Origin of the sequence: Vagococcus martis (genome assembly GCF_002026305.1) — a bacterium.
GTDB classification, from domain to species: Bacteria; Bacillota; Bacilli; order Lactobacillales; family Vagococcaceae; genus Vagococcus; species Vagococcus martis.
In genome coordinates, this window is the sequence record NZ_MVAB01000001.1 from 1789874 (window position 1) to 1847544 (window position 57671).

Annotated in this window: 52 protein-coding genes, 1 tRNA gene and 1 pseudogene (2 of these 54 running past the window's edge); 46 read left to right on the forward strand and 8 right to left on the reverse strand. The window is 34.1% G+C overall.

Translation table 11 applies throughout. The features are described 5' to 3' along the window. From rsmH to BW731_RS08805, 17 genes and pseudogenes are all read left to right on the forward strand, one after another. Positions 1–339 carry the 3' portion of a 16S rRNA (cytosine(1402)-N(4))-methyltransferase RsmH gene (gene rsmH / locus BW731_RS08725; RefSeq protein WP_079347392.1) on the forward strand. The gene continues 627 nt to the left of window position 1, outside the view, so the window shows 339 of its 966 coding nt (coding positions 628–966); its start codon lies beyond the left edge, outside the window; its stop codon occupies positions 337–339. 1 nt (position 340) lies between these two features. After that, positions 341–730: a cell division protein FtsL gene (gene ftsL / locus BW731_RS08730; protein WP_079347394.1), complete on the forward strand. Its 390-nt coding sequence runs from the start codon at positions 341–343 to the stop codon at positions 728–730. Beyond that, positions 730–2622 carry a peptidoglycan D,D-transpeptidase FtsI family protein gene (locus BW731_RS08735; protein WP_079347396.1) on the forward strand — a complete coding sequence of 631 codons (1893 nt, stop codon included), beginning with the start codon at positions 730–732 and terminating at the stop codon, positions 2620–2622. Before ftsL ends, BW731_RS08735 begins: the two co-directional genes overlap by 1 nt. A 1-nt stretch (position 2623) precedes the next feature. After that, positions 2624–3592, forward strand: a complete 969-nt coding sequence (gene mraY / locus BW731_RS08740) for a phospho-N-acetylmuramoyl-pentapeptide-transferase (protein WP_079347398.1) — start codon at positions 2624–2626, stop codon at positions 3590–3592. 14 nt (positions 3593–3606) lie between these two features. Beyond that, positions 3607–4968 (forward strand): UDP-N-acetylmuramoyl-L-alanine--D-glutamate ligase, encoded by a 1362-nt coding sequence (gene murD / locus BW731_RS08745; protein WP_079347399.1) that lies wholly within the window; start codon positions 3607–3609, stop codon positions 4966–4968. 2 nt (positions 4969–4970) lie between these two features. Further along, positions 4971–6059, forward strand: coding sequence for an undecaprenyldiphospho-muramoylpentapeptide beta-N-acetylglucosaminyltransferase (gene murG, locus BW731_RS08750; RefSeq protein ID WP_079347401.1), 1089 nt, complete (start codon positions 4971–4973; stop codon positions 6057–6059). Positions 6060–6079: 20 nt separating this feature from the next. Beyond that, complete coding sequence (locus BW731_RS08755; RefSeq protein WP_079347403.1) at positions 6080–7003, forward strand: cell division protein FtsQ/DivIB; 924 nt, start codon at positions 6080–6082, stop codon at positions 7001–7003. Positions 7004–7134: 131 nt separating this feature from the next. Further along, a complete protein-coding gene (gene ftsA, locus BW731_RS08760; protein ID WP_079347405.1) occupies positions 7135–8475 on the forward strand; it encodes a cell division protein FtsA in 1341 nt (446 codons plus the stop codon). A 21-nt stretch (positions 8476–8496) separates the two neighbouring features. Then, a pseudogene (gene ftsZ, locus BW731_RS08765) lies at positions 8497–9472 on the forward strand (cell division protein FtsZ); the annotation flags it as partial. Between the two features lie 306 nt (positions 9473–9778). Next, entirely contained in the window at positions 9779–10465 is a 687-nt protein-coding gene (locus BW731_RS08770) for a YggS family pyridoxal phosphate-dependent enzyme (RefSeq protein WP_233120455.1), read from the forward strand. A 16-nt stretch (positions 10466–10481) separates the two neighbouring features. Beyond that, positions 10482–11117, forward strand: coding sequence for a cell division protein SepF (locus BW731_RS08775; protein ID WP_079347408.1), 636 nt, complete (start codon positions 10482–10484; stop codon positions 11115–11117). 15 nt (positions 11118–11132) lie between these two features. After that, positions 11133–11396 carry a YggT family protein gene (locus BW731_RS08780; protein WP_198931963.1) on the forward strand — a complete coding sequence of 88 codons (264 nt, stop codon included), beginning with the start codon at positions 11133–11135 and terminating at the stop codon, positions 11394–11396. A gap of 18 nt (positions 11397–11414) precedes the next feature. Beyond that, positions 11415–12197 (forward strand): YlmH family RNA-binding protein, encoded by a 783-nt coding sequence (locus BW731_RS08785; RefSeq protein WP_079347410.1) that lies wholly within the window; start codon positions 11415–11417, stop codon positions 12195–12197. A gap of 14 nt (positions 12198–12211) precedes the next feature. Then, complete coding sequence (locus tag BW731_RS08790) at positions 12212–13015, forward strand: DivIVA domain-containing protein (protein ID WP_079347412.1); 804 nt, start codon at positions 12212–12214, stop codon at positions 13013–13015. A 269-nt stretch (positions 13016–13284) separates the two neighbouring features. Continuing rightward, complete coding sequence (ileS, locus tag BW731_RS08795; RefSeq protein ID WP_079347414.1) at positions 13285–16071, forward strand: isoleucine--tRNA ligase; 2787 nt, start codon at positions 13285–13287, stop codon at positions 16069–16071. A gap of 82 nt (positions 16072–16153) precedes the next feature. Continuing rightward, positions 16154–16537, forward strand: coding sequence for a DUF4430 domain-containing protein (locus tag BW731_RS08800; RefSeq protein WP_079347416.1), 384 nt, complete (start codon positions 16154–16156; stop codon positions 16535–16537). 10 nt (positions 16538–16547) lie between these two features. Continuing rightward, on the forward strand, positions 16548–17066 hold the full coding sequence (locus BW731_RS08805; protein ID WP_079347418.1) for an ECF transporter S component: 519 nt from the start codon (positions 16548–16550) through the stop codon (positions 17064–17066). Between the two features lie 172 nt (positions 17067–17238). On the opposite strand, the gene BW731_RS08810 is transcribed toward BW731_RS08805, so the two are convergent. Together BW731_RS08810 and BW731_RS08815 are read right to left on the reverse strand one after the other, a co-directional pair. After that, a complete protein-coding gene (locus tag BW731_RS08810) occupies positions 17239–18516 on the reverse strand; it encodes an ISL3 family transposase (RefSeq protein ID WP_079346503.1) in 1278 nt (425 codons plus the stop codon). Positions 18517–18708: 192 nt separating this feature from the next. Continuing rightward, positions 18709–19683: a LacI family DNA-binding transcriptional regulator gene (locus tag BW731_RS08815; protein ID WP_079347419.1), complete on the reverse strand. Its 975-nt coding sequence runs from the start codon at positions 19681–19683 to the stop codon at positions 18709–18711. 102 nt (positions 19684–19785) lie between these two features. On the opposite strand from BW731_RS08815, the gene BW731_RS08820 reads away from it, so the two are divergent. From BW731_RS08820 to BW731_RS08860, 9 genes are all read left to right on the forward strand, one after another. Continuing rightward, positions 19786–21219, forward strand: a complete 1434-nt coding sequence (locus BW731_RS08820; RefSeq protein WP_079347421.1) for a 6-phospho-beta-glucosidase — start codon at positions 19786–19788, stop codon at positions 21217–21219. Between the two features lie 248 nt (positions 21220–21467). Further along, positions 21468–23351, forward strand: coding sequence for a beta-glucoside-specific PTS transporter subunit IIABC (locus tag BW731_RS08825; RefSeq protein ID WP_079347423.1), 1884 nt, complete (start codon positions 21468–21470; stop codon positions 23349–23351). A 108-nt stretch (positions 23352–23459) separates the two neighbouring features. Further along, a complete protein-coding gene (gene licT, locus BW731_RS08830) occupies positions 23460–24296 on the forward strand; it encodes a BglG family transcription antiterminator LicT (RefSeq protein WP_079347425.1) in 837 nt (278 codons plus the stop codon). 324 nt (positions 24297–24620) lie between these two features. Then, positions 24621–24695: a potassium-transporting ATPase subunit F gene (locus BW731_RS13085; RefSeq protein ID WP_079348613.1), complete on the forward strand. Its 75-nt coding sequence runs from the start codon at positions 24621–24623 to the stop codon at positions 24693–24695. 4 nt (positions 24696–24699) lie between these two features. Next, positions 24700–26382 carry a potassium-transporting ATPase subunit KdpA gene (gene kdpA / locus BW731_RS08840; RefSeq protein WP_079347426.1) on the forward strand — a complete coding sequence of 561 codons (1683 nt, stop codon included), beginning with the start codon at positions 24700–24702 and terminating at the stop codon, positions 26380–26382. A gap of 23 nt (positions 26383–26405) precedes the next feature. Next, positions 26406–28457 (forward strand): potassium-transporting ATPase subunit KdpB, encoded by a 2052-nt coding sequence (kdpB, locus tag BW731_RS08845; protein WP_079347428.1) that lies wholly within the window; start codon positions 26406–26408, stop codon positions 28455–28457. Positions 28458–28468: 11 nt separating this feature from the next. Further along, the gene (locus BW731_RS08850; RefSeq protein WP_079347430.1) at positions 28469–28999 is read left to right on the forward strand and encodes a potassium-transporting ATPase subunit C; all 531 of its coding nucleotides are present in this window, start codon (positions 28469–28471) and stop codon (positions 28997–28999) included. A 14-nt stretch (positions 29000–29013) separates the two neighbouring features. Beyond that, on the forward strand, positions 29014–31662 hold the full coding sequence (locus BW731_RS08855; RefSeq protein WP_079347432.1) for a sensor histidine kinase: 2649 nt from the start codon (positions 29014–29016) through the stop codon (positions 31660–31662). A 1-nt stretch (position 31663) separates the two neighbouring features. After that, entirely contained in the window at positions 31664–32353 is a 690-nt protein-coding gene (locus BW731_RS08860; RefSeq protein ID WP_079347434.1) for a response regulator transcription factor, read from the forward strand. A gap of 26 nt (positions 32354–32379) precedes the next feature. On the opposite strand, the gene BW731_RS08865 is transcribed toward BW731_RS08860, so the two are convergent. Further along, on the reverse strand, positions 32380–32997 hold the full coding sequence (locus BW731_RS08865) for an FUSC family protein (protein ID WP_233120456.1): 618 nt from the start codon (positions 32995–32997) through the stop codon (positions 32380–32382). A gap of 9 nt (positions 32998–33006) precedes the next feature. Next, on the reverse strand, positions 33007–33636 hold the full coding sequence (locus BW731_RS08870) for a hypothetical protein (protein ID WP_079347438.1): 630 nt from the start codon (positions 33634–33636) through the stop codon (positions 33007–33009). 120 nt (positions 33637–33756) lie between these two features. Here BW731_RS08870 and BW731_RS08875 point away from each other — a divergent pair, with 120 nt between their 5' ends. From BW731_RS08875 to BW731_RS08940, 14 genes are all read left to right on the forward strand, one after another. After that, the gene (locus BW731_RS08875; protein WP_158080193.1) at positions 33757–34719 is read left to right on the forward strand and encodes an aromatic acid exporter family protein; all 963 of its coding nucleotides are present in this window, start codon (positions 33757–33759) and stop codon (positions 34717–34719) included. A 120-nt stretch (positions 34720–34839) separates the two neighbouring features. After that, positions 34840–35400: a hypothetical protein gene (locus BW731_RS08880; protein WP_079347442.1), complete on the forward strand. Its 561-nt coding sequence runs from the start codon at positions 34840–34842 to the stop codon at positions 35398–35400. Between the two features lie 5 nt (positions 35401–35405). Next, complete coding sequence (locus BW731_RS08885) at positions 35406–36143, forward strand: M15 family metallopeptidase (RefSeq protein WP_079347444.1); 738 nt, start codon at positions 35406–35408, stop codon at positions 36141–36143. A gap of 3 nt (positions 36144–36146) precedes the next feature. Further along, on the forward strand, positions 36147–36776 hold the full coding sequence (locus tag BW731_RS08890; protein WP_079347446.1) for a glycoside hydrolase family 73 protein: 630 nt from the start codon (positions 36147–36149) through the stop codon (positions 36774–36776). A 56-nt stretch (positions 36777–36832) separates the two neighbouring features. Then, positions 36833–37528 carry a beta/alpha barrel domain-containing protein gene (locus tag BW731_RS08895; protein WP_079347448.1) on the forward strand — a complete coding sequence of 232 codons (696 nt, stop codon included), beginning with the start codon at positions 36833–36835 and terminating at the stop codon, positions 37526–37528. Between the two features lie 139 nt (positions 37529–37667). Continuing rightward, on the forward strand, positions 37668–38054 hold the full coding sequence (locus BW731_RS08900; protein ID WP_079347450.1) for a DUF1149 family protein: 387 nt from the start codon (positions 37668–37670) through the stop codon (positions 38052–38054). Between the two features lie 81 nt (positions 38055–38135). Beyond that, positions 38136–40049: a coiled-coil domain-containing protein gene (locus tag BW731_RS08905; RefSeq protein ID WP_079347452.1), complete on the forward strand. Its 1914-nt coding sequence runs from the start codon at positions 38136–38138 to the stop codon at positions 40047–40049. Between the two features lie 2 nt (positions 40050–40051). Beyond that, complete coding sequence (locus BW731_RS08910) at positions 40052–42226, forward strand: Tex family protein (RefSeq protein WP_079347454.1); 2175 nt, start codon at positions 40052–40054, stop codon at positions 42224–42226. Positions 42227–42239: 13 nt separating this feature from the next. After that, positions 42240–42686, forward strand: coding sequence for a SprT family protein (locus BW731_RS08915; protein ID WP_079347456.1), 447 nt, complete (start codon positions 42240–42242; stop codon positions 42684–42686). 54 nt (positions 42687–42740) lie between these two features. Next, positions 42741–42826: transfer RNA gene (locus tag BW731_RS08920), tRNA-Leu, on the forward strand. Positions 42827–42885: 59 nt separating this feature from the next. Then, positions 42886–43713, forward strand: coding sequence for a DUF72 domain-containing protein (locus BW731_RS08925; protein WP_079347457.1), 828 nt, complete (start codon positions 42886–42888; stop codon positions 43711–43713). Positions 43714–43919: 206 nt separating this feature from the next. Continuing rightward, the gene (locus BW731_RS08930; protein ID WP_079347459.1) at positions 43920–44639 is read left to right on the forward strand and encodes an ABC transporter ATP-binding protein; all 720 of its coding nucleotides are present in this window, start codon (positions 43920–43922) and stop codon (positions 44637–44639) included. Next, complete coding sequence (locus BW731_RS08935) at positions 44636–45313, forward strand: methionine ABC transporter permease (protein WP_079347461.1); 678 nt, start codon at positions 44636–44638, stop codon at positions 45311–45313. The genes BW731_RS08930 and BW731_RS08935 overlap by 4 nt, the downstream gene beginning before the upstream one ends. Beyond that, positions 45313–46140 (forward strand): MetQ/NlpA family ABC transporter substrate-binding protein, encoded by an 828-nt coding sequence (locus tag BW731_RS08940; RefSeq protein WP_079347463.1) that lies wholly within the window; start codon positions 45313–45315, stop codon positions 46138–46140. The genes BW731_RS08935 and BW731_RS08940 overlap by 1 nt, the downstream gene beginning before the upstream one ends. A 35-nt stretch (positions 46141–46175) precedes the next feature. On the opposite strand, the gene BW731_RS08945 is transcribed toward BW731_RS08940, so the two are convergent. Then, positions 46176–47807, reverse strand: a complete 1632-nt coding sequence (locus tag BW731_RS08945) for a peptide ABC transporter substrate-binding protein (protein WP_233120457.1) — start codon at positions 47805–47807, stop codon at positions 46176–46178. Between the two features lie 447 nt (positions 47808–48254). Here BW731_RS08945 and BW731_RS08950 point away from each other — a divergent pair, with 447 nt between their 5' ends. The 3 genes from BW731_RS08950 to thiI all read left to right on the forward strand — a co-directional run bounded on the left by BW731_RS08950 (position 48255) and on the right by thiI (position 52486). Beyond that, the gene (locus BW731_RS08950) at positions 48255–49979 is read left to right on the forward strand and encodes a septation ring formation regulator EzrA (protein ID WP_079347464.1); all 1725 of its coding nucleotides are present in this window, start codon (positions 48255–48257) and stop codon (positions 49977–49979) included. A 125-nt stretch (positions 49980–50104) separates the two neighbouring features. After that, positions 50105–51256: a cysteine desulfurase family protein gene (locus BW731_RS08955; RefSeq protein ID WP_079347466.1), complete on the forward strand. Its 1152-nt coding sequence runs from the start codon at positions 50105–50107 to the stop codon at positions 51254–51256. A 12-nt stretch (positions 51257–51268) separates the two neighbouring features. Continuing rightward, positions 51269–52486: a tRNA uracil 4-sulfurtransferase ThiI gene (gene thiI / locus BW731_RS08960; RefSeq protein ID WP_079347468.1), complete on the forward strand. Its 1218-nt coding sequence runs from the start codon at positions 51269–51271 to the stop codon at positions 52484–52486. 28 nt (positions 52487–52514) lie between these two features. Here the strand turns inward: thiI and BW731_RS08965 are convergent, their stop codons facing one another. After that, a complete protein-coding gene (locus BW731_RS08965) occupies positions 52515–53753 on the reverse strand; it encodes an aminopeptidase (protein WP_079347470.1) in 1239 nt (412 codons plus the stop codon). Positions 53754–54016: 263 nt separating this feature from the next. Between BW731_RS08965 and BW731_RS08970 the strand changes: the two genes are divergently transcribed. Beyond that, positions 54017–54592 carry a TetR/AcrR family transcriptional regulator gene (locus tag BW731_RS08970; RefSeq protein ID WP_158080194.1) on the forward strand — a complete coding sequence of 192 codons (576 nt, stop codon included), beginning with the start codon at positions 54017–54019 and terminating at the stop codon, positions 54590–54592. A gap of 90 nt (positions 54593–54682) precedes the next feature. Here BW731_RS08970 and BW731_RS08975 read toward each other — a convergent pair whose 3' ends face one another. Further along, a complete protein-coding gene (locus BW731_RS08975; RefSeq protein ID WP_079347474.1) occupies positions 54683–55126 on the reverse strand; it encodes a flavodoxin in 444 nt (147 codons plus the stop codon). A 148-nt stretch (positions 55127–55274) separates the two neighbouring features. On the opposite strand from BW731_RS08975, the gene map reads away from it, so the two are divergent. After that, positions 55275–56027: a type I methionyl aminopeptidase gene (gene map, locus BW731_RS08980; RefSeq protein ID WP_079347476.1), complete on the forward strand. Its 753-nt coding sequence runs from the start codon at positions 55275–55277 to the stop codon at positions 56025–56027. 15 nt (positions 56028–56042) lie between these two features. Further along, positions 56043–56969 carry a YihY/virulence factor BrkB family protein gene (locus tag BW731_RS08985; RefSeq protein WP_079347477.1) on the forward strand — a complete coding sequence of 309 codons (927 nt, stop codon included), beginning with the start codon at positions 56043–56045 and terminating at the stop codon, positions 56967–56969. Positions 56970–56979: 10 nt separating this feature from the next. Here BW731_RS08985 and BW731_RS08990 read toward each other — a convergent pair whose 3' ends face one another. Beyond that, positions 56980–57671 carry the 3' portion of a glycosyltransferase family 4 protein gene (locus BW731_RS08990; RefSeq protein WP_079347479.1) on the reverse strand. 454 nt of this gene lie beyond the right edge of the window, so the window shows 692 of its 1146 coding nt (coding positions 455–1146); its start codon lies beyond the right edge, outside the window; its stop codon occupies positions 56980–56982.

The window sequence follows — 57671 nt, forward strand, 5'->3', positions numbered from 1 at the left end:
ATTTTTCAAGCAATTCGTATTGAAGTTAATAGTGAACTGGATGTTATTGGAGAAACACTTGAACAAGCTATTGATTTATTAAAACCGAATGGGCGAATTAGTGTTATTACTTTCCATTCTTTAGAAGATAAAATTGTCAAAAATATTTTTAAAGAATACAGCACACCACAAGATTTACCACCAGGATTACCAATTGTACCAGTTGAGTATCAACCTGATATTAAACTTGTGAATAGAAAACCAATTGTGGCTTCTAAGGAAGAATTAGAAGTTAACAATCGGTCTCGTAGTGCAAAACTACGTATTATCGAAAAAATAACTCCTGAAAGGGTGATTTAACATGTCTTTGCCAGAAAAGCATAGCCAATATACATATGACCAATCTCCAGTTAACTCACCTAGTAAGGAGAAAGGCAAGTTAGAAGAAGTACAACTTCCAATGATGCCTCCTAGTAAATTAAAAAAAGTGACGAAATTAGAGAAATTTGTATTTGTAGCTTTTGTTGGAACGTTTTTATGTTTAGCAGTGGCAACTATTCGGATGACAACCTATATTAATCGTGAAGAAGAGGCAATCTCGTCTATTCAAGCTGAAAAAAAACAAATGCAGCAGGATATCGAAACACTCGATCAGGAAAAAAATGAGCTACAACGGACTGAACGTTTGAAAAAAATTGCAGAAAGTGCAGGAATGCAAATGCATGATGAGAATATAAGGAAAATCAAATGATGAAAAAAATTAAAGAGTTTTTTATTAAATTAAATAAGAAAATACAAGAAAAGAGTTTAACACCAGCAGGCAATAGAAAAAAAGTAGGGGTTATCCTGTTTTATACCTCTATTGCTGTTTTTGCGATTATCTCTTTACGCTTTGTTTATATCATAACAGTTGGTAAAGTGGGATCACAAAGTCTTGATTCTGAAAGGCAAAAAATATATCAAGGAAGTAGCGTTATCAAAGCAAAACGTGGAACCATTTTTGATCGTAATGGGTTACCACTTGCTGAAGATGCTACTTCTTATTCGTTATATGCCGAATTAGATAAAAATTATAAAGGGATCAATAATGTTGAGTTGTTTGTTCATGACAAGGATCATGATAAGATTGCTGAAATACTTAATAAATACACAGGTATTGACAAAGAGTTGGTGCTAGACCAACTAAAACCTAAAAAAAATAAAAACGGAAAGCTAATTACAAATGTGGAATTTGGATCCAAGGGAAAAAATTTAAGTTTGGAAACTAAAAATAGTATTAAAGAAGCACTTGAAAAAGAGAAAATAACCGGTATTTATTTTAAAGAACATCCAGATAGACTATATCCTAATGGAAAATTTGCTTCTTATTTTATTGGATATGCTCAACCAGAAGATAATAATAAGGAAGATAGCAAGTTAAGTGGTAAGAATGGCTTAGGTATTGAAAATGCCTATGACAGTGTGTTAAAAGGTGAAGATGGCTTTAAATATTACCAAAAAGATAGTAAGGGAAATGAACTTCCAGGGACGGAAGTGGTAGATAAAAAAGCGAAGGATGGACAGGATATCTATACCACACTTGATACGAATCTTCAGACTCGTCTAGAAGATGTTATGGACAGTGTGAATGAAAAAGCAAAACCAGAAGATATGACAGCTATTTTAATGGATGCAAAAACGGGTGATATTCTAGCAGCATCACAACGTCCAACTTTTGACCCACAAACAAAAGAAGGTTTATATAAAGAAAAAGGAAAACCAGACCCAGTTTGGGAGAACTTGTTAGTGCAACGTCCATTTGAACCAGGGTCAACAATGAAAGTTTTCACAGTGGCAGCAGCAATTGATTCAGGTAAATTTCCATATAATGAAACATTTGCATCAGGAAAGACACAGTTGTATGATGCAACCATTAGTGATTGGATTCCATCAGGAAAAGGTATTTTGACATATAGACAGGCTTTATCTTGGTCAAGTAATGTTGGAATGGTTAATCTAGAACAAAAAATGGGGTCAATTTGGCCTGAATATTTAGAACGTTTTGGATTTGGTCATTCAACAAATTCAGGATTACCCCTTGAAGCAACAGGTAGTATTAGTGATAAAAACCCAGTTGACATGGCAATGACATCCTTTGGTCAAGCAATATCAGTGACGAATATGCAAATGATGCAAGCTTATACTGCTATAACAAATGAAGGGAAAATGTTAAAACCGCGTTACATTAAAAAAATTGTTGATAAAGATGGGAAAGAAAAAGAGGTCAAGACAGAGGTAGTTGGCGAACCAATAAAGGCTGCTACAGCTAAGACTGTTCTTGAATACATGCAAGATACTGTTAATGATGAAATATATGGAACAGGTTATGGCATTTACAATATTGACGGGGTAAATGTTTCTGCTAAAACTGGGACAGCCCAAATTTTTGAAAATGGTCAACTTTTAACTGGAGCAAATGACTATATTTACTCTGTGGTTCAGATAGCACCTACAGAAAATCCAGAATACATTATGTACGTCACAATGAAAAAACCAGTCGTTACCGGTGAATACGGCTCTCCAGCACAGATGATTGCTGAAGTTTCAAACGGTATGTTAAAACATGCATTTAAAGTAGACACCACAACAGATAAAGGAGAATAGTATGATCGGAGTAGAATTATTAATACCATTATCATTAGGGATTGCTTTTGTATTTATGGTAATGCCACTATTTATAGGATACTTTAAAATGAAAAAAATGGGGCAAGCCATTCGAGAAGAAGGACCTGAAGGCCACTTAGCAAAATCTGGAACACCAACAATGGGAGGGGTTGTTTTTCTAACAAGTATATTGTTGACCTCTCTTATTGTAGGAGCTTGGCAAAAAGAAATGTCATTTTCTTTTTGGAGTATTTTATTTATTATGTTTTTGTATGGATTATTAGGATTTCTGGATGATTTCATTAAAGTGTTTAAGAAAAGAAATCTAGGTCTTAATTCAAAACAAAAATTAATTGGTCAAATTGTGGGTGGAATTATTTTGTATACTGTTATGAAATCAAATGGTATGACAGATGAATTATACATTCCGGTCATTGGAACAATTAATTTAGGTGTATTATACGGTGTTTTTGCAGTAATTTGGCTAGTTGGTTTTTCAAATGCCGTTAACCTAACTGATGGTATTGATGGTCTTGTGTCTGGATTAGGGATGATTTCATTTGGAACATATGCCATTATTGCTTATAAACAAGAACAATATGCTATTCAATTGATTTGTTTAGCAACAGTAGGAGCTTTGTTTGGCTTTTTAGTGTTTAATAAAAAACCTGCTAAAATATTTATGGGAGATGTTGGTTCACTTGCTCTTGGCGGTATGTTAGCTGCTATTTCCATATTATTGCATCAAGAATGGACATTACTATTAGTAGGATTAGTTTATGTAATAGAAACATTAAGTGTGATTTTACAGGTAGCTTCTTTTAAATTAACAGGGAAACGTATTTTTAAGATGTCACCTATTCATCATCACTTTGAACTGAGCGGATGGTCTGAGTGGAAAATAGATATTGTTTTTTGGATAGTAGGATTAGTTATGTCAGCAATTACTTTAGGGATTTTATATAATTAAGGAGATTATGAAGGATGAAACAATCGAAACGTTATGCAAATGAAAAAATTTTAGTGTTGGGTTTAGCTAGAAGTGGTGTAGCAGCAGCTAAGTTACTTCACGAATTAGGTGCTTTTGTAACAGTTAATGACGCTAAAAAACTATCAGAAAACAAAGAAGCACAAGAACTATTAGAAGCTGGTATAACAGTGATTACTGACGGTCATCCTTTAGACCTTCTTGATGAAGGTTTTTCTTTAATTGTCAAAAACCCCGGGATTCCATATACGAATCCTATTCTCGAAAAAGCAATAAAGAAGAAGATTCCAATCATAACTGAGGTTGAGTTGGCGTATCAAGTATCTGAAGCACCGTTTATTGGCATAACAGGAACAAATGGTAAAACAACCACCACAACTATGATTAAACAAATTATAGATTCTTATCAACCGAATACAGCGTTACTTGCAGGTAATATAGGGTTTCCAGCAAGTGATGTCGTGGTTGAAGCAACAAAAGACAATGTATTGGTAACAGAATTATCTAGTTTCCAATTAATGGGAATAGACGAGTTTAAACCACATATTGCAGTCATTACTAATATATATGAAGCACATATTGACTATCATGGAACGCGTGAAGAATACGTGAAAGCTAAATGGCGTATTCAAAAAAATATGACTAAAGAAGACATATTGATTCTTAACGCTGATTTGCCTGAGCTGGTAGAATTATCAAAAAGCTCTCAAGCAGCAATTACGTGGTTTTCAACCACTCAAAAAGTAACAGGTGCCTATTTAGAAGACGGCTGGTTAACTTATAACGATGAAAAAATAATGAAGTCCGGTGATTTAGGAGTTCCAGGGTCTCATAATGTTGAAAATGCTCTGGCAGCAATTTGTGTGGCAAAAAATTATGGAGTAGATAATGAGTCAATAAAAACAAGTTTATCATTATTCTCTGGTGTGCCACATCGAACAGAATATATCGGCACATTTAATGGTGTCAAAGTTTATAATGATTCAAAAGCGACAAATATTTTAGCAGCTAAAAAAGCAATTAGTGGATTTAATAATGAGCAATTAGTGTTAATTGCTGGAGGACTGGATAGAGGAAACTCATTTGATGAATTTATCCCAACAATTGAAAACATGAAAGCTATTGTTTTATTAGGTGAGACAAAAGAAAAGTTAAAAAAAGCTGCACAACAAGCATTAGTTAAAGAAATTGTATGTGTGGAAACAATGACAGAAGCAGTTGAAGAAGCAATAAAAATCGCAAGTGCTGATGACACAATTTTACTCTCTCCAGCATGTGCTAGTTGGGATATGTATCCGAACTTCGAAACTCGAGGAACAGAATTTGTAGAAGAAATAATTAAGCAAGTAGGGAAATAATTATGAAAGTATTGGTATCCGGTGGAGGAACAGGTGGTCATATTTACCCAGCCATCTCGATTGTTCACTATATTAGAGAAAAATATCCAGAGTCGGAATTTCTATACATTGGTACAGAAAAAGGTTTGGAAAGTAAATTAGTACCTAGTCAGAGTATTCCGTTTAAAACAATTGAAATACAAGGATTTTATCGCTCGTTAACCTTGAAAAATTTAAAAACAATGTATTTGTTTTTAACGAGTATTAAACAGGCTAAACGCTACATTAAAGAGTTTCAACCTGATATTGTGATTGGGACAGGTGGTTATGTTTGTGGCTCAGTCGTATACGCTGCAAGTAAACTGAATGTACCAACTATTATCCATGAACAAAATAGTGTAGCGGGTATGACAAATAAATTTTTATCAAAATATGTCGATAAAGTCGGAATTTGTTTTTCTGACGCAGCAGAGTATTTTCCTACAGAAAAAGTTGAATTAGTTGGGAATCCTAGAGCGCAAGAAGTTACTTTTATTGAGAAAAAACCTGTTTTAGAAGAGTACGGTTTATCTTCATCTAAACCAACGATTATTATATTTGGGGGGAGTCGTGGGGCGCAGACGATTAATAATGCAATGAAAGAAGCATTGCCATTATTTGAAGGAAAACCATATCAAGTTTTATATGCTTCAGGTACCATTTACTTTGATGAATTCAATGAGTATAAAGATTTAATTAAAAGGTTAGACAATGTAACAATTGTCCCTTATATTGATAATATGGTAGATGTTTTAGTCAATGTAGAGGCATTAGTTGGTAGAGCTGGTGCTACTAGTATGGCTGAAATTACAGCACTTGGCTTACCGTCTATTTTAGTACCAAGTCCCAATGTTACAGATGATCATCAAACAAAAAATGCTATGAGTTTAGTTAATAAACAAGCCGCATTGATGGTAAAAGATAATGATTTGACAGGTAAAGTGCTTGTAAAAAATATTGACAAACTTATGTTGGATGATAAATTTAGAGAAGATATGGCAAAAGCATCTAAAAAAGAGGGAATACCAGATGCGATGGATCGATTGTATGGATTGATTCAAGAACTAACCTAATTAAGGGGGGCTAGTAAGGGATGTCATACAAAAAAGATGATGATAAAGGTGACAATCAGAATGAAAATAAATTAATAAAGTCATCTAAATCTGAACTAACCAAGCATCAAAAAAAATTACCTGCAAAGAATAATCGAATTAACAAGCTCTCACCTTTTAATGGGCTAACACCAGTTGAAGAGAAAAAATTAACTAGACGACTGACTAGTATTTTAGTTACCTTGACTATTGGAATATTAATCACGCTCTACATCATTTCTCCGTTAAGTAAATTACAAGGAGTAACAATACAAGGTATTGATAAAGCTGATAATACGTCGATTATTAAAGCTAGTCATTTGAAAGTTGGCGAGAATATGTGGCGACAATATTTTGATAAAAATCAAGAAATGAAACAAGTTGTTGCAAAAAATCCACGAGTTAAAACAGCTAAATTATCCATTACTAAATTTAATCATTTTAAGATTAAAGTCACAGAGTATGATGTATTAGCGGTTCTGTCGAAAGATGATAAACTTTATCCAGTTCTATCAAATGGTAAAATATTGAGTGAGCCAGCTAAAGAATCGGAAAAAGAGTTACCAAAATTAATTGGTTTTAAAGAAGGTGAAAGTTTAGATTCACTTTTAATGTCTTATGAGAATTTTTCAGCCAAAATAAAAACTGAAATTACATCAATCGAGTCTCAAGCAACAAAAACTAATCCATTTCGTATTAAATTAGAAATGAAAGATGGAAATCAAGTGATTGGATTATCAACAACCATAGCAGATAAACTTATTTTTTACGATAAAATCGCTGCTGAATTAAAAGATAAAAGTGTAATAGATATGGAAGCAGGAAAAACAGGGGTTTATTCGTACCCAATCGAAACACATGAAAGTAGTGTAAGTGATGGTTTATCAAACGAAAGTTCTAGTGAAAGTAAAATTAATGGTTTTTAACGTTCAGAAAAAAAACTAGCAAATATGGTATTCTTCTTTATTTCATAGTACTATTTATGATAGAATGGTGTGAGGTATTATGCATATAATAAAGGAAGACTTTGTTAGAATTATAGGAGGGAAGACCTTTCATGGCCAAAACAGGAATATATGTAAGTCTTGACATCGGTACAACATCAATTAAAGTTGTCGTAGCCGAGTACATAGAAAATCAAATTAACATTATCGGTGTAGGAAATGCAAAATCAAAAGGGTTGGATCGTGGGATTGTTATAGATATTGACAAAGCTGTCCAATCTGTTCAAAGAGCAATTAAACAAGCAGAAGAAAAATCAGGTGTTCAAATTAAAAGTGTCAGCGTAGGAATTCCAGCTAATCTTTTAGAAGTTGAAAAATGTGAAGGTATGATTGCAGTTAACAATGAATCAAAAGAGATTACAGATAGGGATGTCAAAAATGTGGCATCTGCGGCTGTAGTTCGATCAACGCCGCCAGAGCGCCAAGTCATTACATTGATTCCACAAGAGTTTAAAGTAGATGGATTTGAAGGGATTAAAGATCCTCGTGGTATGATTGGTGTCCGTTTAGATATGAAGGGACTATTATATACTGGTCCCAAAACAATTGTCCACAACATCCAAAAATGTGTTGAGAAAGCTGGATTGGTTATTGATGAGATGGTTATTACCCCTCTAGCACTTGCTTCATCTATTTTATCTGATGGGGAAAAAGATTTTGGAACAACTATTATTGACATGGGTGGTGGTCAAACGACTACTTCTGTTATGTACGAACGTGAACTAAAATTCTCGCACGTGGAGCAAGAAGGTGGAGAATTTGTTACAAAAGATATCTCTGTCGTTTTAAATACATCGTTGACTAATGCTGAAGCGTTAAAAATTAATTATGGTTATGCTTATCCAGAAAGAACATCACCTAATGAAGAATTTCCAGTTGATGTAATTGGAAAAAATGAACCAGTCAGAATAGACGAACGTTATTTATCCGAGATTATTGAGGCGAGAGTGGAACAAATTTTTTCTAAGTCAAAAATGATGTTAGATAGTATTGATGCATTAAACTTGCCAGGTGGGGTTATCTTAACAGGTGGTGCAGCTAGTTTACCTGGAGTAGTTGAGTTAGCAGCCGACATGTTTGGGACAAACGTTAAATTATATGTGCCAAATCATATGGGACTTCGCAATCCTGTTTATGCAAATGCTATTGCTATTGTTGAATATGTCGCTCAACTTGATGAGGTTTATCATGTCACAAAATTAGCGGTTACTGGAGACAAAAAACGTCCAACTAAATCTGTGAGAGACGTACCAACTGAGACAAAACAACATGATAAAACTGTACAGCAAGCAAAAGAACCCGTTACAGAAATGCCAGTTAACGAACCTGTTCAAGCAAAAGAAGAAGGTTTTGGTGGCAAGGTAAAAGGTTTCTTGTCCAATATATTTGACTAACAGTCTAGGAGGAAACAAATAATGGAATTTTCATTAGATAATACTGTAAATACTGGCGCGGTAATTAAAGTTATCGGTGTTGGTGGCGGTGGCGGTAACGCTGTAAACCGTATGATTGATGAGGGAGTTAAAGGTGTAGAATTCATCGTTGCAAATACAGATGTACAAGCATTACAACATTCTAAAGCAGAAACTGTCATCCAATTAGGACCTAAATTTACAAAAGGGTTAGGTGCAGGTTCATTACCAGATGTTGGTGAAAAAGCAGCATCTGAAAGTGAAGATTTGATTGCAGAAGCATTGAAAGGTGCTGATTTAGTATTTATCACTGCAGGAATGGGTGGAGGTACTGGTACTGGTGCTGCACCAGTAGTTGCAGGTATTGCTAAAGAGCAAGGCGCACTTACTGTTGGTGTGGTTACACGCCCATTTAGCTTTGAAGGACCAAAGCGCAGTCGTTTTGCAGCTGAAGGTATTTCGGCATTAAAAGAAAACGTTGATACATTAGTGATTATTTCGAATAATCGTTTATTGGAAATTGTTGATAAACGCACACCAATGTTAGAAGCATTTAGAGAAGCAGATAATGTTTTACGTCAAGGTGTTCAAGGTATCTCAGATTTAATTACATCTCCAGGCTATGTTAACTTAGACTTTGCTGATGTTAAAACAGTTATGGAGGATCAAGGGACTGCACTTATGGGTATCGGTGTTGCTAATGGTGAAGATCGAGTTATTGAAGCAACAAGAAAAGCGATTGCTTCTCCGTTACTTGAAACATCCATTGAAGGTGCTGAACAAGTACTATTAAATATAACTGGCGGGGCCGATATGACGTTATTTGAAGCACAAGATGCTTCAGAAATTGTTTCAAGTGCAACCGGTGGCGATGTGAATATTATATTAGGAACGTCTGTTAATGACCAATTAGGTGATGAAATTGTTGTAACAGTTATCGCAACAGGTATCGATCCAGGAAAAAAAGAACGTCAACCAATGGGAAGAAATAGTGTCGCAACACAAAACGGAATGGTACAACAACGTCAAACAAGAATGGTACAAGATCCAATTCGTGAAGTACCAGAAGTTGAATCTGTACGTCCAACTCAAACAAGTGCTTTCGGAGATTGGGATTTAAAACGCGAACCGTCTACTAGACAAGTACCAGATGAGACACAATTCGAAACAATTGATAGAAAAGAATATGATAATGTAAGTCAAGAATCTGATCATCAAATTGAAACAGAAGATGAGCTAAGTACACCACCTTTCTTTAGAAGAAAAAAATAAGGGGTGACTCAACATGATGCTGCAAACACTCCAACAAAATGTTGAAGCTGTTCAAAAAGAGGTAGAGCAAGTTTGTAAATGCAGTCATAGAGCATTCAATGATGTAACAGTTATATGTGTAACAAAGTCAGTAGATAAGGAAACGACTAAACAGGTAATTGACTTAGGATATGAGCATGTGGCTGAGAATCGAATGGATAAGTTACTAGAAAAGCAAGACTATTTAAAAGATTATCGTCAAATTAAGTGGCATTTTATAGGCAACTTACAAAGGCGAAAAGTTAAAAGTATTATTAATCAAATTGATTATTTTCATGCATTGGATAAACTGTCATTAGCACAAGAAATACAAAAAAGAGCGACAAAACGGGTTAAGTGTTTTGTCCAAGTAAATGTTTCTGGAGAAAGTACCAAACAAGGTATTTCTCCAGAAAGTTTGATAAACTTCATTAAGGATTTAGAAGATTTTGATAGAATTGAAGTTGTTGGTCTAATGACCATGGCTCCTATTGATTCAAGTCTTGACGAATTATCTCATTATTTTAGCCAATTAAAAATATTGCAAACAACAATTGCTAATAAAAATTTTAAACATGCACCTTGTACGGAGTTAAGTATGGGAATGAGCCAAGATTTTGTTCCAGCAATTGAATGTGGCGCAACGTTTGTTAGGATTGGTTCGAGATTTTTCGAATCTTAGGGGGAGAGGTGATAGAGTGAAGATATTCAATAAAGCTGGTGAGCGGTTTTCTGATTTTTTTGGTGTGTCTGATGATGATGAAAGATATGAAGAAAGTGAGCCTTTCGTGGATGAGCAAATTGAGGAAATCATAGTTGAAAAACCAACTCCTACTAAGGCTGAAACAATCCAACAAAAATCAGAGATACAAGAAAGTAACATTAAAATAAATGAACAAAATTCTGTTGCATCAGGTAAGGAATACGGTCGAACAGATGAGAAAAATCAATCTGTTTCTATGCCTGAAAACCAATATACCAACGAAAAAATAGTTGAAATGAATACCTATCATCAGTCGACCTCAAATGGAAACAAACGTATGGTAGTTTCTAGGCAGCATAGAAAAGTATCTGTATACGAACCACGTGACTATATTGACTGTAAGCAAATTGCACAGGCACTTTTTAGAAGAGAAATTGTTATTTTATCTTTTCGATTGATGAAAGAGCAACCTGCTAGACGTATCGTAGACTTTATGACGGGTGTAGTATATGCAGTTGATGGAGATATTCAACGATTAGGTGATGATATTTTTATATGCACGCCACCAAATGTTGATGTTGATTCTAGTATTACTCGTAACATAATCACAAATCATTTAACTGAATATTAAGGATGTGTTAGTTTGATTATCGCTTTAATTTCTAAAGCAATACAAATCTATACTTATGTATTGGTGATTTATGCTTTACTTTCGTGGTTTCCAGGAGCGTATGATTCTAAGATAGGTCAGTTTATTATACGGATTTCTAGGCCATATTTGAGTATGTTTGATCGCTTAAATTTAAGTATCGGTCCGATTGATTTTACAATTATTGTAGCAATATTTGTACTTCAGTTGGCAGGAAATGGGTTAGTTATAATATTATCACGATTAATATATATGTTTTAAAGAAAGGATGTGAGTTTTTTGCAAGCTAATGTGTACCAGCATTTTCGCAAGGACGAGCATCCTTTTATTGATATAGTAGGTAATTGGATGGAACAAGTGGAAATGCAATATGCACCAGTTGTTACTGATTTTTTAAATCCAAGAGAGATGTTTATTCTGAAAACACTAGTTGGTAATAGCGAGGATATATCGTTATCTTTCTTTGGTGGATATGATTTTTCTGAGAGAAAATGCGCTATTCTATACCCTAGTTATTATGAGCCAAGTGAGACCGATTATGAAGTTCTCGTTTATCAAATAAAGTATCCATTGAAGTTTGGGCATTTAACACATGGCAAGGTACTTGGAACACTGATGAGTACAGGTGTTAAAAGAGAATTTATTGGCGATATTATCACAGATGGCCAGCAGTGGCAGGTATTTCTAAAAAAATCAATTGCTAACTATATTATTCAACAAGTTGACAAAATAGGTTCGTTTGGAGTAAAATTTGACGAAGTAAGTTGGAAAGATATTTTACAACCAATTGATGAGTGGACAGAAGAGAGTTTAACCATATCATCATTAAGAATTGATAATATTATTTCTACAGTATATAATATATCTAGACAGCGTTCTAAGTTAATAGTTGAATCAAAAAAAGTAAAGGTAAACTGGACTGAAGTTGATCGTGTTGATTATCTAGTGGATTATCTAGATATTATATCAGTAAGGGGATTAGGAAGAGTTCAGTTGCAAGAAACATTAGGAAAGACTAAAAAAGATAAAATTCGTTTGAAAATTAAAGTTTTAAGAAAGTAGCAAGGAGTGTAAAAATGGGAATTAAACCAATCGATATAACTAATAAAAGTTTTAATACAAAATTTAAAGGGTATGACCGTGATGAGGTAGATGATTTTCTTGATCAAATCGCTTTAGAAGTGGAAAAACTAACTCAAGAAAATCGTTCGCTAGAAAAAGAAGTGAAACAAGCTAATGATAAACTAGGTTATTTCAATGAATTGAAAGATTCATTGAATCAATCAATTATTGTGGCACAAGATACAGCTGATAAATTGAAAGAAAATGCTATTAGAGAATCTGACTTAGCAATTCAACAGTCGCAAGCACAATCTGAAGATATCTTAGCGCATGCTAACAAAATGTCTGATGAATTAATTACAGGAGCAACTAATAAAGCAAATCAAATTCTTTCTGAAGCAAGTGAACGTGCTCGTCAGTTAGCCGTTGAAACAGATGACTTGAAGAAGAAAACACGTATCTTCCACAGAAACTTAAATGTGTTATTAGAATCACAACTACAAATTGTACAAAGTGATGAGTGGGACGAAATTCTTAAACCATTTGGTGCCTATGTTGATAGTAGTCACCAAGCGTTTAAACAAGTTCTTGATGCGGTTGAAGCGGCAAATGGCGTTGATCCAACATCACCAGCTGTAAACACAAAACCAGCTTTTGATAACGTTCCAAAGAATAAAGCAACAATCAAACAGCCTGAAATTAAAGTATCAACAACACGTGAAAATACTAATAAACCAGCTGAAAAACCAGCTGAAAAAAATGACGAAACAAAAAAGTTAAATAAAGTTGAACGTGCAACACGTCCAAGAGTTAAATAATAGACAATATTGTAAAACAGAAAAGCTTAATTTAATCTGATAGTGAGTTAGGGATAGTGGAAACCTAGTGAGACACTGAGTTAAGAAAGATCCTTTACATAAAAGAAATCTGAAATAATAGTAAGATTTCTCGGTGAGAATCGTTACAATCTACAAGAGAGTGTAGCCTTATGTCTATACTGAATTTTGGGTGGTAACACGATAGCTTCGTCCCTTTTTATAGGGGCGAGGCTTTTTTTATATAAAAAATAGGTGAGGATGATAAATAGATGAAAATGAAAGAAACGTTGCATTTAGGAAAAACAAGTTTTCCAATGCGTGGTAATTTACCAGTAAGAGAAGTTGAATGGCAAAAAGAATGGGAAGAAAAAGATCTTTATGGACAACGTCAAAAATTAAATGAAGGCAAACCAACATTCATTTTACATGATGGACCACCGTACGCAAATGGAAATATCCATTTAGGTCATGCATTAAATAAAGTTAGTAAAGACATCATTGTTCGTTTTAAATCAATGTCAGGTTTTCGTGCACCATTTGTACCAGGTTGGGATACTCATGGACTACCAATTGAACAAGTTTTGACCAAAAAAGGTGTTAAACGCAAAGAAATGCCTAGAGCAGAATACTTAGAAATGTGTAAAGAATACGCACTTAGCCAAGTTGATAAACAACGTAACGATTTTAAACGATTAGGTGTGTCAGGTGATTGGAATAATCCATACATCACACTTACACCAGATTACGAAGCAGCACAAATCCGAGTATTTGGAAAAATGGCGGAAAAAGGATATATCTATAAAGGATTAAAACCAATTTACTGGTCTCCTTCTAGTGAGTCTTCATTAGCTGAAGCAGAAATTGAATATAAAGACGTTAAATCTGCATCAATTTATGTTGCGTTTGATGTGAAAGATGGCGGAGATGTATTAGATAATGACACAAGTTTTGTTATTTGGACAACAACTCCTTGGACTTTACCTGCTAACTTAGCAATCAGTGTAAACCCTGAATATGTTTATGTTGTAGTAGAAGCAGATGGCAAAAAATTTGTCGTAGCAAAAGAATTATTAGAAACTGTCACAAAAGAAATCGGTTGGGAAACTGTTTCGGTTATTAAAGAGATTAAAGGGACAGAATTAGAAAATCTAACAGCTCAGCACCCATTTTACGATAGAGAATCTCGCTTAATTCTTGGAGACCATGTTACATTAGATGCTGGTACTGGTTTAGTCCATACAGCTCCTGGACACGGGGAAGATGACTACATTGTTTGCCGTAAATATGGTATTGAGGTTATTTCACCTGTAGATTCTCGTGGATGTTATACAGATGAAGCACCGGGATTTGAAGGAATCTTCTATGATAAAGCTAATCCAATGATTACAGAAATGTTAGAAGAAAGTGGTCATTTACTAAAACTTGATTTCTTTACACATAGTTACCCACATGATTGGCGTACAAAAAAACCTGTAATTTATCGTGCGACACCACAATGGTTTGCATCAATTGATAAATTTAGAGGCGACATTCTATCAGAAATTGAAAAAGTTGACTGGATTATTCCATGGGGAAGAACCCGTCTATATAACATGGTTCGTGACCGTGGCGATTGGGTTATCTCTAGACAACGTGCTTGGGGTGTGCCATTACCAGTATTTTATGCTGAAAATGGTGAGGCAATTATTACACCTGAAACAACAGAACATGTGGCGAATTTATTTGCCGAGCATGGATCTAAAGTTTGGTTTGAAAGAGAAGCCAAAGAGTTATTACCAGAAGGCTTTACACATCCAGGTAGTCCAAATGGCGAATTTACAAAAGAAACTGACATCATGGATGTTTGGTTTGACTCAGGTTCATCACATGAAGCTGTATTAAAAGGCAGAAGTGATTTATCATTTCCAGCTGATTTGTACCTAGAAGGATCTGACCAATATCGTGGATGGTTCAACTCAAGTATTACAACAAGTGTGGCAATTAACGGCGTGGCACCATATAAAGCAGTTCTTTCTCAAGGATTTACATTAGACCCACAAGGACGTAAACAAAGTAAATCTTTAGGAAATACGATTGAGCCAAATAAAGTTACCAATCAAATGGGTGCAGATATTTTAAGACTTTGGGTATCAAGTGTCGATTATGAATCAGATGTTAAAGTAGACATGAACACATTAAATCAAATTGCAGAAGTTTATCGTAAAATTCGTAATACAATGCGTTTCCTATTAGCAAATACATCTGATTTTGATGTGAAAAAAGACCGTGTTGAATATGATAAATTGCGTTCAGTTGATAAATATATGATGATTCGTTTGAATGATACAGTTAAAACAATTCGTGATAAAGGATATGAAAACTATTCATTCTCTACAGTGTACAAGAGCTTAGTTAATTTCTGTACGAATGATTTATCAGCCTTCTATTTAGACTTCGCTAAAGATGTTGTTTACATCGAGGCAGGAGATAATCATGAACGCCGTGCAATGCAAACAGTATTTTATGATATTTTAGTGACATTAACTAAATTAATGACACCAATTTTACCATTTACTTCTGAAGAAATCTGGTCTCATTTACAAGAGGAAGAAGAATACGTACAACTTTCTGAATTACCTGGATATGATACTTACCCAGATCAAGAAGATATCATGGAACTTTGGGATGGTTTCATGGAAGTGAGAACAAACGTCTTAAAAGCTCTTGAAGAAGCAAGAAATAGTAAGCTAATTGGTAAATCATTTGAAGCAAAAGTTACGATTTATCCAAATGAACCAAAAGCAATGTTACTAAATGCATTAAACACTAACTTAGCGCAAGTATTGATTGTATCTGATTTAGTCGTTGAAAAACCAACAACTGAAGTACCAGAAAAAGCTGTTAGATTTAATGATGTGGCTATTTTAGTTGAACCTGCTCAAGGTGAAACATGTCAACGTTGTCGTGCAATTAAAGAAGATGTAGGAAGTCATAAAGATTTACCAACATTGTGTAATCGTTGTGCAGAAATTGTTGAAACAAATTATCCAGAAGCTGTGGCTGAAGGGTTAGAATAAAATTTAATATTAATACCTCAAACTACGATAAGGTGGTTTGAGGTTTCTTTATGAAAAGTATTGTAGAAAAAGGAGAAATAAAATGAAAAAACTAAATCGTTTGGTATTAGGAGCAACTCTGATTGTTACACTTGCAGGATGTGGAGCAAAAGACAATCAAAAAACGACAGAATCTAGTGAATCTAGTGCTAAAGTCAGCATTGTTTTAAAAGAAGAAGATAAAGAATTTGATTCAAAAGAAGTTAGTGTGAAAGAAGACGCTGTGTTATATGATGTATTAAAGGATAATTACGATATAGAAGATACAAAAGGATTTATCACCTCTATAGATGGTCATAAGCAAGATGAAAAAGAGAATAAATATTGGTTATATACAATCAATGGAAAACAAGCTGAAAAAGGTGTACAAGAAACAAAGGTATCTGACGGAGATAATGTCGTATTTGATTTATCTAAATTAGATTAGGAACGTGCTTATGTTTAAAAAAATAAGTACAAAAGAGATTACGATGATTGCGTTATTGACCGCTTTTTGTGTTGTCGGACGAATGTTAACAACTTGGATACCTAATGTACAGCCTATTACCGCAACGTTGATTCTTGTGGCGTTATACATGGGTGGAATTCAGGCGATGGTCATTGGAGCATTATCTATTTTGATTACTAATTTTTATTTAGGGATGGGGATTTGGACTATTGCCCAGATACTATCTTTTTGGACGATTATTTTATTGGTTGTATTGCTAAAAAGAATAATCCCTATTAAGACTAGCTTTTTTATGCAACTAGTAGTAAGTGGTTTATCAGGATTTTTCTACGGATTTTTAATTTCTGTTATGCTAGCACCATTTTTTGGCGTACAAAACTTTTGGGCTTACTATATTACAGGGATGAGCTTTGATATGATGCATGCGTTTGGTACAGTTTTTTTCTATGCTATATTGAAAAAGCCATTTGTTCACATTATTGAAAAAGAAATAAATACAAGAGGCTGACCCAAAAGTAATTTTTAAAATGAAAATCACTAAACTAACAAAATAGAAATCCCATGAAGTCAGTGTTTTAAGGCTCTATGTCAAATCGTGTTGATGGACAATAATATTGATGAAAAAGTCTCAAAAATGAAATAGAATTAATTGAAGTGAGGGAAGAAATTCTCTCGCTTTTTTATTTAACCTGAAAAACTTGATTTTGAATCAAAAAGATACGTCGTTTGAATAGTAGAAAGTTTCGATAGCCATAGGCCACACGTTTAATCACTTTAATTTTATTATTAATGCCTTCTAAGAAACCATTTGAATAGGAGTATTTAAAGGCATTCATGACTCCTTGGGAGAACTTACCAAATATCTTGAATTTATCTTTAAAATACTTTGGTAATTCAACAGGTATCTTTGAACATAACTCTAAAAATAAAACATAATCGTTGGTTCTATAAGCATACTTCAATTCTTGCATAAAATGATACGCTTTTTTTAATAGAGAACTATAAGAAAGTAACTCATCTACCAATTCGGTAGATGACATATTTCTCTTGAATAAAGGACGATAATAAAAGTGTTTATAGTTTAATTCAGAACTGTCCTTTAAAAGGAGTTTCCAATAACGCTTTAATCTTCGATACTGCTTTCCTTCCTCTTGATTGTGGCGTTTTAGCTGTTTCATTTCTTTTATTCTTAAGGTGTTGAAAGAGCGGTTAATATGTTGAATGATATGAAATCGATCTGTAACGATTTCGGCGTTTGGAAAGACTGTTTTTAATAGTTGACCGTAACTTGCATTCATGTCCATGACCAAAAATCTTACTTTTAGACGTGATTTTCTGGAATACTTCATAAAGTAAGAAACCAACTTATGCAATCTTTTATCAGGTAAGATATCGATTATTTTTTTAGATGCCGCATCAGCACAAATAAAGCTCATTCCAGCATGACAATCAGAAGTAGAGCTAAACTCATCTACACAAAGAGCTGTGGGCAAGAAGTTAAAATTAGGTTGCTGATTATTCGTAAATGATACTAACACACGTTTAACAGTATTTTCAGAGACACTGTGGTATTCTGCGATTTTTTTACGTGATTGATTCTCTTTTAAGTCAAAGGCAATTTGGTATTTAAGCTGTTTAGAAATTTGACAATAGTCATCTACTAGAGAAGTAGAAGCACTGAAAGTTGATCCACAGTTTCTACAAAGGTAACGTTCTCTGTGAAGTTTTAGATAAGTTGGGCGACGTTCAACTTCAGGCAATTGACTAATGGTTTGATACGTTCCATTTTTAACGGATTGATAACATCCACATTTCTTGCATTGCTTATCTTTATTCACTAATCTTCCTGTAATCATGTTAACTGAGCGGTTGTTTCTCGCTTCGCGAGACAACCAATCCTCATTAAAAATAAGAGAATCATCTGTTAAATTGAGTAGTTTTCTTGTATTATTATCCATAGGGGTATTCTCCTTTGTAATGTTAGTTATAGTCGACTTAATTTTACCAATAAGAATGCCCCTTTTTCTATGCCTAAAATAAAAAATCGCATTGATAGAATTTAATCTATCAACACGATTTAGTGTACAGCCTGTTTTAATAAGCTGATTTCATGGGATTTTTCTATTTCAAGACTTTTGAGTCATCCTCCTTTATTTTGTGGACGAACGAATGACTAAATCTTGTGTAATATCTTTGGGTTTAAAATCAAGTTGTTTTAGTTGGCTATGGAGATAGTTAAAGCAATTTAAGGCTTGTGTTTCTAAATGACAATCAACCGTAGTCAAATGAACAATCTCACTGATAGTACTGTTATCAAATCCCATAATTCCAAGGTCTTCAGGTACTTTAATTCCTAATAGTTGTAATTCAGAAATACACTCAGCTGCAATAAAATCGGTATAAAAAACGAGTGCATCAGGCTTATGTACAGAGCTAGCCCATTTTTTTGCTATATGTCGTCCAGTATTAAGATGACTAGAGTTTACAAATATCCAATCGTAGTCTTTTTTTAATTCTGGATGATAGTCATAGAAATGATTGAGAGCTTTAATGCGGGCAATAGTATTTTTGTTATTTTCATCTCCTAAAATGTGACCAATTGATTGATAACCACGTGTTAACAAAAATTCTAGTGACATAAGGTAACTCTCATATTGATTGACATAAGACGAATAAATATCTGGAGAATCAATTCGATGCCATGTTGAAATAGGACCAAATTTTTTAAAAGGGATAATTTTATCCCATGAATTGCTTCTTGTAAAGATAAAAACAGCATCAACTTGTTTGTACTTCATTAAATTAAGCGCATCTAACTCTTTATCCTTATCTCCTCCAGTTACATACAAATTAACGTAGAAATCGTGGTTTAGAGCTGTTTTAGTAAATTCATTTAAAAAGATACTGGTATGTTGATTAAAGTCATGAGAAATAAAAGCTATGGTTTTAGTTAATCCTGACTGTAAATTACGTGCTAGCATATTTGGAATATAGCCTAATTCATGCATGGCTTTTTCAATTTTTTGTCGTGTTTCTTGACTAACATATCCTTTGTTAGAAACGACACGAGATACGGTAGACTTTGAAACACCTGCTTTTTTTGCTACATCAATAATTGTTGTCATACAAAGACCTCCATTTACAAAAATTATACCAAAAAAAACTTGACATGGGAATGTTCCCACAAGATAGAATGAACGTACAAACAAATATAAGGAGGAAATACAATGGGATTTAGACAAGATTTTTTATGGGGTGGCGCAACAGCTGCTAATCAGTGTGAAGGAGCTTATCGTGAAGATGGTCGAGGGTTAGCAAATGTTGATTTAGCTCCAGTTGGAGAAGATCGTGCCGCAGTTATTACTGGCGAGATGAAAATGTTTGATTTTGATGAACAACATTTTTATCCAGCCAAAGAAGCAATTGACATGTACCATCGCTACAAAGAAGACATTGCTTTATTTGCCGAAATGGGATTTAAAACATATCGCTTATCCATTGCTTGGTCTCGTATTTTTCCAAAAGGTGATGAAAAAGAACCAAATGAAGCAGGATTAAAATTTTATGAGGATTTATTTAAAGAATGTAAAAAATATGGGATTGAACCATTAGTTACGATAACTCATTTTGATTGTCCAATGCATTTAGTTGAAAAATATGGTGCATGGAGAAGCCGTGAATTAGTTGGTTTTTATGAAAACCTGTGTCATGTTATTTTTAATCGTTATAAAGGTTTAGTAAAATACTGGTTAACGTTTAATGAAATTAATATGATTTTACATGCCCCATTTATGGGAGCAGGCCTTTATTTTGAAGAGGGTGAAAACAAAGAACAAATCAAGTACCAAGCTGCTCATCATGAATTACTAGCTAGTGCGATTGCCACAAAAATTGCCCATGAAGTTGATCCAGAAAACAAGGTAGGATGTATGCTTGCTGCAGGAGCAAACTATGCTTATACTAGTAAACCTGAAGATGTTTGGGCGTCAAGAAAAGCTGATAGAGAAAACTATTTCTTTATTGATGTTCAATCTCGTGGGGAGTACCCGGCTTATGCGCTAAAAGAAATGGAACGAAATGGTATTACCTTACCAATTCAAGAAGGCGATTTAGAATTATTGAAAGAGCACACTGTTGACTTCGTGTCATTTTCTTATTATTCATCAAGATTGCAATCGACGGATCCAGCTGTGAATGAACAAACGAGTGGTAATATCTTTGAGTCACTTAAAAATCCTTATTTAGAGTCAAGTGAGTGGGGATGGCAAATTGACCCACTAGGATTAAGAATCACGTTGAATGATTTATACGATCGCTATCAAAAACCATTGTTTATTGTAGAAAATGGATTAGGTGCAGTGGATACACCAGATGAAAATGGATATGTAGCAGATGATTATCGTATTGAGTATTTAGCAGAGCATATCAAAGCGATGAGAGATGCAGTTGAAATTGATGGGGTTGATTTATTGGGTTATACGACTTGGGGATGTATTGACTTAGTCAGTGCGGGTACTGGTGAAATGAAAAAACGTTATGGATTTATTTATGTAGATCGTGACAATGAAGGAAATGGAACACTTAATCGAAGTAAGAAAAAATCATTTGATTGGTATAAAAAAGTCATTGCAACAAATGGAGAAGATTTGAGCAATAGCTAATTATTATGAAGGCTTCAGATTTTTTCTGAAGTCTTTATTTAAATAAAGTACATTTATTATTTACAAGAAAGCGGAAACATGTTATTATCTGTATGTAAAGGATTGTAACTGCTAAGCAGGCAAGACCTAAATTGAATGAAATAGTGAACGACAAGATTAGTCTCAGTATATGTCTGGGATTAGTTTGCGTAGACTATTTTAGTCAGTTTAGGTCTTTTTTGCATTCAAAAATGTAAGGAGGAATTATTATGGCAAAGCTTTCTAATAGAGAGTTAGCGACACAAGTTTTAGAATTAGTTGGAGGAAAGGAAAATGTGAGTAGTGTTGTTCATTGTGCAACACGCCTACGTTTTAAATTGAAAGATGAATCAATTGCTAAGACTGAAGAAATAAAAAAAATACCAGATGTTATCCAAATCGTTCAAAGTGGAGGGCAATACCAAGTTGTAGTAGGAAGTAGAGTATCAGATGTTTTTAATGAACTACTAGACGTATCTGGGCTTGGAGAATCAACAGAAGATGAGAAAAAAGATAGTAACATCTTTAATAAATTTGTTGACATTATATCAGGTGTTTTTACACCATTTTTAGGAGCACTGGCAGGAACTGGAGTATTAAAAGGGCTATTATCTATTTTATTATTGACAGGTGTTTTAACAGACAAGTCAGGAACTTATCAAATTCTTTATGCGGCATCAGACGGATTAATGCAATTTTTACCATTTGCTGTTGCGTTTACAGCTGCTAAAAAATTTAAAACAGATCCTTTTATTGCCTTATCAATAGCAGGAGCTCTATTATACCCATCTATCACACAAATGGCAGGAGAACAAGCAGCATTGTCATTTATGGGGATACCTGTCATCATTAGTCCAACAGGTTATATGCAAACAGTGATCCCAATCATATTGTTTGTTTGGTTACAAAAATATATTGAGAAATTTATGAAAAAAGTTATTCCTGAGTTTTTAAAAATTATTTTAGTCCCAATGTTTACTATTATGATCATGGTACCCTTAACTTTTGTTGCAATAGGGCCTTTAGGAACAATCATTGGAACAGGATTAGGAACAGCTTATACAGCAGTCTTTAATTTTAGTCCTATATTAGCAGGTGCAGTTATGGGTGGCTTATGGCAAGTGTTTGTAATGTTTGGGATGCATTGGGGTCTTATTCCAATAGCATTGAATAATTTGACACAATATGGTTTTGATACTTTAACGCCAATGTTATTAGGAGCTGTTTTAGCTCAGGCTGGAGCTGCTTTTGCGGTATTTATGAGAACAAAAAATGAAAAACGAAAAGCATTGGCACTTTCAGGAACGTTGACTGCTATTTTTGGTATTACGGAACCGACTGTTTACGGTGTGACTTTACCTCTAAAAAAACCATTTATTGCTGCTTGTATCGGTGGAGCTGTTGGTGGAGCGATTATCGGTGGAGCTGGTGTTAAATTATTTGCTAGTGGTTTAGTGAGTGTATTATCAATACCTGGCTTTGTGAGTACGATTGATGGTGTTGAATCCAACGTTATGATGGGAATTATTGGAAGTATTGTATCTATTGTTGTGGCATTTGTTATGACGTTGGTTATTGGATTTGATAAAGAAGTAGAATCCAATAATGAGGAATCAAATAACGTATCATCATCAGTTGGTACATCAGGTCAATCAGGATCAAGAGAAGAGTTAGTTTCTCCTGTAACAGGTGAGGTTGTTCCGCTGTCTGAAGTCAAAGACGAAGTATTTTCTTCTGGTGCGCTAGGAAAAGGTATCGCGGTTAATCCAACTATCGGTGAGTTATATGCACCAGCAACAGGAGAAATTACCACTGTATTTCCAACAGGACATGCAATCGGTATGACAACAAATGATGGTTCTGAGATACTGATCCATATTGGTATGGATACTGTTGAGTTAGATGGAAAAGGATTTGATATTAAAGCTAAGCAAGGGGATAAAGTAAATCAAGGTGATTTATTAGGATACTTCGATATTGATTATATTAAAGAAGCAGGAAAACCTGTTGTCACTCCAATAGTCATTACAAACTCAGATCAGTTTTTAGATGTCCTTACATTAGATCAAAAAGATATTGTATCAGGAGAAGAATTATTAGTGGTAATCAAATAACGGTGTTTTTATGATATGATAATTAATTCTGTAAAAAAACATTTATAGGATGTATAATAAAATGAGGATTAATGATAATATCACTGGTTTAAGAAAAGGACACAAGAGATGATTATAAAAAAAATTTTAAATAATAATGTGGTAATTTCTGATAATAAAGAATCTCAAGAAGTAGTTGTGATGGGCAAAGGTATTGCATTTAATAAAAAAGTTGGAGATAAAATATCTTTAATTGCTATTGATAAGATGTTTGTTAATCATTCTGGAAGCGAAAGACAAGAGATGGAAAAATTGGTCGAAAAAATACCACCAGATATCATCGAAGTATCTAAAGAGATTATGTTATTAGCAGAAAAAGAAATTGGTTATAATTACTCTGAGAAATCTTATTTAAGTTTAACGGATCATTTGTTTTATGCTATAGAACGGGCTCGCGAGAAGATTTCACTTCCTAATCCATTATTATTTGATATAAAAAAGTTTTATTCAAAAGAATTTAAAGTCGCTTTAAAAGCGGTTGAAATTGTGAAGGATAAGCTAAATGTGGACATGACAGAGGAAGAAGCAGGTGTGATAGCTTTGCATTTGGCCAATAGTGTGACAGATTATCAGGATATGGCTACGACGATGAAAAATACAGAAATTGTAAAAAATATTCTTAATGTTGTTAGGCGATATTTTGGATGCGAGTTTGATGAAACCTCTACTAACTATCAAAGAATGGTTACTCATATTCAGTTTTTTGTGCAACGTATCATGAATAATGAGTTAAGTGAAGAAACGGATGATTTTCTTTATGAACTAGTGCAGTCTAAATATCCTGAGGCGTTGCAGTGTAGCTTAAGAGTGAGAGATTATCTATTGACTAAGCGAGATATCACTATCGGACAGTCAGAAATAGTTTATTTAACCATTCATATCAATAGAGTAATAAGCCATAAATAGTGTTGAGAGGCTGACCCAAAAGTAACTTTTTCAATCAAAATCACTTAACTATCAAAATAGAAATCCCATGAAATCAACGTTGTAATTAACGGATTTCATGGGATTTTTTATATTCTAATACTTTTTGGTCAGCCTCTTTTTTATATCATAAATTAAACATAAGAGGAGTTACTTAATATAATAGAAAGGGCTACAAAGATACTAATAACTGAATAGATAGTACAGGTGTAAAGATTGTATAAAGATAAAAGTAAAAGTTTAACACTATCTTTATAAAAAGCTTGTTATGATGTGTTCATCTTAAAAAAAAGGAAGGGAAAATAGATGATCATTATCTCGTTTATTGTAGCAGTCGCATTACTAATATATTTATTTTATCAGTTATTTTGGGGGGATTAGTGAAATGAATCAGGTATGGATGATGCAAATCATATTTTTCATCGTGTTAATTATTATCGCGATACCTTTAGGACGTTACATAAATAAAGTCATGACGAATCAGAATAATCTACTAACAAAAATCGTTCAACCAATAGAACATTCTGTGTATAAATTTTTAGGTCCAGTATCAAAAGAATCAATGAGAGGAAAAGATTATGCCATAAGTGTATTGATTTTTAGTGCTATCTCATTTGTTGTCTTGTTTTTAATGTTAATTTGTCAGGGATTTTTACCATTAAATCCAGAAGGGCTACCTGGTTTAAGTTTCCCTTTAGCGTTTAATACAGCCGCAAGTTTTGTCACCAATACAAACTGGCAAGCTTATGCTGGAGAGGAAACGTTATCCATTTTTAGTCAAGCGATTGGGTTAACCGTTCAAAACTTTGTTTCAGCTGCCATTGGTATTTCAGTATTGTATGTGTTGTTACGTGGTTTTAAAGAAAAAACAACGAAATATTTAGGTAATTTTTGGCAAGATATGACACGCGTTATTTTATATATATTAGTTCCATTGTCACTTGTGGTGTCCATTATTCTATTATCACAAGGTGTGGTTCAAACATTATCGACTTCTGTTGAGACAACAAGTTTAGAACTAGGAGAAAAAATATTCTTACCACTTGGAACAGTTGCCAGTCAAATTGCGATCAAACAACTTGGAACAAATGGTGGTGGCTATTTTGGAAGTAACTCGGCCTTTCCATTTGAAAATCCAACCATTATCAGTAACTTTGTTGAAAATATCTCTATCTTGTTAATTCCTGTTGCATTGATTGTTGCCTTTGGTGTGTTTGTTAAAGATTGGAAACAAGGGCGCACAATTATGATTGTATCATTTGGTTTTTTAATCGCAGCTATGATTGGTGTGACGTTAACGGAATACTATGGTCCACAATACAGCAATGTCATTGGTCAACTAAATATGGAAGGAAAAGAAACACGATTTGGTATTGGTTGGTCAAGTTTATGGGCGGTTAGTACAACAGCTGCATCGAATGGATCAGTTAATGCAATGCTAGATAGTTTTACACCACTTGGAGGATTAATCCCAATGTTCTTAATGCAGTTGGGAGAAATTATTTTTGGTGGTGCTGGTAGTGGGTTATACGGCATGATTGTGTTCATCATGTTAGCCATCTTTATTGCAGGGCTATTAGTTGGTCGTACGCCAGAATATTTAGGGAAAAAAATCGAACCATTTGATATGAAAATGGCATGCTTAGTTATTTTAACCCCATTACTCCTAACATTGATTGGCACGATGGTATTTATCTTAAATCCTGATGCGATGAATGATTTAACTAATTCAGGTCCGCACGGGTTCTCGGAAATATTATACGGTTTAACCTCGCTTGCAAATAATAATGGTAGTGCGTTTGCCGGTTTAGCGACAAATACAGTCTTTTTGAATATCTTAGGTGGCGTGATCATGCTGTTATCACGATTTATTCCGATGACTGCGATTATCTTTTTAGCTAGTCATTTAGGTAAGAAAAACGTGGTTGCAGAAAGTTCAGGGACATTATCAACGACAAATACAACATTTATCGTGATGTTAATTATTACGATTTTAGTTATTGGTGCTCTTAGTTTCTTACCATCTATGGCACTAGGACCAATTGCCGAATTCTTTTTAACGAAATAACTCAGTAAGGAAGGAAATAAATCATGGAAAATAAACAACATATTTTTCAAGATGCCTTAAAAGCATCAATAAAAAAATTATCACCAAAAGTACAAATTCAAAATCCGGTGATGCTTGTGGTTTATATAGGGGCAGTGTTATCCACTATTATCTATTTTTTAAGCTTTATGAGTGATCAAGGAGCAGATCCTTTCTTTATTTTTGTGATTGCTTTAGTATTGTGGTTGACAATTCTGTTTGCTAACTTTGCTGAAGCTATCGCAGAAGGACGAGGAAAAGCACAAGCTGCGAGTTTAAAACAAGCGAAACAAGACGTCTTAACACGTAAAATTAATTCGATTGAGGATATCAAAACACAACAATTTATCTCACTAAAATCATCCGATTTGAAAAAAGGTGATTTGGTCTATGTTGAAGCTGGTGAACAAATTCCAATGGATGGAGATGTCGTTGAAGGGGCCGCTTCAGTGGATGAAAGTGCCATTACGGGTGAATCAGCTCCTGTTATTCGTGAATCTGGTGGTGATAGAAGTGCTGTGACAGGTGGGACAACTATTGTATCTGATTTTTTAGTAATAAAAGTTACATCAGAAAGTGGCGAATCATTTTTAGATAAAATGATTTCAATGGTGGAAGGAACAGAACGTAAAAAAACACCAAATGAGATTGGGTTGCAAATCATTTTAATCATGTTAACGATCATTTTCTTAGTCGTATCTGTCACATTATTACCATTTACGAAGTTTTCAAGTGAGTTGGCTGGACAAGGTGAGATGCTAAATCTTATTACTGTCATTGCCTTACTTGTTTGTTTGGCACCAACCACGATTGGTGCACTTGTTTCATCAATTGGGATTGCCGGAATGAGTCGTTTAAATAAAGAAAATGTTATTGCGATGAGTGGACGAGCGATTGAAGCGGCTGGTGATGTGGATATTTTATTATTAGATAAAACAGGAACAATCACCTTAGGAAATAGACGAGCAAGTGAATTTTTACCGGTAGATGGTGTGAAAGAAGAAGAGCTAGCCGATGCCGCGCAACTATCTTCTTTAGCCGATGAAACAGCGGAAGGTCGTAGTATTGTTGTCTTAGCAAAAGAAAGATTTGATATTCGTGGTAGAGAATTAAATGACCAAGAAGTCAACTTTATCGAGTTTACTGCTAAAACGAGAATGAGTGGGATTGATTACCAAGGTGATGAAATTCGTAAAGGGGCAGCCGATACGATGAAAAGCTATGTAGAATCACTAGGCGGTACGTATCCTGAATCATGCGACAAATTAGTTCAGCGAGTTGCATCAGAAGGTGGCACGCCACTTGTTGTCGTGAAAAATAAACAAGTGTTAGGTGTCATTTATTTAAAAGATATCGTCAAAAATGGGGTCAAAGAAAAATTCGAAGACATGAGGCGTATGGGGATTAAAACCATTATGATTACAGGTGACAATCCAATGACTGCCGCAGCGATTGCGGCTGAAGCAGGAGTAGATGACTTCTTAGCTGAGGCAACGCCAGAAAATAAAATGAGTTTAATCAAAGATTATCAAGAAAAAGGTCACTTAGTAGCAATGACAGGAGACGGAACAAATGATGCACCGGCTCTTGCTCAAGCAGATGTGGCGGTGGCGATGAATACAGGGACACAAGCAGCAAAAGAAGCAGGAAATATGATTGATTTGGATTCAAGTCCAACCAAACTAATCAGTATCGTCAAAATTGGGAAACAATTGTTGATGACGAGAGGAGCATTGACAACGTTTAGTATTGCCAATGATATTGCAAAATATTTTGCGATTATTCCCGTTTTGTTTTTCAGTATTTACCCATCATTAGAAGCGTTAAATATTATGAACTTAACAAGTCCAACGACTGCAATTTTATCAGCAGTCATCTATAATGCGTTGATTATTATTGCGCTTATTCCTTTATCACTTAAAGGGGTGTCATACAAAGAAAAACCAGCTAATAAAATATTAAGTCATAATTTATTAGTATATGGACTTGGTGGAATTATTGCGCCATTTATTGCCATAAAATTAATTGATATGTTCTTAACTTTGATTATTATGTAGGAGGGACAACCATGAAAAAAATTATCCTAGCGTCATTAAAAGGTGTGTTGATTTTTACCTTAATTTGTGGTGTATTATATACATCAGTTGTAACAGTAATTGGTCAAACATTCTTTAATGATAAAGCGAATGGTAGTTTAGTCACTAAAGAAATTGATGGTCAAAACGTAACGGTAGGCTCAAGCTTGATAGGTCAAACATTTTCAGAAGATAAATATATCCATGGTAGACCACAAGAAGTGAGTCAATTATCACCAGTGTCAGAAGAACAAAAAGAAAAAGTAGCTAATCGAGTAAAAGAATCAGGAAAAGAAAATGTTCCAGTTGATTTAGTGACAGGTAGTGCTAGTGGTGTTGATCCGCATATTTCGTTATCATCTGCAATGTTTCAAGTTGAACGCGTAGCAAAAACAAGAGGAATAGATGAAGAAGAGATAAAAAAAGTCATAACAGATCATGCAGAAGGTGGCTTCATTAGTGGCACAACGGATAAACGTGTAAATGTTTTAGCTGTGAACCTCGCACTAGATGAACTAGGCTAAAAGGTGGCAAGAATATGGATGAGAGGCAAAGTGCCCAAGACATTCTTGAAAAAGTAAAAAAAAGTGAAGAGCGTCAGAATAGAGCAAAATTAAAAGTATTTTTTGGCTACGCAGCTGGTGTGGGGAAAACCTATGCGATGTTAAAAGAGGCACACGAACTTCAAGATGAAGGAATAGATGTCCTACTTGGTTACATCGAACCTCATGCCAGACCAGAAACGAAACAATTGGTAGAAGGCTTGCCGATATTATCAACAAAAAGCATTCATTATAAAGGCATTGATTTGCAAGAGTTTGATGTCGATGAGGCTTTAAAAAGACATCCAGATGTGATATTAGTCGATGAGTTAGCTCACACAAATGCTCCAGGCACTCGAAATAAAAAAAGATACCAAGATATCGAAGAGCTACTAAAAGCAGGAATAGATGTTTACACGACAGTCAACGTGCAACACATAGAAAGTTTGAATGATATTGTGGAAACGTTGACTGGAGTAAAAGTACAAGAAACGGTGCCAGATACTTTCTTTGATAACAGTTCATTAAAGGTAATTGATATTGAACCACAAGAGCTGATTGATCGCTTAGAGCATGGCAAGATTTACACAGAATTTAATGCCAAAAACGCACTGTCAAATTTTTTTAAACCAGAAAATTTATCTGTCTTACGCGGGATTGCCATTCGTCGAGCATCTGATCATATCAATGTGATGAATCAACAAGAGATGGTACAACCAACAGGAATTCATACGAAAATGTTGACCTTAATAGATGATACTCATCTAGGTATGACCGAAAAGTGCTTGCGATGGACATCACGCTTATCAACGGCTTTAGGAAGTGAGTGGCTGGTTTTAGAAGTAGTTGAAGATTTATCAGATCACGATGAATCAGAAAGTGCAAAATTAGCTAAAAAATTAGGTGCAGAAGTGGTTGTGGTTGAGAGTGATAATTTTTTAGAGACAGTTGTCACGTTCACTAAAAAATATAATGTCACAGATTTAGTTATGGGAAAATTAATCAATCGTTCAAAACTAATCCGTCTTTACCGCGCACCATTAGAAGATGAGTTGATGGTTTTATTACCTGATGTGGATATCCATTTAGTACCTTACAAATCACAAAAATATATTGTTAATGAGTTTAATAAAGAGAAAAAAAGTAAACCGTTCGAATTCTATTGGCGTGATTGTTACGTCACCATATTAGGTTTGTTACTAGCCACTGTTTTTTCAGAATATGGAACTTATCTTACTCTGGGTGATCAAAACATCATTTTAGTGTACCTACTTTATGTGATGTTAGTCGTTCGTCTAACGAAAGGGTACATATGGGCTATTGTATCGTCTGTTTTAAGTGTCTTAGTATTTAATTGGTTCTTTGTTCCACCGTTGTTTTCTTTTTCAGTGTATAAAGAAGGGTATATTGTGACGCTTGTTATTATGTTATTTGTGGCATTATCAATTAGTAACTTAATGGCGCAAATTAAACGACAAGCTATGTATGCCATCAAACGAGAACAACAATTAGAAATCCTTTATGAGCTGAATAAAAAATATTTATCTGTTCACACGAAAAAAGAAATCATGGAAGTAACATCTCATTATTTATCTGAGACATTAGATAGACGTGTCGTGTTGTATGGTGAGGAGATATTAACCCCACAAACATTAAACGAAGAAGATTACATTGGTGGAATAGATGAGTTAGCTGTGGCGAACTGGACATTTATCAATCAAAAAAAAGCCGGTTACGGAACAGACACCTTAATGGGATCAAAATCATTATATATTCCTGTTTTATCAAATGGTGTAACGTTAGCTGTCATGGGAATAGAGAGCAATAAACAAAAAGTTATGACGGATGATATTGTCATGTTTTTAGAATTAATTTCGACACAACTTGTTTTAGCAATTGAGCAAAATAATCTCGTAATGGATAAACAACGAATAGTACTAGAAAATGAAAAAGAACGGATGAGAGGAAATTTACTTCGTGCGATTTCTCATGATTTAAGAACACCGTTAACTGGCATATCAGGATCAGTTGAGACTGTATTAAACGATTTGAACTCGGGTGAGTGCCATATTGAAATGGATCGTAAATTATTAAGAGGAGTCCAAGATGACGCTGACTGGCTGATTCGTATGGTAGAAAACTTACTATCTGTGACTCGGATTAACGAAGAAACGATGAAAGTTAAAAAACAAGAAGAAGCAGTTGAAGAAGTGGCATCAATTGCCTTACAACGAATTAAGAAAAGCTATCCCGAAGCGACAATTATCAGTCATTTACCAGAAGACTTTTTACTTGTCCCCATGGATGCGATTTTGATTGAACAAGTATTGTTTAACTTGATTGAAAATGCCATTAAACATTCTAACAGTCAATCGCCTATTTATTTTGATGTAACTTATTCAGATAAAGAGGTTTGTTTTAGTGTGAAAGATAATGGCATAGGTGTGACCGATGAGCAGCGTGCCTATTTATTAAATGAATCTAAAAAACAAGACACCCCCATTGATTCAAAAAATGGGATGGGTATAGGGTTATCGATTGTTAAAACAATTGTTATGGCACATGATGGTCAATTATATGTTGAAAAAAATCCAGAAGGTGGGGTAATATTTTCGTTCACTCTACCAACAGGTGAAAGGAGCTAGTATGCCAACTATATTAATTATAGAAGACGATCAAGTTATTGCAGATTTTATGAAAGTGGTCTTAGAAAAAGAAAATCATACAACATACGTGGCTCATTCGGCTTTGGAAGGACTATCAATGTATCGTATGTGGCCGATTGATATGATATTGCTTGATTTAGGGTTGCCTGATCAAGATGGCTTAGAGCTGTTAAAACAAATTAGAAAAGACAGTGAGGTACCAATTATTGTGATATCAGCAAGAGATGATGAATTGACGAAAGTTGAAGCACTCGATTTAGGAGCAGATGACTATATAACCAAGCCCTTTGGAACACCTGAACTTTTGGCCAGAATCCGTACAACATTACGGCATTTTAATCAACGAGTGCAAACAGAAGAAGAAATAAAACTCATTCAAAACGGTGAGTTATGTGTAGATATAGAAAAGCATCTCGTGACAAAACGTGGTGAGACAATCCATCTGACACCAAACGAATATAAAATCGTTCAATTGTTGGCAGAAAATGTAGGAAAGGTTTTGACTCATTCTTTTATCTCAAAAAAAGTATGGGGTCCTTACACTAATGAGAGTAAAACCTTAAGAGTAAACATGTCTAACATTAGAAAAAAAATAGAAGATAATCCATTAGAACCTGAATATATCACAACAGAAATCGGCATTGGTTATCGAATGTTGGATAAACAATAAACCCACGCTAAAAAGCGTGGGTTTATTTAGTCTAATGGTGTATCAGCAGGGATATTTTTCTCCATAGAATCTATTTCTTCCTCTAAAGAGGCAACTTCTCTTTTTTTTATAGCAAGTTGTTCTTTCTTTTCCTCAAGTGTTTCTTCTTTGTCTTCCAAAGGTGACTTAATTAAGTAATTCCAAAGAATCGCAAATAGCGTACCTATGAACGTATCAATAACACGGTCAATTGCGTAGGTAAAAGAACTTGTTTTAGGAATCGAAAAACATAAAAATAAAAGAGTGGCAACACCACCAATAATGCCTTTTTCATTTTTTAAACGAATGGAAATGGTGATAGTGACTAAGACAAAAAATGGGACTAAAAAGATTTCACCAATTGATTGATTTGGTAATTTTAACAGACAGAGGTAGTATAAAATTCCCGAAATACCACCAATTGTATTTCCTAAAATTCTTGATTTTCCAAAGCTCATAGTGGTAGACATGTCTTCTCTTAAAGCAAATACAGCTGCAAGTGTCGCAACCATAGGGGACCCTCGATGTGTAATATGAAAAAAGATAATACAACACATGACGGCAATCGCAGTTTTTAATGTTCGTAGACCTATTCGATATTTTCCAATAACCATTTTGACGACCATTCTCCTAGTTTATTTATGATTTGATGGAGCTGATTTTTGATAGTCATTAATCAAATCTGTTGTGTAAGAAATATTTTGCAGAGTTTCATTGGTTACGAGTAATGTCGCACCATTTGCTCTATCAATAGCTGAAAATAAGGCATCTGCCGTATCGACAGTGACATCATTATATAACTCTTTTTCTTGTGAAAGACTTGATTCTAGGTATAATTGTAAAGATTCGATGTTGTTGATTATAATATCAACGCTACTTTGTATGGCAACAAGTTTTGTATTATCCACATCAACTGCCTTTTTTGAAAGAATCGCTTTTAGTTCTTTATTGTAAGACTTAATCAACTTATTATCTTTTTTCAAAGTAGAGAGTATTTCCTCACGTTCGTCATAACTTTTATTTAAGCTACTCATGTCATTCCCTAAAATGTCTGTTAGATTTTTTTCATGAATCTCTTTGTCATAAGTTGTAGAGAAATGCTCGATAAGTGTATTTAAAGAGGAAATAGTTTGCTTTTCTTCTTTCAGTTGCTGATTGATATTCTCCGTAACGGTCACAGATTGATCTAATTCTTGTGTAATACCACACGCACTTAAAGTGAACACAAACACAGATAATATAAAAAATGATTTAATACGCGACATAATTTCCCCTCCTTAATATACCCTTATGATAAACGAAAGAGACAGAATTTTCTAGTATTTGACGAGAAACAAATTTTGACTTTAAATAGAGTAAGGATAAAGTGTGAAAAGAGGATGACAATGAAAATAGGATTACGCACAGTAAAAACGGCTGTCACAGCATCAATTGGTATATGGTTAGCAACTATTTTAGGGTTTAAATATGCCTCAACAGCAGGAGTTGTCGCAATTTTAAGTGTGACAAATACAAAACGATCGTCTGTAAAAATTGGGGTGGGGCGTATATTAGCATTTATACTAGCAACAATCATGGCCTATTTTTGGTACCATGTGATAGGATATACCCCACTTGCTTATTGCCTGTTGTTACTTTTTTACATTCCTGTTGCAGGTAAGTGGAAAATGCCAGAAATTGTTCCAATCAACTCAGTATTGATGACACATTTTTTAAATGAAAAATCAATGGCACCTTGGCTTATATTAAATGCATTTGGATTATTACTAATCGGAATTACGTTGGCACTTATTGCAAATTTGCATATGCCTAGTGTGAAAGAAGACATCGAAGAAAATAAACAAGTCGTCGATCAAACCATTCAAAAATTACTGCGTCAATTTTCGGAACTATTATATCGAAAAGATGTGGCAAATGAATGTAATGCGTTGTTAGAAGGCTTGTCAAAATCGATTAAACAAGGAAGACAACTATCAAAACGTCACATGGAAAATCAATTACTATCTCAAGACGAGTATTATTTAAGTTACTTTAATATGAGATTAAGACAATTTGAAACACTTGAAGATATGAATGAACTAATAAAACAAATTGATGTTGATAAAGATGTGGCTGAGAGTGTGGAGACTTTATTAATTAATATTGCCAACACTTATGCCGAAGACAATGATGGTTTGGCTTTAAAAGAAGAAGTATTAGAAGTATTTCAAATGTATGAAACTAAACCATTACCAACATCACGTTCAGAATTTGAAAATCGTGCTAAATTGTATCAATTGTTGTTACAAGTTCAAACTTTTATAGATATTAAAGTGAACTTTAGTCGAATGCATGAAAAAATGTTGTAGTTTTTTTAAACTTATATCATCAGGTAGTGTATTTGATTCAAAAGTCTACCTAAATATAGTAAAATGATATAAGATATCATTTTATTTATTGATTTAATGTAGAAAAGAGGATGACGTATTATGCATCAAGCAATGGTTAATATTATGTTAGACCGTATAAAGGATCAATTTATTAGCGAAGAGGTGTTTTGTAACAATATTTTAGAATTACCTGTAGCTATGTGGACGGATTGGAAAAAAGGATTAGTTCAGTTACCAAATGATAAAATGCAAAAGATAAAAAATCTGTTTTCCGATTATGAATGGATGTTACTTCATAAAATTGTTAGTCAGACGATTATGTTTCCAGAAAAAAGAAATTATGCAAGTGTCGAATACAAACGATTAAAAACAGTTATTGCAAATACATGGATAAAATCAGGTTTAGCTAATGTCGAGTTGATTACCCAACAACGTTTTAGTAATCAAGAGTTGTTAAATGCACCACAAAAACATGTAGTTGTATTACGTGTTGTGATGAATTATGGTGAATGGGGTTATGATGATATTTTAGAATTCTTCATGCCAGGAATTGTCCAACAACAAATTGAAGAATCTAAAATTGATTTACTAGAATGGCTAGATGAAAATTTAACAGATACTTATGCTGAAGAAAATGCTGAAGATAAAGGGAATGATTAGTCACTATGGCTAAAAAAGTATTTGTTGGGATTATAGGTTGTTTTATTGCGCTTGGAATATGGTTTAAAGTTGGGTCAAACCAACAAGCAGTCGAAAAAACAGAGGAAAGATCAACAAAACAAACAACAAAAATTAAAACAGATGATATTTATCCAGGTAACGCGTCAGATTGGAATTTAATCTTAGTAAACAAAGATAATAAAATTGAAAAAGAGCCTACTAATTTGAAAGAGTTACCTAATGGAAAAAAAATTGATAGTAGAATTTATGATGCCTTTAACGACATGGTTGAAGCTGCGAATAAAAAAGGTTTCAAATTAGTTGTGATCTCTGGCTATCGATCTGTTGCAGAACAAACAGCTATCGTGCAACGAGATATAGCGACATATAAAGCTCAAGGATTATCTGATGAGGACGCGAAAAAGCAGGCAATGGCATACTTAACAGAGCCTGGATTAAGTGAACATCATACAGGCTTAGCTATTGATATTTTAGAACAAGAATGGTACAACCAAGGAAATATGCTAGAAGGAGCGTTTGGTGACACTCCAGCTGGAAAATGGATTGAAGAAAATGCTAGTGAGTACGGCTTTATTGTACGATATGAACATGGAAAAGAAGATATAACCGGTATTAATTATGAACCTTGGCATATTCGATATGTCGGTAAAGCTAATGCGTTATACATGAAAGAACATAATTTGTCACTAGAAGAATATGTAGAAATGATTAAAAGTAGGTAATTTATGGCAAAAAAATACGCAAGAAGGAACAAACCTCGATATAAATTAACCTTACCTATATTGGTAGGTGCGTTGCTTTTGTTGGTAAGTATGGTTGTCTTTTTATTAAGTTTAAGAGGATTAACTAGTCCCACACAGACCATTCAGTCTGAAGAAACAAACACAACAAATAAGCAAGCTTTTATCGATGAAATTGTTCCAGTAGCTAAAGAAATGCAAGCCAGTCATGGGATTATGCCAAGTATTGTTTTGGCTCAAGCCATTCTAGAATCTGATTGGGGGACAAGTGAATTGAGTGCGAAATATAATAATTTATTTGGTATTAAATCATTTAGTCCCAATGATCATTCTATCAAGCTTGAAACCAAAGAATATAAAGATGGTAAGTGGGAAACTATCAAGGCTAATTTTAAAGTATATGCTAGTTGGTCTGATTGCATTAGAGATCATACTTTGTTATTTGTTCAAGGAGTTGACTGGGATCCTTATTTATATCAAGGCGTTCTTTTGGCAGATGATTATCAAACAGCAGCCAAAGCCTTACAAGTGGCAGGGTATGCAACTGACCCGGGTTATGCTGATAAGTTGGTATCACTTATTAAACAATATCAATTAGATCAATATGATCATTAAAGTTGAGCTTTAATAATGTATATTAAAGTTCAATTTATTTTGGAGGAGAAAAAGAAATGCATCGAGAAAAAAGAATTGCACCTGAAATTGTGACAAATTTACGAAAAGATTTAATTCACGTGCCAAATATTATTCGGAACTGTTCAGGTATTAAAATATATGGCAAACGTATAAAATCTATTTGTTATTCAACTGATATTGCCATTATTCGAAATATTGATGCCGATGCGGTGATTGCAGTATACCCATTTACTCCCCATCCAACTATAACAAAAGCGATCATTGAATCAGCTGACGTGCCAGTTTTTTCTGGAGTGGGTGGTGGACTAACACAAGGAAATCGGTCAGTCAATATGAGTATGTTTGCTGAAGCAAATGGATCAATCGGCGTTGTTGTCAATGCTCCCACACCTAAAGAAACAATATATGATATTTCACAAACTATTGATATACCTATTATTGGAACCGTCACATCAGAATTTACCGATATAGATGAAAAAATTGCAGCAGGCGTTCAAATCTTAAATGTGAGTGGTGGAAAACACACAGCTCATATTGTTCGTACTATTCGTGAGAGATACCCACTATTTCCAATAATGGCGACTGGCGGGCCAACAGAAGAGTCAATTATGGAGACCATTGAAGCTGGAGCAAATGCTATTACCTATACTCCTCCATCAAACGGAACATTATTTAGTAAGAAGATGCAGAACTATCGTGCAGTTGAGAAAGAAGAGCACGATATTGAATGATATTTTGAGCATTCAAATGAAACTCTGTATAAATAAATAGATATTTACATTTAAATATCGTGGCATTTCGTGTAGAATATAAAAGGTAGATAATTTATTTAGTTTTTTATAATGTTAAATAGACTTAGGAGAGAATAAAATGGAACTTAAAAGACAACAAGAGTTTGTACAATCATATCATTACGATGCATTACCACAAGATCATTCAGAAGAAACATCAATTAATGTGAGTTTAAATCCTTTTGAAATCACCGAAGAAATGGACATTGATCCAGAAAATAACTCAATTTTAGGTTTAAGAATTGAATTTAAAATTATATTAGAAAATGTTGCGATAAGCGGAGATGTAGCGCAGTTTGTTCAGACTGTAGGGCGTAAAGTAGAGAAAATAGAAGATTTATCTTCTGATGAAGTAAATACCTTAGTGCATCCGTTATTCGTTTTAATCGAACGTCTAACTTATGAAGTAACAGAAATTGCACTGGATAAACCTGGTGTACAACTTAACTTTTCTCAAGAAGGCTAGAAAGTCTAAAAAAGTGTTGTTGTATAACAACGCTTTTTTAGTATAATTATAATTGAGTTAACAAATAACGGAGGTAATATAATGGAAAAGGAACAGGGGAAAATCAGTATGCGTTTGTTTAAAAAAGAAAAAGTAAAGCCTCGAACGAAATCAATTATAGTGATGTCTGATAACCCCATACCAAATAAGCTTACTAATCAATTAGAAGTATTATTTGATCCAGTTTTTACTTATCAAATTAATCAGAGATTATCAGTTTTTTTTCATAGATGGCAAACGGTACTAGCCATTTATCCGATAAAGAAAGCTTTTTATCATATTAATGATATTGGATTTATTAAATTATATATTTCATTTGGTGTAACAAGTTTATTAGATGATGTGGAAATAAAACATTTTTTTCAAACAGTTCAAGAGTTATTGACAGCACCATACTTGGGTACTAATCAAGTAGAGACAAGTGTACCTACTTTTTCGTCAACATTAGAAAAAAAAGCTACTCCTCAAAAGAACACCTTACTTGCTCAAGATTCAGTAATAGACAGTTTACATGATAAATTATTAGAGCAAGACAAAAGAGTCAAGCAATGGAGCGATAAACAGGATAGAGAGCAACAAGCTTTAATGGCACAACTTGATGCGATTGAAAATGAGAACCGATTATTACAAGAGAATTTAGATAGGATTCAAACGAATGATTATTCAGGTTTTCAAACACAAAATGCGTTAAAGGATAAAGTAGAAAATAACGAACACCAAAGTATTGAATACAGAGAAAAATTTAAAGTGTTATCGCAAGAATTAGGTCAAGCTAACAAATTAATTAGTGAGTTAGAGCATAATAATACAGTTCTTAGTTCTTCTTTAGAACAAATGACTGAGACAAAAAATGCATTGAGTGTAAAAGAACAAGAACAGTCTAAAGAGTTGGCAACAATAAAAGAACGTTTGACTCATGCAGAAAGTGAAGTTCAACAATTAAAAGAATCATTAGAACAAGAACAATCTGAAAAAATAAGAGTTTTCGAGCAGTTACAAAGTGACACAAGAGAATTTGAGTCGACAATAGCTTATCAAGAACAACAACTAGTTACCGCATCAACGACTGAATTTAAAATGCAATCAACCATTGATGAGTTAACAATGGAAAAAGGCGAACAACAAGCCTTAATGCAAGCGTTAAGACTAGAAAAAGATTCTGTGAAAAATGAGTTAGATAAAGTAGTAGTAGAAAAAGAGAATATTATACACAGACTAGAAGAACAAAAACAATCTTATTGGGAATTGGAAAAGAAATTAAAAGAATGGATTGAAAAAAGCCAAGAAACAGAATCCTTATTAGAGGAAGAACGAGAGCGTTCAGAGTTTAATCAATCGAGTTTAATAAGTGATGCGGCAAATTTAAGAGAGTTAAATGAAAAATTAAACGAGGAAAATTTATACTATCAAGGAGAAATGCGTCGTTTGTTGAAAGAAGTTAATCGATTAAGTGATCGTGTAGCTTACTTACAACAATTTGTAGATCAAACGTTGGTTGAAGAAAAAGGAGAAATGATTGAAGAAGTATCTAAAATAAACAATGATGTGGAAGAAGAAAAACGTAAAAAACGCTATGATGATCAAGGAATATTAAAACTATTTCAAAAAGCAGATGATGCAGACTCAGAAGATATTAAAGTACCCATTGAAGAATATCGGGAATATCGTTTGTCACTCAAATTTTTAGAGTATAGATGGTATCAAGCAAATATCATGCAAGTAAATGCCACTGGTGAAAGTGAATTAACTTGGAGTGAGGTTTATGTATCAGAATCTGGTGAGTTCTTTGAAGATTTAGAAAATCTTGTTAAGATTCCATTACTATCAAAAAAATATGTTATTATGGATAAGGAAGTATTGTTACGCTTAAAAGCGTATCAAGCGTTATCTGATTATTTAGAACGACGTTATTTTAAATCAAGTAAGCATATTTTTGATAGGGAGACGAATGAATAACTATGCAAGACACACAAGTATTTGACATTTTAGAAAAAGAATTACCAAATATAAAAAGAAAACAAATTGACACCGTATTACACTTATTAAGTGAAGGTAATACGGTTCCTTTTATTGCACGCTACCGTAAAGAACAAACAGGAAGTCTAGATGAAGTTGAGATTAGAGAAATTGAAGAACGTCATGCCTATATAGAAGGTTTGGTAAAACGTAAAGAAGAAGTTATCAGACTGATTAGCGAGCAAGGAAAGCTAACAAAAGACTTAGAGAAAAAAATAAATGCAGCCAAAAAAATGCAACGAGTAGAAGATTTGTATCGACCATTTAAACAAAAACGTCGTACTAAGGCAACTATCGCAAAAGAAAGTGGTCTTGAACCATTAGCCGATTGGTTACTGACTTTTCCAGAAAATGGGTCTATAGAAGAAGAAGCAGCTAAATACATTAACGAAGAAAAAGAGATTAAGACATCTGAAGATGCGTTAGCTGGAGCACATGAAATCATTGCTGAAGTGATTAGTGATGAACCAGCTTATCGTGAATGGTTACGTGATATGACGAAGCAAACAGGTCTTTATACAACAAAGGAAAAAGATAAATCATTAGATGAAAAAAGTGTCTATGAGATGTACTATGACTTTTCTGAACCGATGAAAAAAATGGTGTCTCATAGAGTGTTAGCAACAAATCGTGGTGAAAAAGAAGGTGTCTTGAAAGTTGCGATTGAAATAGATAGCAACCGAGTATTTCAATACTTTGAACGCCATTTAATTAAGAGTGAAACAAGTGTTGCCACACCTTATATACGTGCAGCCTATGAAGATAGTTACAAACGATTTATAGCTCCGGCAATTGAGCGTGAAATACGTAATGAATTAACGGAAAAAGCAGATGAACAAGCCATCTCGATTTTTGGAGAAAATCTTAAAAACCTCTTATTGCAACCTCCTTTAAAAGGGAAAGTTGTATTAGGGTTTGACCCGGCTTATCGTACAGGTTGTAAGCTAGCTATTGTTGACCCAACAGGTAAATTATTGGCTGTGCATGTCATTTATCCACATAAACCAGCTAATGCTAAAAAACGTGAAGAAGCTAAACCTGAGTTTATTAAATTGTTAGAGGAATACAAGGTTGAAATGGTCGCAATAGGAAATGGAACGGCCAGTCGTGAATCAGAAGCATTTGTTTCAGAGTGCTTGAAAGAAATGAAACGACCTGTTTTTTATGTGATTGTTAATGAGGCAGGAGCATCCGTTTATTCAGCAAGTGATACAGCTAGAGAAGAGTTTCCTGAGTTACAAGTAGAAGAAAGAAGTGCTGTTAGTATCGGACGACGTTTACAAGATCCATTAGCAGAACTTGTAAAAATTGATCCAAAAGCAGTTGGTGTGGGTCAATACCAGCATGATGTTTCTCAAAAACGCTTAGGAGAACAATTGGATTTTGTTGTGGAAATGGTAGTTAACCAAGTAGGTGTCAATGTTAATACAGCCAGCGCCCAATTATTGCAACATGTGGCTGGTTTAAACAAAACAACGGCAAAAAATATTGTCATTTATCGTGAAGAAAATGGTGAATTTACTAGCCGTACTAATTTGAAAAAAGTGCCACGCTTAGGACCAAAAGCATACGAGCAATCAATCGGATTTTTACGTATTCCAAATGCTAAAAATATTTTAGATACAACAGGCATTCACCCTGAAAGTTATGGATTAGTAAAACAATTGCTAGAAGAATTAGCGATTGATATGTCTGAAATTGGTACTGAGGATACAAATGCGAAATTAGAAAACGTATCTGTTGAACAAATGAGTGAGACATTATCAGTTGGTAAAGAAACACTTGAAGATGTGATTAGTGCGTTAAGACAACCAGGACGTGATATGCGTGATGATTTAGCTGCACCACTTTTAAGAAAAGATATTCTTAAAATGGAAGATTTGAAACCAGGTATGCAGTTAGAAGGGACTGTCAGAAATGTAGTTGATTTTGGTGCATTTGTGGATATTGGAGTGAAACAAGATGGTTTAGTTCATATCTCAAAATTAAGCCAATCATACATTAAGCATCCAACAGATGTTGTGGCAGTTGGAGATGTTGTGACAGTGTGGATAGTAGATGTAGACGTACAAAAACAACGCATCACACTGACAATGATTGAACCAACTCAAAAATAAGGAGTGACACTAGGTGAACGATGGTGAATTACAGACTTTAGTAGAAAAAACGTCTCTAATGTATTTTGATAAGCCATTTCTTCATCAAGCTTCTTTTAATAAAAGATTGAAAACAACTGGTGGGAGATATCATTTATCTTCTCACCAGTTAGATTTTAATCCAGCTATTTTAGATGTCTATGATGAAGAGGTTTTAATCGGTATTATTAAACATGAGTTATGCCATTATCATTTACATTTAGAAAATAGAGGGTATAGGCATAGCGATAAAGAGTTTAAAGAACTACTTAAACAAGTTGATGGTTTAAGGTTTACCCCGAAACTTCGTGAACCACCAGAAAGAAAAGTCTATCTTATAGAATGTTCCAAGTGTAAGAAAACATTTCAACGTAAAAAACGATTGAATTTATCAAAGTACCGCTGTCAATGTGGTGGAAAATTACATTATTTATCAAAATAACTAAAATGTAGTGGAAAAAAACCAAAGATGTATGGTAGAATAACACTACGATTAGCGAGAATGTCGGAATTGGCAGACGAGCAAGACTAAGGATCTTGTGAAGAGTATTCTTCGTGAGGGTTCAAGTCCCTTTTCTCGCACTAACTAGTATCAGGTCTTATGATCTGATACTTTTTTTATAGAAAAAGGATGACATAACATGATAGAAATTGGGTTAACGACGTTTAGAGAACACGGAAAATTACTGAATAAATCATTTTTAACATTATCTGATTACGCATCACTATTTCCAGTGGTGGAAATGAATACGTCTTTTTACGGAATAAAAGAACCAACAGTCAGTGAAAATTGGATAAACGAGACACCAAATAAGTTTTCTTTTAGCATCAAGGCGTTTAAAGTCATGACAAAACATGCAAAGTTAGAAGAGTATTATCAGGATGAAAAAGAAATGGATGAAGCGTTCAAATTATTTTTAGAACCCTTAGTTCAACAAAATCGTCTTTCTACCATTTTGTGCCAGTTTCCTAGTTATTTTATTTGTAATAAAGAAAATGTAACCTACCTTCGTCAGTTGAGAGAACGATTCAAAGAGTATCCAATGGCTGTAGAGTTTCGAAGTAGCACTTGGTACAGTGAGTCTGTTAAAAAAGAGATGATGCAATTTATGACTCAGTATCATTACACATTGGTGAGTGTTGATGAACCACAAGTTGTGCATCATTCAGTTCCTTTTTTATCTGAAGTCACAACACCTGATTACGCGTATGTACGACTTCATGGTAGAAATAAACGCTATTGGGCAGAAAAATCGAGTGACTGGCGGAAAAAACGTACGCTCTATCGTTATTCTGATGAAGAACTAAATGAGCTAGCAAAAGAGATAGAAAAAATAAAAGCTAAAAAAGTGGTTGTGGTGTTTAATAATAATTCAGGTGGCGATGCAGGAGAAAACGCCTTAACACTCAAAGACAAATTGAAAATTGAGTATCAAGGACTAAATCCAACCCAATTAAATTTGTTTTAAATAGTTCACTAAAAAACAAAATTGTATGTATAAAAACTTGATACGTTATTTATAAAGTCAAGCCTATCAATCATTTAAATCGTTAGAAGAAGATGACCATTGTGTTATCTTCTTCTTTTTTTCTGATAGCTTTGCGTTTTTGTTTGAGAGCCTTTACTATGTGTGATGTCGATAAGCAGTACCGTATACGTAAAGGAGTATTAAAAGTGATTCAGTTAAATCAAGTAAGAAAAGTCTATGGGGAATTTAGTTTAGAAAATATTTCATTAACCATAAAAAATGGTGTCATCTATGGGGTTGTAGGTGAAAGTGGTTCGGGAAAATCAACGCTATTGAGTATATTAAATTTAAGTACATCAATAGATGATGGAAAGTTTTGGATAGATGATGTCGATTGTCGTGACTTAACAAGGAAACAAAAGGGTATTCTCAAACAGAAAATGGGCATGATTTTTCAAGACTATCATTTGCTTAATAATCTAACCGTATTAGAAAACAGTCATTTACCTCTAAAACTAAAAGGTATTAAAGATAAATCACAAGCTCTTTTTTGGTTGGAAAAAGTTGGGTTACTAGACTATGCAACTGTTTACCCATCAACGTTAAGTGGTGGACAAAAACAACGTGTTGCGTTGGCAAGAGCTTTAGTGACAAAGCCAAAATATATTTTGTTAGATGAAGCCACAAGTGCATTAGATGAGTATAATGCTCAGCTTATCTTGCAAATTTTAAGAGACGTGCATGATGACTACCAGCCCACCATCATTTTTGTGAGTCATGATTTAGATAAAGTAAAATCTTTTTGTGATGAATGCTTGATATTAGATAAAGGTCAAATTCGTCATATCGTTGAGGTGAATCACAGTCAAGATGAGGCAGAGTGTGATCCATACCCAACCAAAGCTTTTAGGAGGTTGAGCAAATGACATCTTTAAAAGATGCGATGATTTATTTGCCAGAACTAGTGTTAGCTCTTAAACAGACGATGTATATGATTGGTGTGAGCATGGTATTTGGTATGGTGTTTGGTTTGATAATAGGGACTGTACTATTTCTATGTCGCAAAAAAGAAACATGGCAACAAAGATGTCTCTATAATCTCTCATCAAGTTATGTTAATATTATTCGCTCATTTCCATTTTTATTATTGGTTGTTACATTGATTCCTTTGACACGTGTGATTGTTGGGACAGGATTTGGCCCAAAATCAGCATCCGTTTCACTTAGTTTAGTAGCAATTGCTATTTTCGCAAGACTATGTGAACAAGTGTTATTAGATATTCCTAAAAGTGTGCTCATCTTATCAGAGTCATTAGGTGTGACAAGATGGCAACATGTGTATCATTTTTTATGGCTTGAAGCAAGAAGTGGCTTGGTATTAAGTGCGACATCGATGTTAATTAGTTTGGTATCTTATTCGACTGTAATGGGAGTAGTTGGTGGTGGAGGAATTGGAGACTTCGCCATACGGTATGGCTACCAACGTTATGAATACACTGTGATGATGCTTGCTATCGTCATCATGATTGTGTTAGTTGGATTGATTCAATTAGTAGGGTATAAAATAGCAAAAAAATTAGATAAAAGGACGTTGTCATAATGAAAAAAAGTTTTAAATATGTGATGTTGTTAGGTTTAACATTAGGGTTAGTAGCATGTGGAAAAGCAGAAGAAAGTAAAAAAGAAGAAAAACCAAAAGAAGATAAAATCATCAAAGTAGCTTCTCAAGCACCACCAATGACTGATATTGTCAATGTCGCAAAAGAAGAAGCAAAAAAAGATGGATGGGATGTTGAATTGGTTCAAGTAACAGATAACATCCAATATAATGAAATGTTAAAAAGTAAAGAAGTTGATGCGAATTTCGCACAACACAAACCATATATGATGAAATTTAACCAAGAAAAAGAGGCAAACTTAGTGGTGATTCAACCTATTTATAATGCAAAAGTTGGTTATTATTCAAAAGATTATAAATCAGTTGATGAGATTCCTGATAAAGCGAAAATTGCTATTCCAAGTGACGTATCAAATGAAGGCCGTGCATTAGCGATTTTAAATGAGCAAGGCTTAATTACGTTAAAAGAGGGTGTTGGCTTTAATGGAACACTGAAAGATATTGAAAAAAATCCAAAACAAATTGAATTTTTATCAGTTGATTTATTAAACTTAGCAGAAGCTTATAACGAAAAAGATGTGGCGATGGTTTACAACTATCCAGCTTACATTGCAAAAGTTGGCTTAACTCCAGATGATGCCATTTTATTAGAAAATACAGTAGATGAAAGATTTGCGATTTCTTTAGTAGCTAGAGAAGATAATCAAGATTCTGACAAAATTAAAGCTTTGAAAAAAGCTATGACAAGTAAAGCAGTGAAAGAATATATCGAAAAAGAACATAGTAAAACAGCTATTCCAGCATTTTAAAAAAAGACGCCTTTTAAGAGGGCGTCTTTTTTTATTTATTCTACTGTAACATTTTTATAATAAGGACTTCCTAAAGCACGGTAAACAAGTCCTTTAACTTTTGGTTTCACTAAGAATGCTTCACTACTTTGATACAGTGGTTGATAAGGTAATTCTTCCATCATTAATTTATGAGCTTCTATCATTGACTCCCAACGCTTATCAGAATCGGCAGCATAAGTGTTAGTGACATCATTCATGATTTTACCGTATTCTTCATTATTCCATTTTCCAAAGTTCATTGAAGCATCAACATTTGCAAGTTGTAGAAAATCAACAGGATCGGCAAATGTTGCAGACCATCCAGCTAATACAATCTCAAAGTCTCCATTAGACATTTTGTCTAAGCGATTTGAAAATGGAATAGCAGAAACATTAATCTTTAGCCCATCAAGAGTCGATTCAAGTTGACCTTGTACATATTCTGCCAATTTCTTTGCAGAGTCTGTATCAGAGGCTAGTAAGGTAAAATTTAAAGGTGTGTTTCCAAGTTCTAATTTAGCTTTTTTCCAATATTCTTGGGCTTTTTCCTGATTGAACTCTGTTAATTTACCAGATTCTTCTGCAAAGTCTTTTCCAGTTTTAGGATTAAGGATACCTGTGGCAACAAATCCATTAATTTCTTTTGAACCATCACCTAAAATAGTATCAGCGATTTCTTTTGAGTTGATTGAGTAGCCAATCGCTTTACGCAGATTTTTATTAGATGCTAATTTATTTTTAAAATTATATTGAATATAGTAACTTGACGGATATTCCCTAACAATGAAGTCAGCATTATCTTTTTGTTGTTGAGCAAATTCGCCTTTAACTGGAATAATATCGACTTCATCAGCTTGATACATATTTAAGCTAGTTCCATTTTCTTTGACAACAGTCACATTAATTTCATCTAATGACACATGTTTCTTCTCACGGTATTGATCGTTTTTTATGTAATTCCAAGTAGTATTTGTTCCATCCCATTGATCCAGTTTGAAAGCACCGTTATAAACTAAATTTTCACTTGAGGTAGCATAGTTATCGCCAAATTCCTCAACAGCTTTTTTATTTTGAGGGTAGAAGGTCGGTTTAGCTAATAGAGAATTCAGGTATGGAATCGGTTTTTCAAGAGAAATTTCAATCGTGTAATCATCTAGAGCTTTAACACCTAGTTCTTCAGGTTTTTTCTCACCTTTAGTGATAGCGTCAGCATTTACTATACCTGAAAAAAGGTAAGCATACTCAGAAGAAGTCACCGGGTTAACTGTTCGTTGCCAAGAGTAAACAAAATCATGAGCTGTAACAGGCTCACCATTACTCCATTTACCATCTTCTTTTAATGAAATAGTATATGTAAGCCCATTATTTGTTGGCTCAACAACTTCTTTAGCTAATGCAGCTTGTGGAATACTATCATCATTGAATTCATAAAGACCCTCCATTGTTTGACTAATAGCAGAAAAGCTGACAACATCAACCGCTTTTGAAATATCCATTGTGGGTAATTCAGCAGACTCAACAACTGATAATAGTTGTTTGTTATTTTTTTGCTTGTTACTATTTGTGCTATCTAAGTTATTACTTGAACAACCAGCAAAAAGGATTAAACTACTAGTTATTGCTCCCAACATAACGTTTTTTTTCATAAAGCTCCTCCTTTTATTATTTTTTGATTAAAAAAATTAAAATTTAATTATAAATATAAAGTGATATGAACCAATTGTCAATTAATATAGCTGACTCATTTGATCAAAGATAATAAACTATGATGATAAAATAGAAAGAACTGTTAAATGGATAGTAGGGTTATCTTTTTAATTGCTAAAGGTTAAATAGATAAGTTATACTTAAACAAGCATCGTAATCATATGATTAAACTTTAAAAGTCGAAGAATGAAAAAATGACTTTTTTAGAATAAACTAGTGATAGAAAGTAGTGAATGTGCTATAATCTTTCTTAGATGTAAATTTTCTAATATATTGATCAATTGTATGAAAAAGAGGTTTTAAGTGTACTTATAATAGGCATTTTGTCCTCGTATTTCTGGTGAGTCGAAAGGGTAGTGGTCACAAACATATATGGAGGAAATTTCATGAATACTAAAACCTGGTTATGGGTATTACTTTTTGTAATTATCCTAGCGGTAGCAGCTTACCTAGTTGCGTTCTTGATGAAACGCAGAAATCAAGATAAACTGGAGGAATTGGAACAGCGTAAAATTGCGTTATTCGATTTACCAGTTCTTGAAGAAGTGGATGAAGTAAAGAAAATGCACTTAGTAGGCCAAAGCCAAAACACGTTTAGAGAATGGAACCAAAAATGGGTTGATATATCTACCATATCTTTTGCTGAACTAGAAAGCCTAATTTTTGAAATTGAAAATTTAAATGAGACATACCGATTAATGAAGGTGAAAGAAGCCATCGTTGAAGCAAATGACACGTTAGACGGCATGGAAAAAGAAGTTGAAGAAATCCGTCAAGGTCTGAAAGAATTACGTGAAAGTGAAGAGCGTAACTCTGAAGCAGTCCAAAAAGCATTAGATGCTTACGAGTCAATTAGCGATACCGTTTCTGAAAACCCAGAAAAATACGGTGTATCTTATAATGAACTTGAAAAACAAATTCAAAATGTTGAACGCGATTTTACTCAATTTGTTGCATTAAATACAGCTGGTGACCCTATGGAAGCTCGTACTGTATTAGAAAATGCTGAAAAGAGAACATACGAAATTCAAGGAATTGTTGAGCAAATACCTCCTTTAGTCGATACATTAACAAATGTATTTCCAAAACAATTAAAGGAAATAAAAGAAGGTTACGAAACATTGAAAAAAGATCACTACGTGTTTGAAAATGACATCGTAGCGGTTAATGTTGAGAAATTAGAAACGAAAGTTGATGCAACATTATCTAATTTAGAAAAGTTAGAAATTGAAAATGTTTCAAAATTAAATGCGGAAATTGCTAAAGAAATTGATCATTTATATGACATCATGGAGAAAGAAATTTCTTCTCGAGTTTACGTAAATGATAACAAAGCAAAATTAACGAGCCTTTTAGAACATGCTGACAAGAACAATCATCTATTAATGATTGAATTGGATCACGTCTCTCAAAGTTATATTTTAAATAACAATGAATTGGGAAGTGTCAGAGGCTTCCAAGCTCAGATGGAAGAAATACAAAAAGAATTTGACGAAACTGAAGAAAAAATGAAAAATAAAGAAGCAATCTTCTCACAAGTAGCTTCTTTTTACCGCGAGAGTCTAGCCCAATTAAAAGATATCGAAAATGGGCAAGTTGAGATTAGCCGTTCTATTAAGGATTTTGCTCCTAGAGAACGTAAGGCAATCGAAAAAATTGATGACTATGAATTAGAATTGCGTATGTTAAAACGTTATGTTGAAAAACAACGCTTACCTGGAATACCAAGCAGTTACCTAGAGTTTTTCTTTGTAACTGGAGAACGAATCGAAGAACTAAGCCAAGAGCTTAATAAAATTAGAATAGATATGAATCATATTGATCACTTAGTTGCTGTATGTGATGAAGACATGCGCACGCTTCGTGAAAAAACGAATGAGTTGATTGATAGTTCAACATTGACTGAACAAATGATTCAGTACGCTAACCGCTTCCGTTTCTCTCATCCAGATATAAAACACGCAATTGATCGCAGTTTGAGTTTATTCTCAAGAGAGCATCAATACAAAGATGCTTTGGATGTTATTTCTGAAGCGATTGAACGAATCGAACCAGGAGCAACAGACCGTATTAGAAAATATTATTTTGATAATAAAGAGACAACAATCTAAGAGTTTAGAAAAACCAAGAAAACATGCTTGTTTTCTTGGTTTTTTTATGAGCAAATTAGCTTAGTTGATGATTTATAAGTAGCACGTTATAATGAGTAGTGAATTTTTATAGAAAGAGTGACGATATGATATATTTTGACAATAGTGCAACAACCATGATTCATCCACAAGTACTTGATACATATAATAAAGTCAGTCAGCGTTTTATAGGAAATCCTTCTAGTTTACACAGGTTAGGTCAGCAATCTTCTATATTATTAGAAAAATCACGTCAACAAATTGCGGATATTTTGGGAGTAGACTCAACTGAAATCTTTTTTACCAGTGGTGGGACAGAAGGTAACAACTGGGTCTTAAAAGGTACAGCAATTGAAAAACGTCCTTTCGGTAATCATATTATCGTATCAAATGTCGAGCATCCATCTGTTTCGAATACAGCCAAACAATTAGAAGAACTTGGCTTTAAAGTATCATTTTGTCCCGTCGATAGAGAAGGATTGATTGATTTAGCTGAGTTGGAAAAACTATTATCAGATGAGACGATTTTAGTATCCACAGTGGTGGTGAATAGTGAAGTTGGAATGGTCCAAAGAATAAAGGAGATTAGTGAGTTACTTAAAAAGTATCCATCCATTCATTATCATGTTGATGCTGTTCAAGCTGTCACTAAATTACCAATAGAAAAATATTTAACTAGCCGAGTGGATTTTATGACATGCTCTGCACATAAATTTCAAGGGCCAAGAGGAATAGGATTTATTTATTGGCGTAATGGTGCAAAACTATCTCCTTTACTAACTGGCGGTGGACAAGAACGTAACAAAAGAAGCGGCACAGAAAATACACCAGCTACTGTTGCGATGGCTAAAGCATTCCGTATAGCAACTGACGATCAGGATATAAAGGAAAGAAAAGTTCGCCAACTTAAAAATGCTCTTGCTGAGGGATTAAATAAATATGATCATGTCACATTATTTTCTTCGTTAGATGAAGAAAAATCAGCTCCTCATATTTTAACGTTTGGCTTAAAAAAAGTACGAGGTGAAGTATTAGTACATGCCTTAGAGGAAAAAGATATCTATATCTCGACAACGAGTGCCTGTTCAAGTCGCCAAAAAACAGAAAGTAGCACCTTACATGCAATGGGTGTCACACATCAATTTGCCGAAACAGCTGTTCGAATAAGTTTAAATCATCAAAACACAATGGCTGAAGTCGAACAGTTTTTAGTGATATTTAATCAATTGTATCAAAAGTTTTCGAAAATCTATTCGTAAGAGGGGAACTCAATGAAAGCAACAGAAATCATGATTCGTTATGGCGAATTATCAACAAAAGGAAAAAATAGACGTATATTTATTAATCAACTAGCATATAATGTCAAACAGAGTCTGCATGGTTATCCAAAGGTTAAGGTGAGATCAGATCGAGATAGAATGCATTTAATATTAAACGGTGAAGATGATCGTCAAGTAATGAAACAACTAGAACCAATTTTTGGTATCCAAAGTTTTTCACCCGTTGTCCGAATTGAAAAAGATCCTGAACTGATTTGTCAGACAGCACTGGAAATGGTTAAAGATATCTGGGAACCTGGGAAAACATTTAAAGTTCAAAGTAGACGCTCTGATAAAGGCTTTCTTTGGGATAGTAATGATATCAATAAAGAAGTTGGTGCAGCAATTTTTCATGGAATAGAAGGAATTCAAGTGAAAATGGTTCAACCAGATATTCGTGTAGAAGTAGAAGTACGTAACGAAGCGGCCTATTTATCATGTGAAACTATTTTTGGTGCAGCTGGCTTGCCAGTCGGATCCAGTGGTAAAGGGATGTTAATGCTCTCTGGAGGAATTGATTCACCTGTAGCTGGTTATTTAGCGATGAAGCGTGGGGTAGAAATTGAAGCCATACATTTTTATAGTCCACCATACACCAGTGAACAATCACTAAATAAAGCAAAGGATTTAGCTGTAAAATTAACTCCTTACGTAGGGAAAATCCAATTCATTACAGTTCCATTTACGGAAATTCAAGAAGAAATAAAACGTGGTATTCCAGAAGGTTATTGGATGACTGTGACAAGACGTTTCATGTTACGTTTGACTGACAAAATCAGAGACATACGCCATGGATTGGCTATTGTTAATGGCGAATCTCTTGGGCAAGTAGCATCACAAACGATGCGAAGCATGACAGCGATAAATGATGTGACGACAACCCCTATTATTCGTCCAGTTATTACAATGGATAAATCAGAAATAATAGAAGTAGCAGAAAAAATTGATACATTTACCTTAGCAACGTTGCCTTTTGAGGATTGTTGTACCATTTTTGCTCCGCCAGAGCCTAAAACAAAGCCTAAAGTAGAAAAAGTTCGTAAATATGAAGAACGATTGGATGTTGAAGGGTTAGTGTCAAGAGCATTAGAGACTATTACAATAGAAGAAATAAAATCCGGGGATTCTTATTTACAAGCAAGAACTCAAGAAATGGATGATTTATTATAAAAAAAAGTGGGCACATTGCCCACTTTTTTTATGCCCATTCACCATTTCTGAATATTGGCACTTTAGTACCATCTGTTTTGATACCATCTACATTCATTTGATTAGAACCAATCATAAAGTCAACATGTGTTTGACTACGGTTTAATCCAGCCTCTGCTAGCTGTTCTTCAGTCATTTCTGTGCCGCCTTCAATATTAAAGGCATACGCACTACCCAAAGCTAAATGATTTGAAGCATTTTCATCAAAAAGGGTATTAAAGAATGTAATACCAGATTGAGAAATTGGAGAGCTATCCGGAACAAGAGCGACTTCACCTAAACTTTTCGCTCCTTCATCTGTTTCTAATAATTTTTTCAATACATCTTCGCCTTTATCTGCAGTGACATCAACGACTTTGCCATCCTTAAATGTAAAGACCATGTTTTCGATCGTATTTCCAGCATAGCTTAACGGTTTTGTACTCGATACAATACCGTCAATACGACGACAATCTGGAGCTGTAAAGACTTCTTCAGTTGGCATATTTGCCATGAAACGTTCCCCACGAGCATTTTTACTGCCAGCACCTTCCCAATGATGATGTTCTGGAAGACCGATTACTAGATCAGTACCAGGTGCGGTATAATGTAGCGCATCAAATTGATGAGCATTTAATTCATCTGCTTTTGTTTCTAACGTCTTATCATGATTATGCCAAGCTTCAATAGGATCCGTTTCGTACATACGACAAGCTTTAAAAATAGCATCCCATAATGCATCAACTTGTTCTTCGTTAGATGTTAATTCAGGGAATACTTTTTTTGCCCAGTCACTACCTGCAGCAGCAACAACAGTCCAGCTTAATTTGTTTGCTTGTGTCGCTTGTCGTAGTGGCATCATTGCCTTTCCATTTACTGATTGGAAAGTTGCTAAACGATCTCCGTCCACACCAGAGAAAGCATCAGGATTTTGAGATACGACACTAATACGACTTGCTCCTTTTTCCACCCAATCATTTGCCTCTTCAATTTTATAGTCAGGGACGCTAGAGATAACATCATCATCAGCATGTAAGAAAAATTCTCTGTTTACAACGTCATCTGACCATTGAACAACAACTTGTTTCGCTCCTAATTTGTATGCTTCTTTAACAATATAACGAGCAAGAGGTGCTTGTTCTACTTGTATATTTAAGACAACAGTGTGTGATTTAGATACATTTACACCGACTTTAGTAATTAATTCAGCATATTTTTGTAATAAATGATCGAAATTTTTTAATACCATTTTATCATCCTCCTAGAATTATCATAACAATATATTAGCATACGATAGAGATGAGAACAAATTGGACCGATTATCACTGGTATGATGCATTTATTCGCTATCTTCTTATTTTCTAAAATATCGTTTTTTTATCAAAAAAATGGGTGTTTTTTTGATATATTTATTTGTTTGCTCATAAGTTCATGTTATAATGTATTAAATAACTGTAGCTTGACATGTATTGTTCGTTTTATAAACATTTTAAGAACAAAGGAGAGGTTTTTATGGCTAGAAAAAAGACAATTACACGAGAACACATCCTATCAGCAGTATTTGAAGTTATTTCGACTGAAGGATTTAGTGGATTTACCGCAAGAAATATAGCGAATAAGATGAAAACATCAACGCAACCAATTTATTTGGAGTTTAAAAATATGGATGAGTTACGTAATGTCTTTATTGATCGAGTGACAGCCGGCTTAAGAAATGAAGTTTACAATCAACGCTATACAGACGATTGTATTGTTGATTTGACAGTTAACTATGTAAAATTTGCTTCTGAAAATAGTGTTTTTTACAAAGCACTTTTTGTAGATAATCATGAAAGTGGGACGAAACTAAATAAGTTTACACATGATTTATTTTATGACAAAATCAATCAGGATGATGCATACGCTAAACTATCTGATGAAGTAAAAGAAGCTATTTTCACTAATTGTTGGGTTATGAGCATAGGGTTATCTACATTAGCTGCCTCTAGGAGGGCTAGACCGACAGTTGAAGAAATAGAAGTTATGATTAAAAACGTTATCGAAATGTCCCAAAAACACCCTAAAGTAAGTTTAACAAAATTAAAGTGAGTTTAACTGCTTATATAAATAAATAACCTCGTGAAGTCAACGTTTTAATGTTGGGTTTACGAGGTTTCTATGTGTATTGAGTTAGTTTGTTTAATTAAGTTGTTTTACTAATGCATCCGCAAATGCTTCAAGAGCAACAATGTCATCTTCTTCAGCAGCTAAGTCAACTTTTACTGACTCAGCCCCTTTTGTTGCACCAGTTGATTGGAAAGCTTTATCAAATTGATCAACCACTTGACAGAAGCATGGATAAAAGGTATCTCCGGATCCAATCACACCATATATTTTTCCAGTTAAATCTAATTCTAATAGATCTTCATAAAAGTCAGCAATTTCATCAGGAACTAAGACATCATCATAAGTGTAACTACCTACAATACAAATATCTGCATCTAAAAACTCTTCAGCATCGACTTGTGTGCATTCCTCAATCTCAACGTCTAACCCTTTTTCTTCTAAACGTTCTGCTACGATATCTGCTATTTCTTCCGTGTTACCAGTAAGACTTGCATAAACAATTTTTGCAATAGCCATGTTTTTCCTCTTTCCTCTACTTAATCATCTAGAAAAATTATAACAAATACACACCAGTTTTCAATAAATTTATCTTTTGCTAATTTTGTCGAACGGGTGTGTTTATGCTAGAATAAGAAAGCAAAGATGAAAAGGAGCGAAAATAAACATGATTACATTAAAATCAGCAAGAGAAATAGATGAAATGGAAAAATCTGGTCAATTATTAGCTAGTGTTCATGAAGCGTTAAGAGATTTTATAAAACCAGGTATAACAAGTTGGGATATTGAAGTGTTTGTTCGAAATATGATTGAAGAGCATGGTGGGATTGCCGCTCAAATCGGATATGAAGGCTATGAGTATGCAACGTGCTGTAGTATTAATGATGAAATCTGTCATGGATTTCCAAGAAAAACACCATTAAAAGATGGTGATTTAATTAAAGTGGATATGTGTATTGATTTAAAAGGGGCTATGTCAGATTCTTGTTGGGCATATGTTGTCGGAAAATCAACACCAGAAATTGACCACTTAATGGAAGTAACTGAAAAAGCTCTTTATAAAGGAATTGAACAAGCAACGGTTGGCAATCGTATCGGTGACATTGGTCATGCCATTCAGACATATGTTGAAAGTGAAAATTTATCTGTTGTGCGAGATTTTATTGGCCATGGGATTGGGCCAACTATCCATGAAGCACCATCTGTTCCTCACTATGGACAAGCTGGAAAAGGGTTAAGATTAAAAGAAGGTATGGTTATTACGATTGAACCAATGGTAAATACTGGAACTTGGCAAATGAAGATGGATAATAATGGATGGACAGCACGAACAAAAGATGGCGGTTTAAGTTGTCAGTATGAGCATACGATTGCCATTACTGCTAATGGGCCGAAAATCTTAACTTTACAAGATGAATAGGAGCGTTTAAGAGGGATGGAAAAGAATGCAGAAAAAAAGGATTGGCAATCATTTGTTAAAGACTTTTTATCTACCTTAAAACAGGCAGATGTTACTATCTACTCTATTGTCGTCACTTATTACATGCTACTGTCTTTTTTTCCACTTCTTATTGTGATAGGTAATGTGCTCCCATATTTAAAAATTGATGAAACACAAATCTACCCTTACATCAGGGAGCTATTGCCACCAGATATTTACCGTATTTTAAAAGATACGATAGAGGATTTGTTAACTAAAAGTAATGGTGGATTATTATCAATTTCAGCATTAGGTACCTTTTGGGCTATTAGTAAAGGAATAAATGGGATACGAATTAGTTTGGACAAAGCATATGGTGTTTCTAAGCAAAAAACCCAATTTATTAGACGACTACTATCTTTTTTTATGGTGTTTTTATTGATGCTTGCTTTGTTGGTTTTAATGTTTATCATGGGATTTGGTCAAGTCATTTTAGAACATTTACTTCCAATTGTTGGTATGCCTGAAGATATACTATCAACATTTCAAACACTACGGTGGCCAGTAACCATCTCTGTTTTATTTGTCGTGATGACTTGTATCTATTATTTTTTACCCAGTGCAAAAATTCATTTTAAAACGATTTTATTTGGTGCAGTTTTTACAACCTTAACCTGGATGTTGGTGACCCAATTATTTAGTTTATACGTGACGCATTTTTCAGGGAAAATTTCTAGTTATGGTATTATTGGTGGTTTCATCCTCTTTATGTTTTGGCTGAATATCGCCTCGTCAATTATTATTATTGGTGGCGTAATAAATGTGACGGTTGAAAAATTTTTATATGGTCCAATTAATCCTAAAGAGAGTTTTGTCAGTCATTACGTGGAAACTAGAATGAAGCAAGTTAAAGCCAAGCGACATGAAAAAAAGAAAAAGTAATTCACTACAATCAGTGAGTTACTCTTTCTTTTTTTTTTTGCTCGTATTCTGTTAGTTTTCTTTTTCGATATGCTTTATTCCCAATAAATTTTAACGTGTGAAGTAGTGGTTGGCGATTTTCTCCGCTTAATTCGATTAATTCGATAAATAGTTGTAAACCTAGTAAAGAGGCGATAGTGAGGAAAACAGTCCCCCACGTATTGGTAAACAAGTATAAAAATGAAATGAGCGAAAAGATTAACGCCATACAATAAATCATAATAACTGCTCCACGATGCGTAAACCCTAGTGAAATAAGGCGATGATGCAAGTGCATTTTATCGGCTGATGAGATAGGTTTTTTATTGAGTATTCGTCTAATCATTGCAAATACAGTATCTGTTAAAGGAACGCCTAAAATAATAAGTGGTGTGATAAGAGAGATAAAGGTAGCATTTTTTAGGCCTTGTAATGATAGTAAAGAAATTAGAAAACCTAAAAATAAAGCACCAGTATCCCCCAAATAAATTTTTGCTGGAAAGAAATTAAAGGGGAAAAATCCCAATGTACTCATCAGCAAAATAAAAATACTAAGAGGAACCACAATATTCACTGCTCCGGTAGAGGCCCCAATGTACCCAATAATCCCAATAGTTGTCAACGCAATAATTGACACACCGGATGCTAAACCATCAAGTCCATCAATTAAGTTAATGGCATTTG

Bases quoted from the DNA above. Each gene is read 5' to 3' on its own strand.
- BW731_RS08890 (WP_079347446.1), top strand. From the start codon at position 36,147: ATGGCAAAAAAATACGCAAGAAGGAACAAACCTCGATATAAATTAACC.
- BW731_RS08770 (WP_233120455.1), top strand. From the start codon at position 9,779: ATGATGCTGCAAACACTCCAACAAAATGTTGAAGCTGTTCAAAAAGAG.
- licT (WP_079347425.1), top strand. From the start codon at position 23,460: ATGATTATAAAAAAAATTTTAAATAATAATGTGGTAATTTCTGATAAT.
- ileS (WP_079347414.1), top strand. From the start codon at position 13,285: ATGAAAATGAAAGAAACGTTGCATTTAGGAAAAACAAGTTTTCCAATG.
- BW731_RS08815 (WP_079347419.1), bottom strand. From the start codon at position 19,683: ATGACAACAATTATTGATGTAGCAAAAAAAGCAGGTGTTTCAAAGTCT.
- BW731_RS08895 (WP_079347448.1), top strand. From the start codon at position 36,833: ATGCATCGAGAAAAAAGAATTGCACCTGAAATTGTGACAAATTTACGA.
- BW731_RS08885 (WP_079347444.1), top strand. From the start codon at position 35,406: ATGGCTAAAAAAGTATTTGTTGGGATTATAGGTTGTTTTATTGCGCTT.
- ftsA (WP_079347405.1), top strand. From the start codon at position 7,135: ATGGCCAAAACAGGAATATATGTAAGTCTTGACATCGGTACAACATCA.
- BW731_RS08940 (WP_079347463.1), top strand. From the start codon at position 45,313: ATGAAAAAAAGTTTTAAATATGTGATGTTGTTAGGTTTAACATTAGGG.
- BW731_RS08860 (WP_079347434.1), top strand. From the start codon at position 31,664: ATGCCAACTATATTAATTATAGAAGACGATCAAGTTATTGCAGATTTT.
- kdpB (WP_079347428.1), top strand. From the start codon at position 26,406: ATGGAAAATAAACAACATATTTTTCAAGATGCCTTAAAAGCATCAATA.
- BW731_RS08950 (WP_079347464.1), top strand. From the start codon at position 48,255: ATGAATACTAAAACCTGGTTATGGGTATTACTTTTTGTAATTATCCTA.
- BW731_RS08985 (WP_079347477.1), top strand. From the start codon at position 56,043: ATGGAAAAGAATGCAGAAAAAAAGGATTGGCAATCATTTGTTAAAGAC.
- BW731_RS08735 (WP_079347396.1), top strand. From the start codon at position 730: ATGAAAAAAATTAAAGAGTTTTTTATTAAATTAAATAAGAAAATACAA.
- BW731_RS08955 (WP_079347466.1), top strand. From the start codon at position 50,105: ATGATATATTTTGACAATAGTGCAACAACCATGATTCATCCACAAGTA.
- BW731_RS08975 (WP_079347474.1), bottom strand. From the start codon at position 55,126: ATGGCTATTGCAAAAATTGTTTATGCAAGTCTTACTGGTAACACGGAA.
- BW731_RS08945 (WP_233120457.1), bottom strand. From the start codon at position 47,807: ATGAAAAAAAACGTTATGTTGGGAGCAATAACTAGTAGTTTAATCCTT.
- murD (WP_079347399.1), top strand. From the start codon at position 3,607: ATGAAACAATCGAAACGTTATGCAAATGAAAAAATTTTAGTGTTGGGT.
- BW731_RS08865 (WP_233120456.1), bottom strand. From the start codon at position 32,997: ATGGTCGTCAAAATGGTTATTGGAAAATATCGAATAGGTCTACGAACA.
- BW731_RS08870 (WP_079347438.1), bottom strand. From the start codon at position 33,636: ATGTCGCGTATTAAATCATTTTTTATATTATCTGTGTTTGTGTTCACT.
- thiI (WP_079347468.1), top strand. From the start codon at position 51,269: ATGAAAGCAACAGAAATCATGATTCGTTATGGCGAATTATCAACAAAA.
- BW731_RS08855 (WP_079347432.1), top strand. From the start codon at position 29,014: ATGGATGAGAGGCAAAGTGCCCAAGACATTCTTGAAAAAGTAAAAAAA.
- BW731_RS08905 (WP_079347452.1), top strand. From the start codon at position 38,136: ATGGAAAAGGAACAGGGGAAAATCAGTATGCGTTTGTTTAAAAAAGAA.
- BW731_RS08805 (WP_079347418.1), top strand. From the start codon at position 16,548: ATGTTTAAAAAAATAAGTACAAAAGAGATTACGATGATTGCGTTATTG.
- BW731_RS08925 (WP_079347457.1), top strand. From the start codon at position 42,886: ATGATAGAAATTGGGTTAACGACGTTTAGAGAACACGGAAAATTACTG.
- BW731_RS08790 (WP_079347412.1), top strand. From the start codon at position 12,212: ATGGGAATTAAACCAATCGATATAACTAATAAAAGTTTTAATACAAAA.
- BW731_RS08800 (WP_079347416.1), top strand. From the start codon at position 16,154: ATGAAAAAACTAAATCGTTTGGTATTAGGAGCAACTCTGATTGTTACA.
- ftsL (WP_079347394.1), top strand. From the start codon at position 341: ATGTCTTTGCCAGAAAAGCATAGCCAATATACATATGACCAATCTCCA.
- BW731_RS08755 (WP_079347403.1), top strand. From the start codon at position 6,080: ATGTCATACAAAAAAGATGATGATAAAGGTGACAATCAGAATGAAAAT.
- BW731_RS08965 (WP_079347470.1), bottom strand. From the start codon at position 53,753: ATGGTATTAAAAAATTTCGATCATTTATTACAAAAATATGCTGAATTA.
- BW731_RS08900 (WP_079347450.1), top strand. From the start codon at position 37,668: ATGGAACTTAAAAGACAACAAGAGTTTGTACAATCATATCATTACGAT.
- BW731_RS08875 (WP_158080193.1), top strand. From the start codon at position 33,757: ATGAAAATAGGATTACGCACAGTAAAAACGGCTGTCACAGCATCAATT.
- BW731_RS08910 (WP_079347454.1), top strand. From the start codon at position 40,052: ATGCAAGACACACAAGTATTTGACATTTTAGAAAAAGAATTACCAAAT.
- BW731_RS08850 (WP_079347430.1), top strand. From the start codon at position 28,469: ATGAAAAAAATTATCCTAGCGTCATTAAAAGGTGTGTTGATTTTTACC.
- mraY (WP_079347398.1), top strand. From the start codon at position 2,624: ATGATCGGAGTAGAATTATTAATACCATTATCATTAGGGATTGCTTTT.
- BW731_RS08880 (WP_079347442.1), top strand. From the start codon at position 34,840: ATGCATCAAGCAATGGTTAATATTATGTTAGACCGTATAAAGGATCAA.
- BW731_RS08820 (WP_079347421.1), top strand. From the start codon at position 19,786: ATGGGATTTAGACAAGATTTTTTATGGGGTGGCGCAACAGCTGCTAAT.
- BW731_RS08935 (WP_079347461.1), top strand. From the start codon at position 44,636: ATGACATCTTTAAAAGATGCGATGATTTATTTGCCAGAACTAGTGTTA.
- BW731_RS08825 (WP_079347423.1), top strand. From the start codon at position 21,468: ATGGCAAAGCTTTCTAATAGAGAGTTAGCGACACAAGTTTTAGAATTA.
- kdpA (WP_079347426.1), top strand. From the start codon at position 24,700: ATGAATCAGGTATGGATGATGCAAATCATATTTTTCATCGTGTTAATT.
- BW731_RS08810 (WP_079346503.1), bottom strand. From the start codon at position 18,516: ATGGATAATAATACAAGAAAACTACTCAATTTAACAGATGATTCTCTT.
- BW731_RS08970 (WP_158080194.1), top strand. From the start codon at position 54,017: ATGGCTAGAAAAAAGACAATTACACGAGAACACATCCTATCAGCAGTA.
- map (WP_079347476.1), top strand. From the start codon at position 55,275: ATGATTACATTAAAATCAGCAAGAGAAATAGATGAAATGGAAAAATCT.
- murG (WP_079347401.1), top strand. From the start codon at position 4,971: ATGAAAGTATTGGTATCCGGTGGAGGAACAGGTGGTCATATTTACCCA.